Genomic DNA, 57,671 nt, shown 5'->3' with positions numbered 1-57,671 from the left:
AATGGTGTTCGACCACAGTTAAATTGCAACATTTGCAATACTGGCGACATACACATCAACGGATTAGAAGGCCCATATACCATGGTAACGATTGACGGAATGCCCATTGTTAGTTCACTTTCAACTGTATATGGACTTTCAGGAATTCCGAATTCATTAATTGACAGAATTGAAGTGGTAAAAGGTCCGGCTTCTTCTTTATACGGAAGTGAAGCCGTTGGTGGTTTGATCAACATCATCACTAAAAATGCCAACATGGCTCCGGTTTTTTCTGCTGATTTTTTCTCAACATCTTGGCTTGAAAATAATTTAGATTTAGGATTTAAGAGCACTATCAAAAACAAAGCAAATTCATTAGTTGGCTTGAATTATTATAATTACAATTCACCAATGGACAATAACCATGATAATTTTACAGATGTTACTTTACAAGAGAGAATCTCGATCTTTAACAAATGGAATTTCATCAGAAAAGACAATAAAGTATTCACATTAGCGGGTCGTTTCTTTTATGAAGATCGTTGGGGTGGTGAAATGAATTGGAATAAATCGTATCGTGGAGGCAATGAAGTTTATGGTGAAAGCATTTATACTTCTCGACAAGAATTAATTGGAAAATACCAATTACCGGTTTCTGAAAAAATTTATTTTTCGTTTTCAGCAACCAATCATGATCAAGATTCTTTTTACGGGACAACTAAATATGCTGCGCAACAACGAATTGGATTCGGTCAATTAACTTGGGACAAAACCATAAACAACCACGATTTACTTTTAGGAAGTGCCTATCGTTATCAATTTTACAACGACAATACAACAGCTACTGTAATTCCAGAGAAAACGAATATCTATAGTTTTTTTGCACAAGACGAAATTAAATTCGCAAAAATGCATAGTGTATTATTGGGCAGCAGATTGGATTATAACAACAATCATGGTTACATATTTACCCCTCGAATGGCATATAAATGGAAATTTACCGATACCGATATTTTTAGAATTAATGCAGGAACAGGCTTTAGAGTGGTGAATTTATTTACGGAAGAACATGCCGCATTAACAGGTTCTAGAGACGTTATTGTAACAGAAAATTTAAAGGCAGAAAAATCATATAATGTGAACGTAAACTATTTAAAAAAGTTGCGTTTTGACAATGCTTCCTTTTTAGGTTTTGATGTTTCAGCTTGGTATACGCATTTTTCTAATCAAATTATTCCTGATTACGACACCAATCCGAATCAAATAATTTACAAAAACTTAAATGGATTTTCGGAAACTAAAGGAGTGAGTTTAAATATTGATTACCTGTCGAATTTCGGATTAAAAGCCATTTTAGGCGCAACGGTTTTAGACAGTAAAAAAACGAGAGACGGCATTACTTCCACTCCCATTTTAACCGAGAAATACAGCGCCAATTGGGCCATTACCTATGAATTATTAGATTGGAATTTATCTTTTGATTATACTGGAAATGTATACGGCCCAATGCGTTTGCCTATACTTGGCGAATTAGACCCAAGAAAACCAACATCCCCAATTTGGAGCATACAAAACATTCAAGCAACATTCAAATGGAATAATAAATACGAATTATATGGTGGTGTTAAAAATTTATTGAATTGGACTCCGAATCGAAAAAATCCATTTTTAATTGCAAGAGCTAATGATCCGTTTGATGAAAATGTACAATTTGATGGAAATGGAAACGTGGTTCCCACACCAGAAAACCCGTATGCTTTAACATTCGACCCTGCTTATGTTTATGCTCCTAATCAAGGAATAAGAGGATTTATTGGAATACGATATAGAATATAAAAAAAGAGCTTCAAATGAAGCTCTTTTAATTATTCCTCTTTATTTTTCAATACCATTAATAAGGTATATGCATTTTTTGTCACCACTTTTCTATTTTGTAATACTTCGTAATTTCTTATTTCTGTATAATCTTTTGAAATAATTCCGGTTTGTACTTTTACCATTTGAAAAGCAGTATTAGATTCTTGAATAAAAACATAATTTTCACCTTCAAATGTTACAACAGCATCATGATTAACAGCAAATGCATTTTCATTTGTTAATTCAATTATAGCATTTACATAATTTCCAGGTATTAATTTTCGAGTATAATTATCAATTTTAGCATAAACTTCCACTGTATTTTCTCTTTCGTCAAAACTCTTATTCACATATTGAATAGAAGTTGAATACATAACATCAGGTTGAGCATTAGTATAAACTTTTAATTTCTGACCTATTGATAAACTCCCTGCATCTTTATCAAAAACTTGTAATTGAGCAAACATATTTTTAGAATCCATAATTTGAAACAATACATCTGTAGCATTTACATATTTACCTAAATTGACATTAACTTTTGTAAGCATCCCTGAAATTGGGGCAATTATTCGAACCGATTTTGAAATGGTATTTTCAGTTAAACTTAGTGGATTGATATTAATTAAACGCAATTTTTCATCTAAAGCTTTTAAAGTAATTTTATTTTTAGAAAATTCACTTTCTGCTAATTGATAGGTTTTATCACTACTTGCTTGGGATGCATTTAATTCCTTCTGACGTTGGTAATCTTTAGCAGTAAAGTTTAATTGTTGTTTTGTGTTTAAATAATCTTGTTGCAGTTGCACATACGATTGATCTTCAATTATTGCCAAAACCTGTCCTTTACTAACTTGCATACCTGGCATCACTTTAATTGATTTAATATAACCACCCAAAGGCATGCTTATACTAGCAACCGCATCGGGAGATAGCGTAATTTTACCATTTACTTTAATTACACTATTCATGGCTTGTTGCTGAATAGTTCCAAAATTTAAATCAGCATTTTTTAATTGAGTTTTGGTTAACTCTACATGATTTTCATCAGTATTCTTTCCAAATGGAGTGGTTTCGGTTTTAGAATTACATCCTAAAACAAAAAATAAAATCAGTATTCTATATATAAATTTCATGGTAATTAATTTGTAGTTTGATATAACATTTGAATAATAGCATCATTATAAGACTTCACTTTTTCAAGATAATCTAATCTTGACTCTAAAGCTTGGTTCATAATCCATGACCATTCCATATAATTAATTTCGCCTTTATAAATTTGATTATTGGCTGTTGTAATCATTAACTTAGCTCCAGGTAATACGCTTTCTTCATAATTTTTTAAAACAATTAAATCGTTTTGTCTCTTATTTTCAAAAGATTGCCATATGTTTTCTAATTGTTTTTTCTGTAAATCCGATTGATTATTCAATATAGAACTATTTATTTTGAAGGCTTCTCTTCTCGCTTTATTAGCACCATTAAAAATTGGTATGCCTAAATTCATTTGAAAAGATTGAAATCGTGTTCCACTATTATATAATACATCATTCGCACCCATGCCTTGCATAGTCATACTAAAATATCCTAAGGAAATTTCTGGAATTAAAGCTGCTTTTTCAATTTTTATTGCTGCTTCATTTGCCATTTTTTCTTTTTCTATAACTTGTAATTGTACATTATTAGACACAAAATCGGAACTAGTTAGATATTCTATTTTCACATCCTTATAACTTGGAAAAACAACTTCATCTGATTGAATTAAATACTGCATTTGTAATTGCAACTGATAAATTAATTCTTGATTCTTTTTTAAATCAGCTGAAATCTTTGCAACTGCTAATTGCGCTCCTTCTTTTTCCAAATGATTGGTTTCCCCTAATTTCAATCGCATTTTTGCTTTATTTAAAAACTGGTTATAAATAGAATCCGATTGTTTTAGTACTTTTTCACGTTCCAAAGCATATATTAAGTCATAAAAATTTTGTGTTATAGCACGTTTCACTTCATTTTCAGAAGTTTTATAATTCAATTGAGCAATTTCGGTTTGAATTTGATACCAATTTTTCTTTTTTGCATTTAGAAATGGAAAACTAATGTTTTGAGTAATTCCAATTCGATTATCATTAAAAGCACTATTCAATTGACCATATTCGCCAACTAAATTCAAAGATGGAATTTCATTAGCTGATTTAACCAAAACTTGTGCAGCTATAACACGCTGTTTTTCGTTTTTAACAACTAAATTATTTGCTAAACCTTTTTCAAATACTTGATTTAAAGTTGATTTGTTTTGTGCTATTCCAGAAATACTCATAAACAAAAACAATACTGCAATTCCATTTTTAGGAATCGATAATGAAGATTTTTTTTCAAATAACATATACAATATAGGTAAAATGAATAACGTTAAAAATGTTGCAATTAATAAGCCTCCAATTACAACAGTGGCTAAAGGACGTTGTACTTCAGCACCAGAACCATTACTAATAGCCATAGGTAAAAACCCTAAAGATGCTACAAATGCAGTCATTAAAATTGGTCGTAAACGTTTTTTTGTTCCAATTAAAATGATTTCAGTAATATCTGTTTTTCCAAGTTTTTTTTGGGCGTTAAATTCGGCAATTAAAACAATTCCATTCAAAACAGCTACACCAAATAATGCAATAAAACCCACTCCGGCACTAATACTGAATGGCATTCCGCGAAAGGCTAAAAACAAAATTCCTCCAATTGTAGATAATGGAATTGCAGTGTAAATTAACAAAGCATGTTTAACAGACTTAAATGCAAAATATAGCAACAAAAAGATTAAAAGTAACGAAATAGGCACTGCAATCATCAAACGATCTTTTGCGGCATTTAAATTCTCAAAACTTCCTCCATAAGTTATATAATAACCTGTTGGAAATTTAATTTTGGCTTCCACTTTTTGCTTCATTTCTTCCACTAAAGACTGTACATCTGATTCGTGTACATTGAAACCAACTACAATTCTTCGTTTGGTATCTTCTCGTTGAATTTGATTTGGCCCATTAATTATTTTCACATCGGCAATTACTTGTAATGGTACTTGAGATCCTGAAGGAGTAGGAATTAATAAATTCTGAATATCTTGAAGATTTTGTTTCTCATTAGAATTAACTCGCACCACTACATCGAACCTACGCTCTCCTTCAAATAACAAACCAGCACTCTGACCAGCAAATGAAGCATTAACTACTCTATTTACATCTGTAACATTCAATTGATATTGTGCTAATACATTTCTTTTATATTCAATTACTACTTGAGGCATTCCGCCTATTGGTTCTACATATAAATCTTTAGCACCTTTAATTGAATTGACAATTTTACCTACTTTATTAGCATATTTAGATAATGTATCCAGATCTTCACCATAAATTTTACAAACTACATCTTGTCGAGCACCTGTCATTAATTCATTAAAACGCATTTGAACAGGGTATTGAAATCCGACTGTTATTCCTGGTACTTCTTGTAAAGCTGCACTCATTTTGTCTGAAAGTTCATTAAATGTTTCAGCTGAAGTCCATTCTTTTTTATCTTTTAAAATTACCATCATATCAGCAGCTTCCATTGGCATTGGATCTGTAGGAACTTCACCACTACCAATTTTAGTCACTACTTTTTCAACTTCCGGAAATCTACTCTTTAATATTCCTGCAGCCTTTTGTGTTGATGCGATAGATGTGTTTAAATTACTTCCCGTTAACACTCGTGTTTCAACCGCGAAATCTCCTTCTTCTAAAGAGGGTATAAATTCCCCTCCTAATTGAGACATAACAACTAATGAAATTACAAAAGCAATGATGGTTCCAATGATAATTTTCTTTTTGTTATGCAACGCTTGAATTAAACGCATTAAATAAATACGCTCTAAAAAAGCCATCATTCTTTCAGAAAAACTTTGCGGATTATGCTTAATATTTTTCAATACTACAGCACTCATCATTGGTATATAAGTTAGCGATAAAATAAATGCGCCGATTAATGCAAATGCAACGGTTTGGGCCATTGGCTTAAACATTTTTCCTTCAATACCTTGCAAAGTAAAAATTGGTAAATAAACAATTAAAATAATGATTTGTCCAAACACGGCGCTATTCATCATTTTCTTGGCAGAACTATTAACTTCTTTATTCACTTCTTCTTGACTTAATGAAATTGTTTCTTCATTCTGATGACGATGAAAAATTTGATGAATTACAGCTTCAACAATAATTACCGCACCATCTACAATTAATCCGAAATCTAATGCCCCTAAACTCATTAAATTGCCACTCACACCAAAAAGATTCATCATAATGATTGCAAACAACATAGAAAGTGGAATTACAGAAGCAACTAACAATCCTGCTCTTAAATTTCCCAAGAAAATTACCAATACAAAAATGACAATTAAAGCTCCTTCTATTAAGTTTTTTTCAACTGTTCCAATTGCATTATTTACCATTTTTGTTCGATCTAAAAAAGGTTCAATAACAACACCTTCTGGCAGTGTTTTTTGAATTTGAGCAATTCTTTCCTTAACATTTTCTATAACTTCACTACTATTAGCACCTTTGAGCATCATTACAATTGCTCCAGAAACTTCACCTTCATTATTATAACACATGGCTCCATAACGAGTTGCAAAACCATTTTTAACTTCTGCTACATCTTTAATAAATAAAGGAACACCAGACTTTGTTGTAATTGGAGTATTTTCAATTGCTTCCAAATTTTGAATCAATCCTTCACTTCGAATGAATAAAACTGATGCTTCTTTTTCAATATATGCTCCTCCTGTATTTTGATTATTTTTTTCAAGAGCATCAAATACATCCGTAATGGTTATTCCATTAGCATTTAATTTATTTGGTTGAATGCTTATTTCTACTTGGCGTAATTTCCCACCAAAACTACTCACTTCTGCCACTCCTTTAACTCCGGCTAGCTGGCGTTTTACAATCCAATCCTGAATAGTACGTAATTCCGATACATCATATTTTTGCTCATATCCTTTCTTTGCCCGAACTACATATTGGTAAATTTCACCCAATCCAGTTGAAATAGGCCCTAATTCTGGTATCCCCATTCCTTGCGGTAATTGAGATTGCACTTGTTGTAATCTTTCGGCAACTTGTTGTCTTGCCCAATAAACATCTACATCATCTTCAAAAACAATTGTTACTAAAGACAATCCAAATCGAGAAAAACTTCTTATTTCTTTTAATCCAGAAATATTTGCATTTACTTGTTCTATAGGAAAAGTAACTAAACGTTCAATATCTGTTGCACCAAATGATGGAGCTACAGTTATTACTTGTACTTGATTATTTGTGATATCAGGTACAGCATCTATAGGTAATTTTTGCACATTATATATACCAAATCCAATAAGAATTAAGGTAAATAATGCAATGATGAGTTTATTCTTTACAGAATACTCAATAATATTATTTAACATTGAATTTTACTTTAAATGAATACTAAACTGCTGTTTCAGTACTTTTGAAACAGATTTACACAATCATTTAAGCAATTTTAGGAGGTTGCCAAATATTAGTTAAAAAACTAGAAATAAAAATTTGGCTTTTATTAAAATTTGGCACTAATTCATCATCAAGTGTAATCTGAGGCTGAAAAAAAACAATTTGCTCAGGTAATGCCAATACTACATTTGGATGATTATCTTGGAAATTTTTAAAAGGTAATTGAATGTCTTTATCATGATCTGCATCAATATGGTTTCCATTTAGGTAATGCATCTCTAGGAAACTTAATAGTGAAAGTTCTTTATTTTCATTTTTATGTTCTAAATAATGATCCACAAGTAATGGTGTCTTCAACAACTGATGTACTTCTGTCATTGAAAACAAATAAAACACTAAAAATAATATTGATAAATATTTTTTCACTTAACAAATGTATTAATAATATATTTTGATTGTTTAAATTTTATTATAATTAAAATAAATTTAACTTTACTTTTTTTAAAAATCAAATGAACCACTATCACTACATATTTACTGGTGGAGGATTATCGGCTTTGTTAACCCTTTTTGAAATGATTCAATCGGGCCGATTTTCCGATAAAAAAATATTGCTGATAGATTCTAGTTCCAAAGACAAAAACGATAGAACTTGGTGTTTTTGGGATACTGAAAATTTATTTGATGAAATAATTTCTAAAAAATGGAACATTGCTTGGTTTAAAAACGAAAGTTTTACGAATCAATTAAATTTAAGCCCGTACGAATATAAAATGATTCGTAGTTTAGATTTTTACAAATTAATTTTTGAAGCAATTAATAAACATCCAAATATTGAAATTTTTCATGATGATGTAATTGATTATTCCGAATTAGGGAATCATTGTATTGTTAAAACTAAAACCAAATCGTTTACATGTAATCAAATTTTTAATAGCATTTATAACCCAGAAGTCGTAACGTCACAAACTAAATTTCCATTAGTTCAACAACATTTTATTGGTTGGTTTATTAAAAGTAAAGAAGCTGTTTTTACAGAAGACTGTCCAACTTTTATGGATTTTTCTGTAGAACAAAAAGGCAATACTCGGTTTATGTATGTGTTACCAACTTCATCAAATGAAGCGCTACTTGAATACACATTATTTTCAAAAGATTTACTTTCAACTTCAGAATACGAATCTGAAATAGAAAAATACATTCAACAATTAGGCATTACGGAATATGAAATTGTAGAAAAAGAACAAGGTACTATTCCCATGACGTGTTTTCCTTTTTGGAAAAACAACACAAAAAATATCATCAATATTGGTTCAGCTGGCGGATGGAGCAAAGCGAGCACAGGTTATACATTTAAAAATTCTGTTAAGAAATCGAAAGAATTAGTACAGTTTTTAAAAACCAATTCCGATTTTACAAAATTTTACAAGAGCAATAAATTTAGGTTTTACGATTTATTATTGATTGACATTTTATACCAAACCAATCAGTATGGAAGTGCTATTTTCTCCAGCATGTTTAAAACGGGAAAAGCAGCTTTAATTTTCAAATTCTTAGACGAAGAAACTTCTTTTTGGGAAGACTTAAAAGTCATTTGGATGTGTCCGAAAGGTTTGTTTATAAAAGCGTTGTTGCGAAGAATTTTTTAATGATTTTTCGTCAATTCGAGTATTCCATTGAAGCATGAATCGGAATGTATCGAGAATAAGAAAACATCATTAAAACTATTCTCGATACATTTTTTGTTTCATTCCATTTCACAAAAAACACTCGAATTGACGTTTTATTCTTCTATTGGATACGATTTATTTTGCAACTTGATATTCGTATAAAAATGATTTTTATCCATAAATGTTACACCATCCTTATCGAAACGATTAAAAACAAAATCGCGTAATTTCTCTTCAATTTGCAACTGTTTTAAAACCATTTTTTTGTTTACAATTTCTAAACTCATGAATACTTTTTCCTTTTGATATATCCAATTACAAGTGAATTTATGATTTTTTCCTATACTTTCTGGAGACGTATAAAAAAACGGATACGGTTCAATTGTTTCATAACTTAATTGCAACAAATTGAAATTTTTATCAATAATAAAACTGCCTTTGTAAAAATTTTTCGATTCAAATGTTACCAACAATTCATTATTATCTAACCATTCTCTTGTATACACATAACCATTAGGATGTGTAAAAAAATCTAATTCTGCAGTTGTTAAATTTTTTCGAATGGGATAACCGGAAAGCCAACCAATTGGAGATTCTTCAGAAGAATAATTTTTAAAAATTTCTTTAAAATTTGTAAACCAATTGTCTTTATTTTCAATAACATTCTTCTTTGAAAAATTATTATTAAAATTAGTAATCTTAATAATCTGCTCTTCTTGACGATTAATAATGGTATCGTTATTTTTAAAATTGACTTGATTCAATTCAAATACAAAACTTGTAGTATCGGTTTGTTTTAGTAGTTGTTTATTAAGTTTTTTAAGAATCGTTGCTAATTTAGGTTTGCTTCTAATAATGACTTCATCAATATTCTTTTCTTTCTCCGTTTGAGCAAAACTAAAGGTTGAAATAAATAATAAAAGGATAATTTGAACTCTCATAACTTAAAAATATCCACAAATATAAATAGTATTTTAAGGATTTTGTGAAATTTATGGAACGATAACAAATCTTTATGATAAGTTTATATGTGCAAAGCTAAAAACTTTGTAAATTTGTCCATTATAAACGATATTTTAAAAACAAAAATATGTATCCAGAAGAAATGGTAAGACCAATGCGTGCAGAATTATCTGAAGCAGGTTTTCAAGATTTATATTCAGCGGAAGAAGTAAAAAACGCATTAAGTAAAGAAGGAACAACATTAGTAGTTGTAAATTCAGTTTGTGGTTGTGCAGCAAGAAATGCTCGTCCAGGTGCAAAAATGAGTTTAGACAACGCAAAAAAACCAAGCAATTTAATTACGGTTTTTGCAGGTGTTGATAAAGAAGCTGTAACAGAAGCAAGAGAACATATGTTTCCTTTTCCTCCATCTTCGCCTTGTATGGCATTATTTAAAGATGGTGAGTTAGTACACATGTTAGAACGTCATCATATTGAAGGACGTCCAGCGGAACTTATTGCAGAAAATTTAAAAGACGCTTACAACGAATTTTGCTAACATACTATGCTAGCATACTATAAAAACCGCCAGTTTGGTGGTTTTTTTTATTATTAACTAGTATCTTTGACGGCATTAAAATGATGAGAATTGTTATGCAAAAAATTATTTCGTATCCTTTATCTATAATTTTTTATTTCTTTTTTCTGTTTTGGTTAATAGTATTTCATCCGATACAATGGATATGTTACAACGTATTCGGATATAATGCTCATAGAATAAGCGTTGCTATTTTAAACGGATTTTTAGTAAGAAACACACACATATTAGGAACAACCTATCAAATTAGAGGTGTTGAAAATTTACCCGAAAACAAACCATTAATATTAGTTTGTAATCATCAAAGTTTATACGACATACCGCCAATTATTTGGTTTTTACGAAAAGTGCATCCGAAATTCATTAGCAAAAAAGAATTAGGAAAAGGAATACCTAGTGTATCCTATAATTTAAGAGTTGGAGGTTCGGCTTTGATTGATCGAAAAGATGGAAAACAAGCCCTGCCAGAAATTAAAAAAGTTGCAGAATATGTTAATAAAAACAATTATTCAGTAGTCATTTTTCCAGAAGGAACCAGAAGTAAAACAGGAGTTCCGAAGGAATTTGCAGCAAACGGATTAAAAATGTTATACAAATTTGCACCTGACTCATATTTTGTACCGATTACAATTAATAATTCTTGGAAAATGACTCGTTTCGGGCAATTTCCGTTAGGATTAGGAAACAAAATTACATTTGATGTTCATGAACCTTTAAAAGTTTCTGATTATTCTTTTGATGAAATTTTTGAAAAAACAGAACAAACAATTAAAAAACACATAAACTAACAACCCATGTCGTTACACAACATAAGACTTGAAGTCATGCAACTATTGGAAAGAAAAATTGATTCTTTTATGGAAGAATTTTTAATTCCAGTTGAAAAAATTTGGCAACCAACTGATTTGTTACCAGATTCAAACAATGAAAACTTTTTAGAAGAAGTTAAAGAATTAAGAGAAATCTCTAAAGACTTACCATATGATTTTTGGGTAACTTTAGTTGGAGATACCATTACTGAAGAAGCCTTACCAACTTACGAATCTTGGTTAATGGATGTTGAAGGAGTTGATAATGTAGAGCGAAATGGCTGGAGCAAATGGGTACGCCATTGGACGGGTGAAGAAAACCGTCATGGTGATGTACTTAACAAATATTTATATCTTTCTGGAAGAGTAAATATGAAAGAAATTGAACAAACTACTCAGCATTTAATTAATGATGGTTTTGATATTGGAACTGGAAGAGATCCTTATAAAAATTTCGTTTATACTAGCTTTCAAGAATTAGCAACTTTCGTTTCACATAACAGAGTAGCTTTAATCGCTAAAAAATATGGTGAGAAAAAGTTATTCAAAATGTGTAACCTTATTGCTGGAGACGAAATGCGTCATCACTTAGCATATAGCGAATTTGTAAATCAAATTTTCAAAGTTGATCCAAGTGAAATGATGTTAGCATTCCAATACATGATGAAACAAAAAATTACGATGCCTGCTGTATTCTTAAGAGAATCTGGTGAGAAAATCGGAACTGCTTTTGAACAATTTTCAGATTCAGCACAAAGAATTGGTGTGTATACAGCTTCAGATTACGTTGATATTTTAGAAAAATTAAATGTAAAATGGGACATTGGAAACATCAATGGTTTAACAGCTGAAGCTGAGAAAGCAAGAGATTATTTAATGAAATTACCAGATAGAATGAGAAAAATTTCGGAAAGATTAGTTATTCCAGAAGAAGGTCATATTTTTAAATGGGTTGAACCTGCACTAATTAAATAAATTTTCAATAACCTAAATTCCAAATTCCTAATCACTTTAAGAATTTGGAATTTTTATTTTACTTAAAATGTCTATCATACAAAACACTATTAACTTTGTAAAAAATCAATTAGCACATGCTGAAAGCGGACACAATTGGTTTCATATGGAACGTGTTTACAACAATTCTTTATTAATTGCTAAAGAAGAAACTTGTAATATTGAAGTTGTTCAATTGGCAGCTTTACTTCATGATATTGCGGATAGTAAATTTCATAATGGAGATGAAACAGTTGGACCAAAAGTAGCGAGAACGTTTTTAGAATCGGAGAATGTTTCAGAAGAAACTATTAATCATGTTGTATTAATTATTGAAAACATTTCCTTTAAAGGCGGAAATTTCGAAAAGAAATTCACTTCTAAAGAATTAGAAATTGTACAAGATGCCGATCGATTAGATGCTATTGGTGCTATTGGCATAGCTCGTACCTTTAATTATGGAGGATTTAAAAATAGAGAAATTTATGATCCTGAAATTGCTCCTAATTTAAATATGAGTAAAGAAGAATATAAAAATTCAACTGCTCCAACTATCAATCATTTTTACGAAAAACTTTTACTTCTAAAAGATAAAATGAATACGGAAACTGGTAAAAAAATTGCACAACAACGCCATGATTTTATGGAATCGTTCTTAGAGCAGTTTTATAAGGAATGGAACGGAACTAATTAGTCACAGTTTTCAGTAACAGTTAAAAGATTTCAACTCCGCTCAATCTGTTGACAAAAAAACAAAAAAGCGGTTTTCTCCCGAAGTTTCGGGACTGAAAACCGCTTTTATATTTAAAACAATCTGTTTACAAGTTATTATAAACTGAGACTGTGACTGTATACTTTATTATACTACACCTTGACCTAACATCGCTTCAGCAACTTTTACGAAACCAGCAATGTTTGCTCCTTTAACATAGTCAACAAATCCGTCAGCTTGAGTACCATATTTTACACAAGATTCGTGGATGTCATACATAATTCTTTTTAATCTATCATCAACTTCTTCAGAAGTCCAGCTTAAACGTAAAGAGTTTTGAGACATTTCTAAACCTGAAGTCGCAACCCCACCAGCATTAGATGCTTTTCCAGGAGCGAATAAGATTTTAGCAGCGATAAATGCTTCAACAGCTTCTGGAGTTGAAGGCATATTTGCTCCTTCAGCCACACAGATACATCCGTTAGCAATTAACATTTTAGCTTCATCTCCATTTAATTCATTTTGAGTAGCACATGGTAATGCGATATCACATTTTACTTCCCATGGACGTTTACCTTCAACAAATTTAGCATTTGGATATTTAGCCACATATTCAGAAATTCTTCCGTATTTTACGTTTTTCAAATCCATGATGAAAGCTAATTTATCAGCATCAATACCGTCAGCATCATAAATATAACCAGATGAATCAGAAGCAGTAACAACTTTACCACCTAATTGAGTAGCTTTTTCAATTGCATATTGAGCAACGTTTCCAGAACCAGAAACAACAACAGTTTTTCCATCGAAGCTTTCACCTCTAGTTTTTAACATGTTGTAAGCGAAATAAACATCTCCATATCCAGTAGCTTCAGGACGGATTAAAGAACCACCAAAAGTAATTCCTTTTCCAGTTAATACTCCTGTAAACTCGTTTCTTAATTTTTTGTATTGACCAAACATGTAACCAACTTCACGTCCTCCAACACCGATATCTCCAGCAGGAACGTCAGTATCAGCACCAATATGTTTCGATAATTCAGTCATGAATGCTTGACAGAATCTCATGATTTCAACATCAGATTTACCTTTTGGATCAAAATCAGATCCTCCTTTACCACCACCCATTGGTAATGTAGTTAAAGAGTTTTTGAAAACTTGTTCAAAAGCTAAGAATTTTAAGATACTTAAGTTAACCGAAGGATGGAAACGAATACCTCCTTTATATGGTCCGATTGCAGAGTTCATTTGAATTCTGAAACCTCTATTTACTTGAGTAGCACCTTTATCGTCAATCCAAGCAACTCTAAACATCACAACTCTTTCCGGCTCTACCATTCTTTCCAATAACATTTTGCCTTGGTATCTTGGGTTTTGCTCTATAAATGGGATAACTGTTTCGGCCACTTCTCTTACGGCTTGCATAAATTCTGGCTCGTTTGCATTTCTTTTAGCAACTTCTTCTAAAAATGCTGTAACACTTTGACTCATAATTATGTTTTTAAAAAAATTTTTCTGAACGCAAATATACATTTAATAAAAAAAACAGAGAAGAATATCTTAAAAAATAATGCTAAAATTTAACAAATATTAATATATACCATAATTTAATTCTTACAGGTAGTAATTTCACAAAAAAAACAATAAAACAAAAAAAAAGATTTTAATATGAAAATTGTTTTTTTATATTTGTCGCTTAAACGTTTTTAAAATGCGCAATAAAATATTTTATTCACTATTATTAACACTAGGTGTTACTTACTTTTCTAATGCTCAGTTTGGGTTTTCTCATGAAGTGGGTGCCTTTGTTGGTCCTGTCAATTTTAGATCAGATTTCGGAGAAAGCGAAAACACAAGAAATAACCTTGGAAACACAGGTTTTGGTGTTGGATTAGTACACTACATGAACTTTTCATACAGAGCTGAGTGTAACTGTTATACTCCAGAAACTTATTTCAATGATCATTTCAAATTACGTTCAGAATTATCATACACCAAAACAAAATTAGATCATTTTGGTAAATGGGCTGACAAACAATCTCCTGGAGGCGCTCAGTTAAGATCTATGCACGGTGAAGCTAATGTTACTGATATCGGTATGCAATTAGAATATTTCCCTTGGAGTATTAGACAATTTACCGCTACAGATGGTGCATGGGGACCGTTTGTTGCATTAGGAGCTCATTACTCATTTTACAAACCACACACTTATACAGATTATGGTAATGGCGAAGTTTCAGCATTATCAATGCCTCTTTGGCCTAAATATTATGACGGAGGTGTTAACAATGATGGCGGAAGTACATGGAGTGTTGTTTCAAGTTTAGGTACAAGATATAAACTAACAGAATTATCAGATTTATTTGTTGAATTAAGATGGCAATACTATTTCTCAAACTGGGTAGAAGGAGTAAGTCCAGATCCAAATATTTATACTGAAAACAAAGCAAACGATTGGAATTTATGGTTAAACTTTGGTTATATTTATTACTTAGATTAATCAATATCCTTTAAAATATTTAAAAATCTCGTTAAGTTACTACTTAGCGAGATTTTTTTTTAATTATGGCACATTTTTTGATTTTTATTTTATAAATTTACACCATAACTTTTTCCTATGAATAAAAACTACATTTTTAGCGTATTGTTATTCTTAACTTTTAGTTTAACTGCTTTTGCCCAAGAGGGTAAGTCAGGTGGCGCGACTAAATCACAAGAACAAACGATTGAAGGTTTAAGTTTGTATCCTAATCCTAACAACATTGGTAAGGTATTTATTACTTCAAAGTTAAACCTTGACAAGAAAGTAGAAATTTTTGATGTTTTAGGTAAAAAAGTAATTGACGTTACTTTATACACTAAAGAATTAAACATTTCAAACTTAAACCCTGGCGTTTACATCATTAAAATTAAAGAAGGAGACGCTTCTGCAACTAGAAAACTAATAATTAATTAATTAGAATTAAATATATTCTTGGGTTTATAACGAAGAATGTTATAAACCTGAGAATACGCATGTCAATAACCCAAATATTTAAAAAAATGAAAAAAATTTACTCTTTACTTATTGCATTACTTCCTTTTTTAGGAATTGCACAAGGATCAATAAACTTTGACGACCCTGCAAAATGGACACAAGGTGCATTAGCCTTTACATCTTATTCAAACCACAGTTATGTTGATGGTACTTTTAGTTTAGCTTGTACAGATGTTATCAGAAATGGTATAGCTGCTCAAGATGGTTTCGCAGGTGGATTTGGTACTTATTCATTAAGATTACAAAATGATGCTACAACGGATGTAACCATGACAATTTCTAGTGGCGGTATTGGTAACTTTAGCTTTAAAACCAGAAGATGGGATGGTTCACCTGCTGTTGATTTTGCAGTAGAATATTCAATTGACGGTGGAACTATATGGATTCCATCATCTACAATTAATGCAGCCGTTACTCCTGATTCTGATTGGAAAACAATAAATGGCGTCGTTAATAGTTCAAACGCAAATGTTAAAGTTCGTGTAAAATCAAACAGTGCAACTAATGAAAGATTAATGATTGATGATTTTACTTGGACAGCGGCAAGTTTAAGTCCATCAATCACGATCAATAGCCCATCAAACGGAACTATTTATTCACCATTAACAACCTCTGCAAATATCGGTTTAACGGTTAGTAATTTTAACGTAGCTAACGGAACTGGTGACGGACATATCCACTACACAATAAATAGCGGATCTGTTGTTATGAAATATGACACTGCTCCAATTGCATTAACAAGTTTAACTCCTGGAAATTACACAGTATATGTTGAATTAGTAGACAATTCTCATGTTGCAATTGTACCAGCTGTTAACGCAACCGTTACATTTACCATTGCAGCATATACAGTTGTTCCAAATTTAGCTGCTTTAAGAGCAGATGTAATTGCTAATGGTGCTGGAAAGTACTATCAAGTTTCAAGCAATCCAGTTATTACTTACGCAAGAACAACTAGAAATCAAAAATACATTCAAGATACTTCAGCTGGTATTTTAATTGATGATTTACCTGGAACTATTTCAACAGCTATGGTTGCAGGTGATGCTATTTCTGGATTAAAAGGACAAACAGGTTTATTTAGTGGTGTTTTACAGTTTTTACCATTAGAAAACGCTACGGTTGCTTCTTCTGGAAACATAGTAACTCCACAAGTTGTTACAGCGTTAGAAATTACAAATAATGTTGAGAATTACGAAAGTGAATTAGTGCAAATAAACAATGCAACTTTTACTACGGCAGATGGCGTTATTACTTTTGCAGCAACTACAAATTATAATTTAAACGATGGCACTGACATTATTTTTAGAACAATGTTTGCAGAATCAAATTATATCGGACAAGTTGTTCCAACTGGAGCTGGTAACAGAGCTGTTTTAGTTGCTGAATTTAACGGTGTACCGCAAGTTGTTTCAAGAAACAATGCTGAAGTTACTTTATCAACTACTTCTTTTTCTCAAATTGAAGGTTTAAAATTATATCCAAATCCAACAAAAAATAATTTATATATTGAAACTACTTTAAATGGAGATATCAATGTGTCGATTATTAACATGTTAGGAAAAGAAGTGTTAAACTCAAAAGTAACAAACAACACAGTAAACGTTGCAAATTTAGCTAACGGCATCTATATTGTTAAGGTAACAGAAGACGGCAAAACTTCAACTAAAAAATTGATAATTAACTAGTTGTTTAAAAATAAATATTAAAAAATCATTAAATTCCTAACTATTTTTAGTTAGGAATTTATTTTTGTTCCTATCTTTGTATTCAATTTAACTTTTATAAATATGAAAAAAATTTACTCTTTATTATTGATTGCTTTAAGCAGTGTATCATTTGGACAAGTAACATTACCATTTTCAGATTCATTTAATTATCCAGCAGGAAACTTACACGAGACATCTCCTTGGAGCCTACTTGGAACAGCATCTGCATCAGATCACATCTTGTTAGACGGATCTAAAGCAACTTTTGCTGGTGGAGGAACTGACGCCCAACTATTATTTACATCTCAAACTACAGGGACAGTATTTTACAAACTTAATTTAAACATTTTATCAATGGCTGGCGTAACTGACGCTAACGGTGGGTACATTGCAGGATTTGCACAAAACTCAACTACCTTTGGTGGAACTTTATGGGCTAAACGTGTGGATGACACTACTTATAATTTAGGTATTGAAGTAAGAACTGGTACTACTACTAACACTACATGGACTCCAGCTACATATACTACAGGAGTATCTAACACTATTGTTGTTGCTTATACATTTAATACCGTTTCAACAAGTGATGACGTTGTAAGATTATGGATAAACCCTGCTCCAACAGATGAAGCAACTCCATTATTAACTGACACACATACAGGTACAGATTTAACTTCAGCTCCAAGTTTCTTCCTAAGACAAGATAGCGCTACAGAAACAGGTTCTGTTGAAGTAGACAATGTAAAAGTTTCATTAACTTTTGCTGAAATCTTATCTTCATCATCATTCTCTCAAATTGATAGTTTAAAAATGTATCCAAACCCAACTAAAAACAACTTATATATTGAAACTGCTTTAAACGGAGCTATCAATGTATCAATTGTAAATATGTTAGGTAAAGAAGTAGTTAACACGAATGTAGTTAACAATACTGTAAATGTTTCTAACTTAACTTCTGGAATTTACATTGTAAAAATTACGGAAGAAGGTAAAACTTCAACTAAGAAATTAATTATCGAGTAATTAGTTTTCAAAATAAAAGAAAGCACCACTAGTTGGTGCTTTTTTTATGCTCAAAAAACAGAAAAGCAACCCCAAACTAAATATCTTTTTCTACTTTTGCAGAATGATTTCTCAAGAAGACATATTTTCTATTTCATCCAAAAAAGAATTTGAAAAAATTACTTTAAAAGTTTTTCGTTACCAATACGAAAACAATAAAGTATATCAGTCTTTTTGTAACTTTTTGAAAAAAAACCCAATTAACGTAAAACAAATTTCGAGTATTCCTTTTTTGCCAATTCAATTCTTTAAATCGGAAAAGATTGTTAGTAATGAAGATGAAGTAGAAACCATTTTTACAAGCAGCGGAACAACTGGAATGATAACGAGTAAACACTATATTACTGATGTTTCTTTTTATGAAAATAGTTATCGAAAAGCATTTTCTCAATTCTACGGAAACATTGAAGATTACTGTGTTCTAGCTTTACTCCCTTCTTATTTAGAACGCGAAGGTTCAAGCTTAATTCATATGGTTGATGACTTAATTCAAAGTAGTAATCATCCTGATAGTGGTTTTTATTTGAATAATTTAGAAGAACTTTCCAATAAAATTATTGAATTAGAAAACGAAGGTCAGAATATCATTTTAATTGGCGTTACTTATGCCTTACTCGATTTAATTGAATTCAAAAAATTTCAATTGAAAAACACCATCATTATGGAAACAGGTGGTATGAAAGGCAAACGAAAAGAAATAGTTCGAGAAGAATTACATCAAATTCTTTGTGACGGTTTCGGTGTTAAAGCTATACATTCGGAATACGGTATGACCGAATTATTATCGCAAGCTTATTCTTTAGGAAACGGAATTTTCGAATGTCCGCTTTGGATGGATGTTTTGATACGCGATACCGAAGATGCTTTAAATTATGTTGATTCAGGAAAAACAGGTGGCATCAATGTAATTGATTTAGCCAACATCAATTCTTGTTCCTTTATTGCCACACAAGATTTAGGCAAAAAATATCCAAACATGACTTTTGAAGTCTTAGGAAGATTTGACAACTCAGATATTAGAGGTTGTAATTTGATGGTTTATTAATCTATCTTTTTCAACTTGAACAATTTAAAACTTATGATTTTTACAGATACTCACACTCATTTATATTCAGAAGAATTCTCAGAAGATAGAGATTTAATGATGCAACGTGCTTTCGATAACGGTATAACCCGACTTTTTGTTCCTTCTATTGACAGTAGTTATACTCAAAAAATGTACGATTTAGAATCTCAATATCCTGAAAACGTATTTTTAATGATGGGTTTACATCCGTGTTACGTAAAGGAAAATTATCTAGAAGAATTAGCACATGTTGAAGCTGAATTAACCAAAAGAAAATTTGCTGCTATTGGTGAGATTGGTATCGATTTATTTTGGGACAAAACGTTTTTAAAACAACAACAAGAAGTATTTGTAAAACAAATTCAACTAGCTAAACACTATAAATTACCTATCAATATTCATTGCAGGGATGCTTTTAATGAAGTTTTAGAAATACTAGAACAAGAAAAATCACCTGAATTATGGGGAATTTTTCATTGTTTTACGGGCGATTTCAACCAAGCCAATCAAGCAATCGATTGCGGAATGAAATTAGGAATAGGCGGAGTAACTACTTTTAAAAACGGAAAAATCGACCAATTTTTAAAAGAAATTGATCTTAAAAATATTGTTTTAGAAACAGATGCACCTTACCTTGCTCCTGTGCCTTATAGAGGAAAAAGAAACGAAAGCAGTTATATTAAAATTATTGGACAAAAATTATCTGAAATTTATAGCCTAAGTTTGGAAGAAATTGCTGAAATTACAACAAAAAATAGTAAAGAAGTTTTTGGATTTTAAGGTTTATTAACGAATAATAATTATTTTTTTTGTTTTTTTGTATATTAAAAATTGAACATGTCGAAATTTGATAAAATACGTCCTTATTATGATGCCGAAGTAAACGAAGCTCTTCGATCTTCAATAAATCATCCTATGATGAAAGCATTAATGGATTTTGCTTATCCTAATGTTGATGAAAGCATATGGAAAGAGCAATTACTTCGCACACATTCAATAAGAGATTTTCAAATAAATTTTGCTTACGAAGCGGTTAAAAAAGTTCTAGAAAAAACTTCAGATGGATTAACTACATCTGGTTTTGAAAAATTAGAACCTAATACTGCATATTTTTTTATTTCAAATCACAGAGATATTATTTTAGATACTTCATTACTTAATGTTTCTTTACACGAACATGGTTTAGTAATGACGGCATCTGCAATTGGCGATAATCTGGTTAAAAAAGATTTCATTTTAAAATTATCGAAATTAAATAGAAACTTTTTAGTTCAAAGAAATTTACAACCAAGAGAATTGTTAGAAAGTTCGAAATTACTTTCTGAATACATGTATCGATTGGTTTCTAAAGAAAATAGATCGGTTTGGATTGCTCAACGTGAAGGAAGAACCAAAGATGGAAATGATGCCACACATACCGGAGTTTTGAAAATGATGGCAATGGCTTCAGACGAAAAAAACAACATGGATTTCTTTAAAAAAATTAAATTAGTTCCTGTTTCTATTTCCTACGAATACGATCCGACTGACGCTTTAAAAATGCCACAATTAATGGCTGAAGCGAATGATGAAATTTACACAAAAGAAAAAAATGAAGATTTCATCACGTTGTTAAGTGGTATTATCGGACAGAAAAAACGCATACACATTCATATTGGTGAAGTTTTAGATTCTGAATTAACTCAAATTGCTGAAGAAACGAACAACACCAACAAACAAATACAAGCTTTAGCCCAAGTAATAGACGATTCTATTTTACAATCGTATAAACTTTGGCCAACAAATTATATCGCATACGATTTATTACATAATTCCAATAATTATGCTGATAAGTACACTGAAAAAGAAAAACAACTTTTTGAACGCAGACTGGAATTAAGAATTAAAACAGACGATGTAAAAATGAAAGAAAGTTTCTTAGCAATGTATGCAAATCCTGTAATCAATAAATTAAAATACGAAAAAATTGAAAGTGTTTAATAAACCCAAAATCTTATTGATTTATACTGGTGGTACCATTGGTATGATTAAAGACGCAGATACTGGAGCATTAAAAGCGTTCAATTTTAAAAAGATAATCAAAGGCATACCAGAATTAAAATTATTAGAATGTGACATTGAAACGGTTTCATTTGAAAACCCAATTGATTCCTCTAATATGAAAATTTCGGATTGGCAAATGATGGCAAATATCATTGAAGAACACTATAATAATTTTGATGGTTTTGTAGTACTTCATGGATCGGATACAATGTCGTATAGTGCCTCTGCTTTAAGTTTTATGTTTGAAAACTTAAGCAAACCAATTGTTTTTACAGGTTCTCAATTACCTATTGGAGATATTCGTACCGATGCCAAAGAAAATTTAATTACTGCGATTCAAATTGCTTCATTACAAGAAAAAGGCAAACCAATTATACAAGAAGTTTCCTTATATTTTGAATACAAATTATATCGAGGAAATAGAACAACCAAAATAAGTGCGGAACATTTTAACGCCTTTACTTCTCCTAATTTTCCAGAATTAGCGGAATCTGGTGTGCATTTAAAAATTAACAACGATGTTTTATTTAAATCGAAAGCTGGAAAAAAATTAAAAGTTAACTCGAATTTTAACAACGACGTGTTAATTTTAAAATTATTCCCAGGAATTAGTAAAAACATTCTACAATTATTACTAAACACTCCAAATTTAAAAGGTGTAGTTTTAGAAACTTATGGCGCAGGAAATGCTCCAATGGAAAATTGGTTTATTGAAGAAATTGAACAAGCTATTCAACGTGGATTACATATTGTAAACGTAACACAATGTAGTGGCGGTAGTGTTATTATGGGAACGTATGAAACCAGTACACGTTTAAAGGAAATCGGTTTAATTTCTGGAAAAGACATTACAACAGAAGCTGCAATAGCGAAATTGATGTATTTATTAGGTCAAAATGTAGCACCAAACGTTTTCAAAACAATTTTTGAAACTTCTCTTAGAGGTGAAATGAACGATTAATTTAGCGTTACTATGAAATATTTATTGCTTCTTTTTCCATTTTTACTTTTTTCTCAAAATGAAATTATTGAGAAAGTTGAAGCGGATTCATTATATCGTGAAGATCAATTTTATTTCGGACTTACCTATAATTTGATGCAAGATAAACCACAAAGTTTTGCTCAAAATGGATTGTCATCTGGAGTAACAATCGGATTCATGCGCGACATGCCTATCAACAAAGAAAGAACTTGGGCTATTGCTACTGGATTAGGTTATTCTTACAATAATATAAAGCATAATATTCGTGTTGATGCGATTAATAATGAATATTTTTACAGTATTGATAACGGCTTTCAAAAAAACAATTTGGTTTTGCATTATGTAGAACTTCCAATTGAATTACGCTGGAGAAATTCAACACCAATTTCACATAAATTTTGGCGCGTGTATACAGGTTTTAAATTCAATTATTTATTTGCAAGCCAGTCGAAATTCATTTCTGATACGGAAAATATCAAAATCAAAAACAATTCAAGTTTAAATAAATTAGTATTCGGACCGTACTTAGCTATTGGGTACAATTCAATTAATTTATATACGTATTATGGATTAGTTCCTGTTTTTAAAGAACAAAAAATTGGAAATAATGATTTAAATCTGAGAAGTTTTAATATCGGATTTCAGTTTTACATACTATAAAACCAAACAAAAACTTGAGGTAAAGCACCAATTAAAACGCCAACTACTAATTCTCTCGGCGTATGCGCTTTCATGTACAAGCGTGAAGAAGCTACAAAACCCATACACATAATTAAATAGGCTAAAGTATTTATTGCTTCAATTTCAAAATACTTGGTAAAAAAAACGGTAAACACAAATAAAGATGTAATTCCTATCATGTGTAAACTCGCTTTAAATCTTAATATTACGGAAACAAACACTAAAAAAGCACTGATAAATCCACCCAAATAAAATTTATACAATTCTGGAAAATGAACGTCTAAAACTGTAAATTTTAGCAAACAATACATTAAAATTAATTGTATAAAAATGGGAACTCTTCGTTCTTCAATGGTTGCTTCTGTAAATGATTTTACTTTCTTTAATGTTCTAAGCAACATATAAAAAGACAACGGCAATAATATCGTTAGAATAAAAATTTGCAACAAAGTCAAATAAACCTCAGCTAATTTATTTTTAAAAACTTCTGTAAAAATAAAATATAGTGAAGCGCCATAAATAGAAATAAAAATGGGATGAAATATAAATGAAAACGGTACTAAAAGGTATTTTGTCTTCACAATTACAATTTATATTTTTTTTCTCAAACGGGCTACAGGAATGTCTAATTGTTCTCTATATTTCGCAATAGTTCTACGAGCAATTGGATATCCTTTTTCTTTTAAAATAAGCGCTAAATCTTCATCTGGTAAAGGTTTGCTTTTATCTTCTTCTGCGATTACACGTTCTAAAATATTTTTAATTTCAATAGTAGAAACATCTTCACCTTGATCATTCTTCATCGCTTCAGAGAAAAACTCTTTCACTAATTTAGTGCCATAAGGCGTATCAACATATTTACTATTGGCTACTCGAGAAACGGTAGAAATATCTAAACCAACCATATCAGCAATATCTTTCAATATCATTGGTTTTAATTTTGATTCTTCACCTTCTAAAAAGTATTCTTGCTGAAAAATCATAATGGCATTCATCGTTACAAATAACGTTTCTTGACGCTGTTTTATCGCATCAATAAACCATTTTGCAGAATCTAACTTTTGTTTGATAAACTGAACCGCATCTTTTTGCGCGCTCGATTTATCGTTAGAATCTTTATAGGTTTGCCACATTTCTTGATAATCTTTAGAAACATGCAATTCTGGAGCATTTCTGCCGTTTAATAACAATTCTAATTCGCCATCTACAATACGAATTGTAAAATCTGGCACAACATGTTCAACCGTTCTGTTACTGCTATCATAACTTCCTCCAGGTTTCGGATTCAGTTTTTCAATTTCATCAATTGCCTTTTTCAATTGGTCTTTCGTACAATCAAATTTTTGCAATAATTTATCGTAGTGTTTTTTGGTAAAAGCATCGAATTGTTTTTCAATAATATCGATGGCTAAATTTACAGAATCAGTTGGTGTTTTATGTTTCAATTGAATCAACAAACATTCTTGCAAATCTCTTGCACCTACTCCTGAAGGTTCTAATTGCTGAACAATATTTAAAATTCTTTCTACGGTTTTTTCATCGGTATAAATACCTTGTGTAAAAGCCATATCGTCAACCATGTCCTGAATTGTTCTTCTGATATATCCAGAATCTTCGATACTTCCCACTAAAAACTCAGCAATTTCTCTGTCGCTTTCAGTTAGGATGAAGGTATTCAATTGATTTATCAAATCTTGATGAAAACTTAATTGTGCAGCAATTGGTAACGATTTATCTTCATCATCATCGCTGTAATTATTACTCTGATATTTATAATCAGGCGTTTCATCATTACTTAAATATTCATCTATATTGATATCGCCAGTGTCAATTTGTTCATTATCATAATCATCATATTCCTCGTTAGTTGATGTATCATTATAATCGTCTAACGAATCATTTTTATCTTCCATTCCGCCTTCTAAAGCTGGATTTTCAACCATTTCTTCTTGAAGACGTTGTTCAAAAGCTTGCGTAGGCAATTGAATTAACTTCATCAACTGAATTTGTTGAGGAGATAATTTCTGAGATAATTTTAAATTTAGACTGTGTTTAAGCATATTTTAATTGTTATTGGTTTATTGTTTATAGTTACAATTTTGAACTACAAACAATAAACAATACACTTTTTAGAATTCAGCATTTTGAGGTGTTCTTGGGAAAGGAATTACGTCGCGAATATTTGTCATACCCGTTACGAACAATACCAATCTTTCAAATCCTAATCCGAAACCAGAGTGAACAGCAGTTCCGAATCTACGCGTATCTAAATACCACCATAATTCTTCTTCTTCAATTCCTAGAGCGTGCATTTTTTCAATTAAAACATCTAAACGCTCTTCTCTTTGAGAACCTCCAACAATTTCTCCAATTCCTGGGAATAAGATATCCATTGCTCTTACTGTTTCTCTTCCAGGTTCCGTACCATCATTTAAACGCATGTAAAACGCTTTAATTTTTGCTGGATAATCGAATAAAATTACTGGGCATTTAAAGTGTTTTTCAACTAAGAAACGTTCGTGCTCTGATTGTAAGTCGGCACCCCATTCTTCAATTAAGTATTGGAATTTTTTATTTTTATTTGGTTTCGAATTCTTTAAAATATCGATAGCTTCTGTATAAGAAACACGTTTGAAATTATTTTCTAAAACGAAGTTTAATTTTTCTAACAACGCCATTTCACTACGTTCTGCTTGAGGTTTTTGTTTTTCTTCTTCTAACAAACGACCTTCTAAGAATTTTAAATCATCGGCACAATTTTCAACTGCATAACGAATTACATACTGAATAAAATCTTCAGCTAAATCCATATTTGCTGCTAAATCATTGAAAGCTACTTCTGGTTCAATCATCCAGAATTCGGCTAAGTGACGAGAAGTGTTTGAATTTTCAGCACGGAAAGTTGGTCCGAATGTATACACTTGACCTAAAGCCATGGCATACGTTTCCGCTTCTAACTGTCCAGAAACCGTTAAGTTCGTTTGCTTTCCAAAAAAGTCTTCTTTATAATCAACTTTTCCATCTTCTGTTCTTGGTGTATTATCAAATGGTAATGCCGAAACTTGGAACATTTCTCCAGCACCTTCTGCATCAGAACCTGTAATAATTGGTGTATTTACATAGTAAAATCCTTTTTCTTGGAAATATTTATGAACCGCAAATGACAATACAGAACGTACTCTCATAACCGCTCCGAAAACATTTGTTCTTACACGTAAATGTGCTTGTTCTCTTAAAAATTCTAAACTAGGACGATTTCTTAATTGGATTGGATATTTTTCTGCATCAGAATCACCTAAGATTTCAATTTTTGAAACTTGTACTTCAACTTTCTGACCAGCACCTTGACTTTCAACCAAAGTACCTTTTACGCAAATTGCAGCACTAGTTGTAATTCTTTTTAATGTTTCTTCAGGTGTATTTTCAAAATCAACAACACATTGAATATTATGTATAGTTGAACCATCATTTAAAGCAATAAATTGATTGTTTCTAAATGTTCTAACCCAACCTTTTACGGTTACTTCTTGTAAAGTTTTAGTGTTGTTTAATAAATCTATAATTCTTGTATGCTTCATCTTTTCCTAATATTCATTAATACTGCAAATATAGTGCAAAAAAATGGAGTTTAAAATTCAACTTTGTTAACAATAGCTCATATTTACATTTTACAGATTAAAACTATTCAATTAACTGATTTTCATTTAATTACAAATATTAATAAGTAAATTTGCAATAAAAATCATGAAAACTTTTATAAAAACTACAGTTGTTTATGTATCACTTTTTATTCTTTTGAATAGTTGCAGTGTGTATTATAAAAAAGAAGCCACGTTTAATGAAGCATATTTATCTAAAAAACCAGTAAAATTAATGACGACGGAAGACAGAAAAGTAAAACTAAGAAAAATTACATATAAAGATTCGTCTTACTATGGTGTGTATTACGACAATGGTAATAAAATAGAATTTCCAATGTCTCCAGAAAAATATAAATCGTTACGCATAAAAGATCGAACAACTTCAACCGTTTTGAATGTAGTTGGCATCACTTTATCAGTTGGAATCGTTGCAATAGTATTAATTACTGCTACTTATGATTGGGGTGATTTTAATTTTGGTAATTCTAGCACTCAATTTAAAAACTAATTATTCAGTAATTACTCTTTTAGATAATTCTAATTTAGAATGAATTGTTCTTTCTATTACGATACTTTTTGCGTTTAAAAATTCGGGGTCTATTTGTGAATTAAAATAGTATTCTTTCATTTTAAATTTATTGTTTTCCAACCACAAATAATAATCAACATTTAAATTTGTTGGCACATTCATGCGCATTCTTCCGGTAATTTCACTTACTCGCAAAACAGCAATTGAAATAATTTCTTTTTGCTGTTCTTTCCTATCTTTTGCAATAGGTAATTTGGCATATAAAAAGTAAAAGTAGAAAAGAAATAAGAAGCAAATTACTATTGGAATTACAACAAATAAAGTTAGTTCTAAAGCATTAAAATTACTTAATAACGAACCTGTAATTTCATTATTGATAGTTTTAACACTTTTCCTTTTAAACACTTTTAACAACTTTAAATATTCCATTGGAATAATTAAAATTAAAAACAATAAGGGCAAAATATATTTTAAACTTGTAATAAAAAGTTTGAAGAATCTTTGTTTGCTTTTATTACTTTCAGATTTGAGAAATTCTAAATCTGAGGCCGACATTTTTTCAATTTGCATCTTACGTTTACAGTTAATTTTGTTTCAGAATTAACAAATATAGATTAGTAATTAATTTTTCTCGCTCAAAATCAAAACAAATTTCATTATTTTTACTCCATGATATTAGTCACAGGCGCAACGGGTTTAGTTGGATTTCATTTAGTACTACAACTTACTTCAGAACATGAAGCCATTCGAGCTATTTATAGAAGTGAGAAGAAACTCAATTATATTAAAAATCTCTTCGAAAAAGAAAACCGACTTTCTGATTATGAAAAAATTGATTGGGTAAAAGCCGATGTTTTAGATGTTCCTGCTCTTGAAAATGCTTTTACAAACGTTTCTTACATGTATCATTGTGCCGCTTATGTATCTTTTGATCCAAATGACGAAGAAAAACTATATCAAAACAATATTATAGGCACAGCAAATGTGGTTAATATTTGCTTGGCATATAAGGTAAAAAAATTATGTTATGTAAGTTCAATTGCTGCTTTAGGAAATGGAACAGAACACAATAAAATAATTACTGAAGAAACCGATAGAAATCCAGAAGCCATTCGAAGTGATTATGCGATTTCTAAATTTGGAGCCGAAATGGAAGTTTGGCGTGGCTTTCAAGAAGGATTAGATGTGGTAATGGTAAATCCAGCTGTTATTTTCGGATACGGTTTCCCGAAAGATGGCAGCAGTTTGTTCATTCAAAACATAAAAGAAGGACAATCTTTTTATACGTTAGGAAAGATTGGAATTGTTGCCGTTGAAGATGTCGTGAAAGCGATGATTACTTTAATGAAAAGTAACATTTCTGGCGAACGATTTTCATTAGTTGCTGAAGACATTACTTATAAAGAATTATTTGACAGAATTGCGGAAGCACTTCGACAAGCTCAGTGTGACAAAAATGTAAAAAAGCCAAAATATTTGGTAAAGAAATGGCAAACTCAAGTGGTGAGTATTATTGAATTAATTTTTGCGAAGCTGTTTTTCAGAAAAAGAATGCTCACAAAATCGACTATCAAATCGTTATATAATGAAGAAATTCACGATTGTAGTAAAATCAAAAATACAATTGATTTTGAATTCCGAGATATGAAAGAATATTTTTTAGAATTGATAAATAAAAAAAGAGATTGGTAACCAATCTCTTTTTTATTATTTAAATTATAAAGTAACCTTTAAAATTTGTTTTTTCTTTCCTTTACGTCCAATGAAATAAACAGAATTACTAGCAATTGCCCCACTTGAAACCATAAATGGTACTTCATTAGCTTTATCATCTAAAATTTCTTGGAAATCAAAATTACCCTCTGGGTTAATTCTAATAATGTTTAAGTTTGATTTTTTCGTACTTGTTTGTCCGAATTGGATTCTATCGTTACTTAATTTTTTTACTTTTTCACCTGTATTAATAAAGAAGTAAGTATCATTTCCTTTTATAGTTGATGTATAAGAAATATAAGATTCGTCGCCACTAGTAGCTTGACGCTTGTTGATATTTCTTGCCCAAATAATGTTTCCATCATTTCCAATTTTAGCACTTACGATATCATCATAATGATAAACATATGTAGTAGTACCACCACCGTTTGGAGAACTATGATAATGAGTTGTTATATAAAATTCTTCAGCGTTGAATACAATTTCGTTTTGTGCAGTAATCATTATACCTCTGAAAGATAAGTTTTTCAATTCTTTATCTTTACTTTTTCCGTATTTATCAACAATAAATTGTTCTGTAAATGGATTGTATTTTGATTTACGGATTGCTAATGAAATTGGATCTAATTCGAAATAACTAATCCCTTTGTAACGGTAATCTTTTCTATCTGAATAAAATCCAATACATGTTAATTTATCTTGGAAAACAACAGTTTTTAATGAACCAGAAAAATGTTCATCTGTATCGAAAACTTGAGAAACCTGACCATCTTTATTTATTCTTGTTAATTCATATTGGTATTTTCCACCTTCTTTTTTCTTCTTTTTCTCATCTGTATAAACTTTTCCTAAAAGGTAAAGGTTATTTCCATCTTTAGATACATCAATATTCTCATATTTGAATTTTTTGTCTTTAATTTCTCTTTTGAAATTATGGTCAATTTTTTTATTTAACTTGTTGTCAAACAAATATACTTTATGTGTTTCTGTATTTTTATCTTTAATGTCAATTGTAATGGCAAACGCAGTTTTATCTTCATTTAAAATGAAATTAGTTCCTGAATCTCCATCAAATTGATTACCACCAAACCACTGAGATTTCATTACATCTTCACTCGCAAGTCTAAAAAGTTCTTTTTTATCAAATTTAAAATCACTGATTTTAGAAGTTAATGCAGAACAAACAAATGCTTTGTCTTTAGTATTATAAACAAAATCAATTAAGTTAACTTGATCACCATTCATGATTACTCCTAAAATTGATCCGTATTTTTCAAATTCAGAACGTTTCATTTCATATTCGAATTCTTTGATCAATTTTAAATTTGCGTCATAGTGTTCGAAATAATATCCTGCTCCAGGTGAAAAAATACCCCCAAAATAACTTCTAACAATAAATACACCACCATTTCCGTCGTCTTCAACTAAAGCAATAGTTGAATGCTTATATTCGTCTTTGAAAACTTCACTTTTAATAGTTTTATTCGGAATGTCCTGTGCATAAAAAACATTAATTGCTAAAACGCAAAATAACGTTGAGAGAATTTTTTTCATTTGTTTTTGTCTGTTTTTAATGGTTAAAAAATATAAATACACGCTTGAAATTATGTCACTTCAAGCATAAAGTAATTAAAAATTAATAATAAAATTTGGTATGATTTTAAATAAAGAAATAAACTTAAACTTTCATGATTTCAGCTTCTTTAACCACTAAATGATCATCAATTTTTTTGATGAAACTATCTGTTAATTTCTGAACATCTTCTTCAGCTTTTTTACAAATATCTTCAGAAGTTCCATTTTTCTCTTCTTTTTTAATGTCGTTGTTTGCATCTTTACGAGCGTTACGCACACTAATTTTTGCATCTTCAGCTTCTGCTTTCGCTTGCTTAACTAATTCGCGTCTTCTTTCTTCCGTTAATGCAGGAATATTAATAATGATGTTTTCACCATTATTCATCGGGTTCAACCCTAAATTAGCAATCATAATTGCTTTTTCAATTGGTTGTAACATCGATTTTTCCCAAGGCGTAACTGTTAACGTTCTAGCATCTGCTGCATTTACATTGGCAACTTGAGATAAAGCTGTTTGAGATCCATAATAATCTACAAAAACACCACCTAACATTTGAGGAGACGCTTTACCCGCTCTAATATTTAAAAATTCTTTTTCTAAATGCGCTACTGCACCATCCATTGATTCTTTAGCGCTGTCGATAATAAAATTAATTTCTTCTGTCATTAGTTTGATTTTTTAGATTGTTAGATTAAAGATTATTAGACTAATAATTTTCTAAAAAAGTCTAAAATTCTAATAATCTAATTATATAGTTACAGTAGTTCCTACAGTTTCTCCATTACAAATTTTTAGTAAGTTACCTTTTTTGTTCATATCAAAAACAATAATTGGTAATTTGTTTTCTTGACTCAATGTAAACGCAGTCGTATCCATAACGTTTAATCCTTTTGCCAATACATCGTCAAACGAAATTTTATCAAATTTTATTGCATTCGGATCTTTTTCAGGATCGGCAGTGTACACACCATCAACACGAGTTCCTTTTAAAATTACATCACAATCAACTTCAATTCCTCTTAAAACGGCAGCAGTATCTGTTGTGAAATATGGATTTCCAGTTCCTGCACCAAAAATTACAATTCTACCTTTTTCTAAGTGACGTGTAGCTCTTCTTTTGATATAAGGTTCAGCAATTGCTTCAATTTTTAAAGCTGTTTGTAAACGAGTTGGCATTCCAGCATCTTCTAAAGCACCTTGTAAAGCCATTCCATTAATTACAGTAGCTAACATACCCATGTAATCCCCTTGCACTCTATCCATTCCATTACTTGCACCTGCTACACCTCTAAAAATATTTCCACCACCAATTACTATGGCAATTTCAATTCCTTTATCGTGAATTTGTTTAATTTCAGCTGCATATTCGGCTAAAGTTTTAGGATCAATTCCGTATTGTCTTTCACCCATTAAAGCTTCTCCGCTTAATTTTAGAAGTATTCTTTTGTAACTCATTGTGTTGAATTGTTTGATTTTTTTCAGAATATATTAATGATTAACTCTGAAATTTTGATGCAAATATAGGTAAATCGCTCTTTTTTAAAAAATATGTTTTTAAGAATTATGACTCTATTTTTTCAAAACACTTTTTGGCTTCTTCATAACCAATTTTATAGATCATTTCCATCTTAGTTTTATTGGTTTCAAAAGTACTAAAATAGGCCAATTCTTTAGGTTCAATCATAAAATCACAATAATTAAATTTTTGATAACTCGAATTGGCTGTTAATAATTCTAAAGCTCTATAAGTTACCGATTTAATAGAATTCAGGTTTTTGGCTTCCATATTTTGTAACGGACTCACATAAACACCAATTATAGATTCGCATTTTCCCAATAATAAATCGGCTGGAAAATGATTTAAAATTCCGCCGTCACTATATAAATCACCATTTAATTCATAAGGCGAAATCATTCCAGGAACTGCTGTTGAAGCCAAAATCGCATCCACAACTTTCGTTTCAGGATTAAATATTTTTAATTTTCCTTTCACCATATCCGTAGCGGTGATATGAATTGGAATTTCTAATTCACCCAATGTAACTTCGCCAAATATTTCTTGAAAATATCGTTTAAACGATTCAGAATCTACAATTCCGGCTTTTTTAAAAGTAAAATGTTTCCAATGAAAAAAATAAATCGATTTAAAAAACTCTAAAATTTCTTCCGGTTTTTTACCGAATGAATACATCGCACCTACAATGGCACCAGCACTTGAACCAGCAATACAAGTTGGTTTTATATTTTTTTCTTGCAAGTATTGAAGTACACCTGCATGGGCAATTCCTTTTGAACCTCCACCAGAAAAAACCAAACCATAATTTTTTATATTACTTTCCATTATTATAAGATTATAAGTACAAAAGTAACGAATAAAGTCACAGTATTATTATGTGCAACTTAAATTACATAAAAGCAATTTATTATTTTTAATTTTGCAGAATCAAATCCCATGTTATGTTAACGATCATCAAATCAGCATTAGAAAAAAGTTTTACGTATTCTGAATACAGAGCATTTGTAAGTCAATTAATTAAAGAAGGAAAATCGACTGGTAATGACCAAAGTGCCGATTTATTACACTATTCTGAATTGAATGAAGTACGCATGAATCGTTTGGAAAAAACCCTGAAAATGGATGCTGAAATTTTAGCTGCGCTTCAAAAAATAAATACCAAACAAACTTGGTTAGTTATTGCTGAAGGTTGGTGTGGCGATGTGGCTCAGATTTTACCGATTCTCAAATTAATGACTGATTCGGTAGACAACATTGAATTAAAAGTAGTTTTTAGAGATGAAAACGATACGTTGATGTCGGAATTTTTAACAAATGGTGCAAGATCGATTCCGAAATTAATTATTTTAGATGAAAACTTAGAAGTAATTAATCATTGGGGACCACGACCAGAAGCTGCAAAAAATTTAATACTTGATTATAAAGCAAAACACGGAATCGTTGATGAACCAGCTAAAATTGCTTTACAAAAATGGTATTTAGATGATAAAGGTATGACTACGATGAAAGAGATTGTTGCAATGCTTCAATAAAAGCTTCCGGAGTAACTCCATTTTCTACCGAATAATTTCCGATTTTCGTTCTACGAAGCGCTGTTAAATGTCCGCCCGATTGTAAAGCTTGTCCGAAATCGTATGCAATTGAACGAATATAAGTTCCTTTACTACAAACAATTCTGAAATCAATTTCAGGTAAAGCGATACGCGTAATTTCAAATTCGGTTACAGTAACTTTTCTCGATTTTATTTCAACCTCTTCTCCTGCTCTTGCGTGTTCGTATAAACGTTTACCTTCTTTTTTAATAGCAGAAAAAACAGGTGGTTTCTGATCAATTTCTCCAATAAATTGTTTTACTGTTTCATGAATCAATTCATCTGTAATATGTTCTGTTGGAAATGTTTCGTTGATTTCAGTTTCTAAATCGTAAGATGGAGTTGTAGCGCCAACCGTAATTGTTCCAGTATATTCTTTAGCTTGACCTTGAATTTCTTCAATTCTTTTGGTGAATTTACCCGTACAAATTATCAATAAACCAGAAGCTAATGGATCTAACGTTCCGGCATGACCAATTTTAAATTTTTTCGGTAAGTGCAATCCTTTAATTAAACCGTACTTTAATTTATTAACCGCTTGAAAAGACGTCCAAGTAAGCGGTTTGTCAATTAATAAAACTTGACCTTCTAAATAATCTTGTGAAGTCATTATTTGATAAAATTAAAGTAAGCTAATAATAAGATTCCCGCAATAATTCGGTACCAACCCCAAGGTTTAAATCCGTATTTTTTGATGATTTCAATAAAAAATTTAATAGCTAAAACCGCGACAACAAATGCTACTATATTTCCAACAACAAACATTTTAGTGTTTTCTGGAGATTGTAAAATTAATTCGAAACCTTTTAAACCGCTTTTGTCATAGGTTTTCAAAAACACTGAATAACACGTTACGGCTAACATGGTTGGAACCGCTAAAAAGAAAGAAAACTCAGCTGCTGCCTGACGCGTTAAGCCTTGTTGCATTCCACCTATTATACTGGCAGCACTTCTACTCGTTCCAGGCATCATGGCTAAACATTGCCAAAAACCAATGGTTACTGCTTTTTTTATGGTAATATCTTCTTCAGTATGAACAGTTGGGTTTTTGAAAAAATTATCAATGAATAATAAAATGATTCCACCAACAATTAATACGATTGCAATTGGAGTAGGATGTTCTAAAACCGCTTCAATTTTATCATCGAACAATTTTCCTAAAATCAAAGCAGGAATAACCGCACAAGCTAATTTGATGAAGAATTGCCATTTTGAAAAATCGAAAAACTTTTTCCAATACAAAACCACAACGGCTAAAATGGCTCCAAATTGTATAGAAACTTGAAATAACTTAACGAATTCTTCTTTTTCAATTCCGAAATAAGAACTGGTAAATATCATATGTCCCGTTGAAGAAACAGGTAAATACTCTGTTAAACCTTCAATAATGGCAATAATTATTGCTTGTAGTAAATCCATGAGACAAAAATAATATTTATTTTAATAATTAGTAATAATTTAAATTTTATATTTTAGCTAAAGAACCCCAATCGAAAATGAAAAAAATTAGAATCATAATCTTCATTTTTATTTTAACACAAATAACTTATGCTCAACAAAATAAGGAATTTGAAAAAATAAAAATGCAAGTTTCCAAAACATTCTTTGTTGCTCCTGAAAAAGCAAAAAAAGATGCCTATTTATTGAAAAAAATTGCTCGCACCAACGAACAAATAAACATGTCTTATCAATATTTAGGATACATTTATGATTTAACGGGAAAGGCAGATTCTGCTAGATATTACTTCATTAAAAGGCTAAATTTCACAAAAAAACATTTTTACAAAACAAGTAATTATTATCAATCGGTAATTGATTTTACAAACTGGGGTTTAAATTATATTGATCGAACCATACTTGTAGAAGAATTAACGCTTGCCTTATCCAATATTGACAAAGTAAAGTTCCAACAAGAAATGGGCTTAATGTATCTTTTATTAGGTGATGTTCTTTTAAAAGATGGCGAATTAGACAAAGCCAACAAATATTTTGACAAATCATTTAAACTTATAAAAGGTAAATATACTGCAACGGATTATTACATCAGAAAAAGCAATATTGATGTGTTGAAACAAGATTATAAGTCTTCAAAAATTAATTTATTAAAAGGAATAAATTCATTTAGTGAACGAAACATTTACACGTATCCACAATATTTAAACGAACTTGGGTATACCTCAATTATGTTGAAAGAATATAAAAACGCCAAAGATTATTTAATCAAATCATTATACTTTCAAGATAAAAACGGATTTAAAGGATTAACTTCAGAAACGTATTTAAATCTGTATTATTTAGCAAAAGCTGAAAATAACATCACCAATCAAAAATATAATTTAGACAAAGCACTTTCATTTAATGAAGGAGATATTTTCATTTTAAAAGATATCTATTTAGGATTTAAAGATTACTATTCTAAAATTGGCGAAACCGAAAAAGAAAAAGAAAGTTTAAAAAAATTTAATCATTTAAATGACAGTATTTTAAATTTAGAAAAAGCCAAATTAAGAACCGATTTAGAGTACAAACTTCAAGATAAAGAGAGCAAAAAAGAAATTGCACTTAAGGAAAACATTATACAAAAAGAGAAAAAAATAAAATCGCTTTTTATAATTGGTCTTGGATTACTTTTACTTTTAATTGTCATTTTATTAGTTCTATATTTTTATAAAAATAAGGTTCAGAAAAAATTAAGAAGTAGTCAAAAAAAACTACATGAAGAACAACTGAAATTAATGCAAGAAAACCAACGAAAAGAAATCATTAAAGAAAAATTTGATGAAAGAAAAAAACTTTCTATGGAATTGCATGATGGAATTGCCAATGAAATTAGTTCTTTAAAATTAAGTTTAACGAAAGAGTCAAATTTAGCTAACAATGAAATCAATTCTATTATTTCTAAAATTGACAATCTTTATAATGAAGTTCGAAATTTTTCACATGAATTAGATCCTGAAAACATTACTGATGTAGAATTTTCGCAGTTAGTAAACAACTTATGTTTAATAATAGAAAACCAAGGCATTAAAACAAACAAAAACTTATTAATCACAAAAAACATTGATAATTTAGATGAATCCATTTTAATTAATTTGTACCGAATTTTACAGGAAATAATAAACAACATCTTAAAACATGCTCAAGCAACTGAAGTTCAAATAGACATTTATGAAGACGATTCTGAAATAATAATGTATATAAAAGATAACGGTATTGGAATTTCGAATCAACTAAATCATAAACCCGGAATAGGTTTAAAAAACATTAAAAAAAGAGTTGAAATTTTACAGGGAACGTATGAACTTTCAAATTTGGATAAAGGAACATCTATGAAAATTAAAATACCTAAATCCATTAATTAACTTTACCCCTGAAAACCATTAATTACGAATTGAATTTTTAATTGAATTTTGCCTTAAACAACTCAAAATTTAGTTAATCATGAATCTAACTCTATCCAAATTTTTTAATTTTTTTCTAATCTTCGGATTAGCATTTACTATTAAAGCGCAACCTGCACCGCCTTCAATTACCAATTCAAATTTTCCCTTAACCGCTTCACAATGGGATGTGCTTTTTCCCAAAAGAGCTGGTACAGCAAGTGGTCATCCACAAGGATATACATCAGACTTTTATTCATATACTAATTTTACTCAAGCCGTAACCGAAATGAGTGATTATTTGGTTCAAATAAGAAAAAAACCTGGAGTTTGGGGCGAATTAACTACTGTCACAAAAAAATCAACCAATCAAACCTACAACTATTCTGATGTTGAAAGTTGGTGGTATTCAAATCCAACTCCGGAAGTAGTCATAAATGTTGATTTTGCCGACTTTTTAAATACCACTTCTACTACAAACAACAAACGTGAATTAGCCGCTTTTCTTGCAAATATTTCTAAAGAAACTACAGGTGGTTGGCAATTACCTGTTGGTGGAAATTCTGATGGAGATTATGCAAAATGGGGTTTGTATTTTGTTCACGAAGTTGGCTACACGAGTTCAAATTCTGCTGGAACGTATTCTCAAGCAAGTACAGAATATCCACCAAATCCAAATAAAGGGTATTACGGTAGAGGGCCAATACAATTATCATGGAATTATAATTACGGACAATTTAGTAAGTTTTTATACAACAATACTTCCATTTTACTAAACAATCCTGACTTAGTACAACAAGATGGAATTTTAGCTTTTAAATCGGCGATTTGGTTCTGGATGATGCCTCAATGTCCGAAACCTTCTTGTCATCAAGCCATGCACGAATTATGGCAACCACAAACTGGAGAATATTCTGCAACAAAAATGTACAAAAAAGGATTTGCACATACCAATAACATTATTAATGGTGGATTAGAATGTAGAAATACCTCATCTGCAGCTTTTACCCAAAAAGTAGTTTTACGATCTGAATTATATAAATATTATTTATCTGTTTTAGGTTTTTCAAACACAGAAATTGCCCAAGAAGACTCGGGAAATTACTCTACTTTATGTTATGAAAGTAGTTCGAATGCCATGCAAGATTATGTAAATTGTGCACAAGCCGTTTTGAATAGTCAAAATTTTGATATAAATTTATTAGAAATATATCCAAATCCAGGTACAGATGAAGTTATTATTAATTACAATCAATTAATTGATACCGTTGAAATTTACAATACGTTAGGGCAAATAATTCAAACCGCTCAACCAAATAAATTAACTGTAATTGTAAACACAACCAACTTGCCAACCGGAATGTATATATTTAAAATAAAAAGTAATTCGAGTAGCGCCTCAGTTCATTGGATAAAAAAATAAAATTGCATAATTAATCGGTAAAAATGAATCAAAAAATATTAATAGTTGACGACCATAAAGTTTTTTGTGAGAGTTTGAAAATGGTATTGGAAGCGCATAAATTTTATGTCGTTAATGTGATTGATGGTGAATTAGCTTTAAAACATTTAAAGTCGGGTGATTTTGATATCGTAATTACTGATGTAGAAATGCCAAAAATGAATGGCTTTGATTTTATTAAAGAAATTAAAGCCATTGAAAATGAATTACCTAAAATCCCAAAGTATATTATTTTAACGAGTTATTCTAAAATTAAAGTTTTTAAGCAATTTTACAATTTAGGCATTCATGCTTATTTAAGTAAAAATGTATCGCAATTGGAATTGATTAATGTGATTAAAAAAGTATTAAAAAATGAAAAGTATTTTGAAAAATCCATTTATGATGAATATATAAGTTCGGATACTAATTCGAATCAAGTAGAATTTACAAAAAGAGAATTAGATGTTTTACATTTAATATTGGATGAAAAAACTACAAATGAAATTGCAGAAAAACTACAAATTTCTCCTTTTACAGTTGAAGGACATAGAAAAAACTTGATGCAAAAAACAAATTCCAAAAATGTGGTAGGACTAATAAAATATGCCATGTTGAACAATAAATAACTAATAATTAAAGAGACATTTGTCTCTTTTTTTATGTCTACCCCTGAAAACCGTTATTTAATTAAAATGGGAAATTTTCAACTTTGTTTTGGTAAACAACATAAACTCAAATCAAATGAAAAAATTAATTATCACATCGTTATTGATAACAAATTCCCTTTTTGCCCAAGTAGGAATTGGAACCGTAACTCCTGACCCAAGTTCTATTTTACATTTAAACAGCACAAATGCTGGATTTTTAGCTCCAAGATTAACAAATGCTCAAAAAAATGCAATTTTAAGTCCAGCTACTGGATTATTAATTTATCAAACCGATGGTGCTTTTGGTTTTTGGTATTATAATGGAACGGCTTGGGTTCCATTTGGAGGAGCAAACACGTATACTTTTAATAACGGATTAACATTAACTGGAAGTAATGCGCAATTGGGTGGCGATTTAATAAAAAGCACAACAATTGACTTAAAAGATTACGATTTAACCTTTAAAACTACCTCTACTTCTACCTATCCAGGAGATTTAGTAGTTGAAGGTAAAAACAGAAAAATCATGGAAACCAGTATCTATGATAATTTTGTTCATTTTGGTGGTGGATATCCCTACATTGGTACTTCAGTGGATGGAACAACTTTAACTGATTATAGTGGTTCAAACTATACCATTGATGTAGTGGCGAGTTTTCAAACCGATGGAGCCATTGCGGGAAGTGCAATCAAAACCGGATCTGTTGAATATTTAATGGACGGAATTAGTGAATTGTATTTAGAAGGATCTGCCGGATTTCACCCAAGAAACGACAATACCAGTTCATTTGGCGCTTCATTAGGAAGTACCACAAAAAGATGGGCTAGTGTTTATGCTAATAACGGTGTCATTCAAACTTCAGATGTGCGTTTCAAAAAGAATATAAAACCTTTAGAATATGGTTTAAATGAAGTATTACAATTGAACACTATTACTTATAATTGGAAGAATAACAAGATTGGGAATACCATAATTCCTGACGAATTTCAAGAAACTAAAATCGGATTTTCCGCTCAAAATTTATTAGAAGTTATCCCTGAAGTTGTAGAAACACATACTTGGCAACCCGTAGATGAAAATGGTAATTACACTAGATTAGAAAGCAATAAATTGGGCGTTAATTATTCAGAATTGATTCCAGTTTTAGTGAATGCCATAAAAGACTTAAAAGCAGAAATCGATTCCCTAAAAAAGGAATTAAACAATAAATAATTTTTTTAGTTTAGTTTTTACTTTAATTCAAAAAGGTCGCCTTATGGCGACCTAATTTTAATTTCTTATGGATAATAGTACTATTAACAGATTCGTGTTTTTCATTCTTTCATCCCTGCTTTTTTCAATACTATTTTATTTTACTGATGCTAATTTTTATGCTATAGTAAAATCTATTGTTTTATCTTTTATTATAGTATATATATTACCGGTAATTTTTAAAATACTAAAATTTTAAATTACTTATTCTTCTTTAAAACTGAATAAATCGTAATTCCGAATCCGATTAAAACTACAGTTGGCGCTAATCTAATTCTTCTAAAACTATAAACCTCTTCATTAAATACATTCGGATTTTCATTAGCTCCACCACTCATTAAAATGAACCCTAAAGCAATAACTACTAATCCGATAATTAAGATTTTATAATTCGTTTTCCCGAATAAAAATTCAGTATTGTTTGTATCTTCTTTCATATCTATTTTGACTTGAATCTTTTTACTTTTTACTTATCTCTTAATATAAATCGTCTGTTCTTAAATTTAAGAAACGTGTTGTTGCAAAATAGGTGCTCAACCAAGTGATAATTATTCCAACTAACAATACACCTGCTGCTACAATTCCTAATGAAACATAATCGGAAGCAATTCCTAATGTTGGGAATAATCCATCAATATAAAAAGCTAAAACAACTAAACCAATAATTGCTAAAACCGCTCCAATTATACCTAATAATATACTTGTTTTAATAAATGGTTTTCTAATGAACGATTTTGTCGCCCCTACCATTTGCATGGTTTTTATAGTAAATCGGTGAGAATAAATAGACAAACGAATAGAACCGTTTATTAATAACATCGCTACAAATGTTAAAACCGCACTAATAACTAAAATCCACATACTGATTTTCGTTACATTTTCATTTACTAACTCAACTAATTCTTTATCGTAAATAACATCCGAAATATTTGGGTTACGTTTAAAATCGTTTTCAATTTTTTTGATTTCCGCTTTGTTTACATAATCACTTTTCAAATGAATATCAAATGAGTTCAATAACGGATTAAATCCTAAAAATTCCATAAAGTCTTTTCCAACAATATCTGGATTGTTTTTAGCTGCTTCGTCTTTAGTAACAAAATCGTATGATTTGATATACTTCGCATTTTTCAATTCAGTATCAAAAGCATTTAAAATAGAATCATTCGCTTCATCTTTAAAATAAACCGACATAGGAATATTCTCTTTAAAATCATTTGAAATTTTTTCAGAATTAATGACAAATAACCCTAAAGCTCCCAATAAAAACAGAACTAAGAAAATACTAAAAACTACCGAAAAATAAGAAGAAATTAATCTTCTGCGTTGATATTGCTCAAACGATTGTGCCATAAATTTTTTAATTATGCTGTAAAAATAGTAAAGAAATTTTGTTTACACAGAATATAACTACAAAGTTTTAACTTTAGTATACAAAAACAGTACTTTTGTGTTTTAAAATTTACTCCTATGGTATTCAAAGTAAAATTATTACCCTTATTTTTATTGTTCAATTTATTGGTTATGTATTCTCAAGAAATTGCAATTCCTTATCGTGATGGCAATAAATGGGGAATGTGTAATCCGGAAGGAAAAATAATTATTGAACCAAAATATGATAAATTAGAATTTAAGGAATATTACGATTCTGATTTTCAAACGGTTTTTCCAAAATTAAAAAACAAAACCGGTTTAATATTAAATGGTAAAATTATTTTTGAAGCCAACTATTCTCAAATTTATTTTGATGATGAAAATTTTGTTTTAATTTCAGATGAAAACAACAATAAAACTACTGAAATTATCAGTAAAGAAGGTAATGCACTTCTTAAAAAACCAATTATAGAAATTATTTCTTCCGAACACATTACAGAAAAATTAAAACTCTATCACGTATTAAATAAAGATTTTACAGAAAGTGTTTTTCTACTTGATAAAAAAACAAAAGTGATTGAACAATGGCTATACGAAGATTATTATTCACTTTACATCTTAAAAAAAGTTGGAGGCAGATTTGATTTAGTTTTCAATACGAAAAAATCTCAAAATGATCCTTTACAAACTGATGTATGGAATGTTGAAAAAGCTCCTTTTGTAAAAACTAAAAAATTAATGTATGAATCGGAAGATAAATATCTAGAACAATTTTATCAAAAAGCGAAAAATAAAACAAATAGTAATAATTCTGGATACGGTTCTGGAACTGGAAATGGAGAACTTGTTACTGATTCTGGTTATGAAGAAGCCATTTATTCTTCTGTTGAACGTGGCGATAGTGATGTGGTTGTAGATATGGGCGAGCCAGAAGTTAATAAAAAACCACAACTTTATTTCACTTATATCCTTAAAAAAGAAAATGAAAAATTGGTATTAGAAACCAAACAAGAAAATCTAAAAGAGGCAAAAAAAACCATAACTCCTTTAAATTTAAAAGAACCTGTAAAAAATGTAGAAGTACTAAATTATTACTTCTATAAAAACACGAAAGATTCTATACTGAATTATAGAAATATAGCATATTTCAAAACGAAAAATAAAACGGGTGTAATTTTACCAACTAACATTTCAAAAGTAATTGAATTTGATACTATTGTAAAAGTCTTTAATCAAGTAAAAATGAAAGATTCTTTTGAAGAAATTACTTTTGTCGCTGGAAATAAAAACAACAAAACCAACCAATTCAAATACAGCTTAATTTCTAATAAAAAAGGCTTAATTTTCCCTTTACAATTTGATGAAATTTCCAATTTTAAATTGCAAATTAACAATGGAAATGTAGTTTATAAAACTAGAATGGGCGACAAGTTTGGGTTAATAGAATCTAACGGAAATGTTTTACTAAAAACAGAATACGAAGATTTTAAACATCCAGGTTATAATCATCATACCAATTTTGTGACTAAAAACTATTTACTTTTAAAGAATAATAAATTCGGATTAATTTATCATAACGACACTACGTATAAAGATGAAATTATTGAAGCTATTTTCGATTACCAAATTGATGACGTTTTGGTTAATTTCCCATATAAAGGAAGGTATTCAACCAACCATTCTAAATTAACTTTGGTAACCTTAAAAAATTCCGATAATGAAATTATTGGTTATGCGAATGTTAATGGAACTTTATACTTTAAAAACTAATCTTATGAGAAAATATATCTTCATTCAACTGTTTTTTATTTCGCTGTTTTCTCATTCTCAAAATTGGGAAAGTAATGGTTATGTCAATTCAGATGTTTCTATCCCTAGAATCAGGCAAGCCGAAACGTTTTTTTATACCGAATACGAGTTTCTTTTAAATGTAAATCATAAAACTTTAACGGAAATTGAAGCCGAAATTAAATCGAATACATTCGAACAAATAAAATATATCACTACTAAAACGAATCAGAATAGTATTAAAGTCGAAAAATATATAAAAGGCAATATTTTTAGTGAAAAAACATATAAAAACAATGTTTTAAACGGAGTAACGAAAATATTTTATCCTGATGGAACCATTTTTCAAGAAGTAGATTTTGTAAATGGTAAAGTAAATGGTTTGTATAAAATTTACAGCAATGACAGAGATCATAAAGTGATTTTAGAAACCAATTATAAAAACGGAATTCGAAACGGAATTCGAAAATATTTTATTCCTAGAGAAGACGAAGTTTTAGAAGGTAATTATGTTGATGGTAATTTGGTTGGCGATTTAAAATTTTCTACAGAATATGGCTATTATTTATTGCCTAACGATTTGAAAAAAGGAAAAGTACAAGGATTTTCAAATAATAAATTAATCAGTGAATTTTATATCATTAATGAAAAAGACATTCATGGAGAAGCTACCATTTATTTTTATGATGTAAATAAAGTTGCGATGAAAATCCCCTATTATTTAGGCGAAAAAAATGGAACCGCTAGAATGTATGATCGCGATGGAAAAGAAATAAATAAAATCGAATATAAACACGATAAAAAAGTTGGCGATTATATTAATTATACCAAAGACAAACAAGTAAGTAGCGAAGAACATTACGACGATGAAGGAAACAGAACCGGAACTTGGAAAGAGTATAAAAACGGATTAATTTATAGTGAACAAAGTTATAAAAACAACAAATTAGATGGCGCTTACAAACTTTATAAGAATGGTGTGTTACAAAATGTTGAAGAATATAAAAACGGTATTCGTAATGGAAAATCTGAAAATTTTAATGTTGAAAACGGACAATTAATTAGTGAATCGGTTTATAAAAATGATGTGTCTATAAAAGCTATTCAATACTACAATAATCAAGCAAAGTTTAGTGTATTTGAAAAAGATGAGAAGACGAATTTATTTTGTACAAGATATTACGACAAAACCGGGAAATTATTGCATCAGAATAATTACAATGAAACCCGTCAACCCATCGGAATTCAAAAGAATTTTTTACTAAGAAATGATGAAGCTTATTCAAATAGTGAAACTCATTACGATTCTAAAGGAAAACAAACTAAACATATTTATATTTTTGGTGGTAATTCTTCTACAGAAACCAATTATAGAAATGGCGTTCCTCATGGTGAAAAAATCATGACAAACAAAGACAATGTTAAAACCATCGAATACTATTACGAATCTAAAGGCAACTCGAAAAAAGTAACCAAAGAAGAATTTGAAAGTCTTGTAAAAGCAGAAAAAAAATAGCTTTTTATTCACGCTTTCAATTTCAACATTTTAAATGTAAATTTGCAACCTAAATTTAGCAGACAGTCACAGTCGCAGTATTCAGTTTTTTACTTCTGTTCAAAACTGAGACTGAAAATGAAAACTGAGACTGAAAATGAAAACTGAGACTGAAAATGAAATACCATCACGAAAAAATCGAAGCCAAATGGCAACAATATTGGGCAGAAAATCAAACTTTTGCTGCAAGTAACAATTCAGATAAGCCAAAATATTTTGTATTAGACATGTTCCCTTATCCTTCTGGAGCGGGTTTGCATGTTGGGCATCCTCTGGGTTACATTGCTTCAGATATTGTAGCGAGATACAAAAGACATCAAGGTTTTAATGTGTTGCACCCACAAGGTTACGATTCATTCGGATTACCAGCAGAGCAATATGCGATTCAAACTGGGCAACATCCAGAAAAAACAACTCGTGAAAATATTACTCGTTACCGTGAACAATTAGATAAAATCGGTTTTTCTTTTGATTGGAGTCGAGAAGTACGTACTTCTAACCCTGATTATTACAAACATACACAATGGATTTTCATTCAATTGTTCGAATCTTGGTACAATAAAAACACGGATAAAGCTGAAAATATTTCAACTTTAATTGAACTTTTCTCATCAGAAGGAAATGCTAAGGTAAATGCCGTTTGTGATGAAAACATCGCATCTTTTACTGCTACAGAATGGAATGCCTTTTCATCAGAACAACAACAACAAATTTTATTACAATATAGATTAACGTATTTAGCAGAAACAGAAGTAAACTGGTGTCCGGCATTAGGAACTGTTTTAGCGAATGACGAAATCGTAAATGGTGTTTCAGAACGTGGAGGTCATCCTGTAATTCGTAAAAAAATGACACAATGGTCGATGCGAATTTCAGCGTATGCAGAACGTTTATTACAAGGTTTAGAAACGATAGATTGGAGTGAATCGATTAAAGAATCGCAACGTAATTGGATTGGAAAATCGGTTGGTGCAGCCGTAACATTTAAAGTGAAAAATCACGATGAAGTTATTGATGTATTTACAACTCGACCTGATACTATTTTCGGAGTAACATTTATGACTTTAGCTCCGGAACACGAATTAGTAGCTAAAATTACTACTCTAGAACAAAAAGCTGCGGTTGATGCTTATATTGAAGCCACTGCAAAACGTTCGGAAAGAGAGCGTATGGCGGATGTAAAAACTATTTCTGGTGTGTTTACAGGTGCTTATGCTGAACATCCATTTACAAAAGAAGCTATTCCGGTTTGGATTGGCGATTATGTATTAGCTGGTTACGGAACAGGTGCCGTTATGGCCGTTCCTTGTGGTGATGAGCGTGATTATGCTTTCGCGAATTTCTTTAAAGGAACTAACGGAATGCCAACCATTAAAAATATTTTCAACCAAGATATTTCTGAAGCAGCCTTTAATGAAAAAAGCGGTTTCGAATTTGTAGATTCTGATTTCTTAAACGGATTAGATTACAAATCGGGAACGAAAAAAATCATTGAGGAGTTAGAAAAAATCGGAGCTGGAAATGCTAAAGTAAATTACCGTTTACGTGATGCCGTTTTCTCTCGCCAAAGATATTGGGGCGAACCGTTCCCAGTGTATTATGTGAATGGTTTACCACAAATGATTGACAAAAAACACTTGCCAATTGTGTTACCAGAAGTGGAAAAATATTTACCAACAGAAGATGGTCAACCGCCTTTAGGTAACGCCACAACTTGGGCGTGGGATAGTGTTCAGTGTTCAGTGGTTAGTAATCAGTTGATTGACGATGTAACTATTTTCCCTCTGGAATTAAATACGATGCCAGGTTGGGCAGGAAGTTCTTGGTATTGGATGCGTTATATGGATGCACACAACGAGAACGAATTTGCTAGTGCTGATGCATTGAAATATTGGGAAAATGTAGATTTATACATTGGTGGAAGCGAGCACGCAACGGGTCACTTATTATATTCTCGTTTTTGGAATAAATTCTTAAAAGATAGAGGTTATGCTCCAACTGAAGAACCATTCAAAAAACTGATTAATCAAGGAATGATTTTAGGAATGAGTGCTTTTGTATACAGAAGTGAAGATTCTAAAATTTTATATTCAAAAGGATTAATTAAAGATAAAAATGTACATCCTATTCACGTTGATTTATCATGTATCAATGACATCACCAACGAATTAGACATAGAAAAATTCAAAGCACATCCTTTATATACAGATTATGCCAATGCTGAATTTGTATTGGAAGATGGAAAATATATTGTAGGTCGTGAAGTAGAAAAAATGTCGAAATCGAAATACAATGTAGTAAATCCTGATGATATTTGTGAAGAATATGGTGCCGATACGTTACGTTTATACGAAATGTTTTTAGGTCCGTTAGAACAAGCGAAACCTTGGAATACTGCTGGAATTACCGGAGTTTCTGGTTTCTTGAAAAAATTATGGAGATTATATTTTGACGATAATGGATCTGTAATTAAAGACGAAGAACCAACTGCTGAAATGTACAAATCGTTACATAAAACGATTAAGAAAGTAACGGAAGATATTGAGAATTTCTCTTTCAACACGTCGGTTTCTCAATTTATGATATGCGTAAACGAATTACAACAATTAAAATGTAATCACCGTGCCATTTTAGAACCATTAGCTATTATTGTTTCGCCTTATGCGCCACATATTGCGGAAGAATTGTGGAGTGGTTTAGGTCATGAAGGTTCTATTTCAACGGTGGCTTTCCCTAAATTCGAAGAAAAGTATTTAGTAGAATCAGAGAAAGAATATCCAGTTTCGTTTAACGGAAAAATGCGTTTCACGATTAAATTACCGTTAGATTTAACTGCAGCTCAAATTGAAGAAATTGTAATGGCAGATGAAAGAACTCAAAATCAATTACAAGGTAGAACACCAAATAAAGTGATTATCGTTCCTGGTAAAATTATTAATTTGGTAGGATAACATCAAAAAAACTTGTCATACTGAACTTGTTCAGCATCTTTTAAATTTAACCGCAGATTTTCAGAATAGTTGCTGAAGTCTGCGGTTTTTTCTTGTAACAATTTTTCATCATTTTCTACTAATAAATTAAAAAACCATGAAAAAGCACGAAGTACATGTATTAAAAAAAGCATCAAGTTTTAAAGGCAGCATGAAAGATGATTTAGCCAAAGAAGTAACTGAATTTTTAAACAAAAAAGCAAGTGAAGGTTATGAAATAATAAGTACATCTTTTACTTATTATGAAAACACAGAATTAATTGCATTTGTAACTATATGCAAATAAGAAAATGTCAACTTGTCATTTGTAATTTTTGGCTTGTAATTTGATGCTAATTTTGTAACTTTAAATTTTTAAAATTAAAAACTATGTTTGATTTACCTTATATGTTAATAATTGGAGCAATTGCTCTATTTAGTTGGATGGTTAGTGCGAGATTAAAAAGTAAGTTTGAGCATTATTCAAAATTATCTTTAAGAAACGGCATGTCGGGTGCTGAGATTGCCGAGAAAATGCTAGCCGATCATGGTATTCGTGATGTAAAAGTAATTTCTACACCAGGAAGATTAACAGACCACTATAATCCAGCTGATAAAACCGTTAACTTATCGGAAGCAGTATACAACCAACGCAACGCAGCAGCAGCGGCAGTAGCGGCTCACGAATGCGGACATGCCGTACAACATGCGCAAGCGTATGAATGGTTAACGATGCGTTCTAAAATGGTACCAATGGTAAATGTTTCTTCGAGTTTATCGCAATGGTTAATTATGGGTGGAATTATTTTAGGATTTGCATCAAAATCGGGTATTGGATTTTATATTGCTTTTACAGGTTTGGCTTTAATGGCAGTTGCAACAGCTTTCAGTTTCATTACTTTACCTGTAGAATACGATGCCAGTAACAGAGCTTTAGCATGGTTAAAAAACAAAAACATGTTAAGTCAGGAAGAATATGCTGGTGCCGAAGACTCATTAAAATGGGCTGCAAGAACCTATTTAGTAGCCGCTTTAGGAGCTTTAGCTTCGTTATTATATTGGGCATATCGAATTTTAGGATCGAGAGATTAAGACTAAATATATCAATTTAAAACCCCAAATCTTTTAAAAGGTTTGGGGTTTTTTATTTTTCGTGTCTTCACAACTATTCGTTTTCATGTAAATTCTATTTCATTACAAACAATTTTTTAAATAATTGATAAACAATTACATATAATTATTAATTTCAAAATTGGCCTAAACTCCAATAAAACATGATGTTTTTGTGATTATTTTTCTATATAACATTGTTTTTGTTAAAAATATTATTAAAATTATGTTAATATGTTAAAATATTTTTTATATTGCGATGCCCAAATGAAAAAATCTACATAATAAACTTCAGTAAATAGGCATATTTCTATTTGCTCCTACCTGCTATTTTCAAGTAACTAAAATAATTTTAATATTAACTTTTACATTACTTAAACCCACCCCAAAAATGAAAAATTTTTTATTAACTTTTTTTATACTTTTTTGTATAAATACCTTTTCACAAACAAAATCTTCTACTCCTGTAGAAATAAATGAAACTCAAAAAAAATTACCCGCAAAAGGCACGTATCAATTCATAATTAATGATACTAAAAATCAATATGCTTTTAGTGAAGAAACACTTCTTTTAATTGAATCTCAAAGAAAAGAAAATGAAAATGTAAAACTTGAATTGGGAAAAAATGTTCAAGTCATAATTCTTTCTAGAAAATACATTTCTTCTAAAGAATTTAAACCAGTCGATGAGTTTAATTATAATTTATAGGCAACAATCATCATTTCTTTACTTTAAAAAAACTATTATGAAGAATAACTTACTTCTAGTATTTACCTTTTTTTCATTTTTATTAGGATATGCGCAACCTGCAAATAATACTTGTACTAACGCTCAATCAATAACTCCAAATGGAACTTGTGTATCAGGAACAACCGTAGCAGCAACAGACACTTGGAACAATGTTGTTGGTTGTCAAAATGGAAATAACGCTTCAAACCATCCAGATGTTTGGTATACTTTTGTGTCAACAGGAACTCAGGCAACTTTTACAAATACAGCAGGAACATTTGTTGGAACAATGGAGTTAATCTTAGTTGAAGGAACATGTGCAAGTACTTTTACTTTAGTAGGAAGTAACTGCTCTGCTTCTCCTCAAAACGTTACTTTTACTGGTTTAACCATTGGTACAACATATTATTATACAATTTCAAATGCATCTGGAGCAGGTCAAACTCCAGGAACATTTACAACTTGTGTTACCACATCTTCTCCACCTCCAATTTCTGGCCAAGATTGTGGAACTGCCGCAATTTTATGTGACAATTCTACTTTCGGACAAGGAAGTTCAACTGCTGGAAGTGGAGCCGTTTTTGGAAATACTTCTAATGAAAATTTATCTGCTTTTGGATGTTTAATGACCGATGAAAGACAATCAAAATGGTATAAATTTACCGTTGGTTGTGGCGGAACTATTGAATTTATTATTGATCCTGTTGTAAATACTGATGATTATGATTTTGCAGTATATGACATTACCACTTCAGGATGTGCAATTACTCCTGGTGGTGGAACTGTAGGTGGTGCTACTCAAGTAGTTTGTAATTATAGTGGATGTGCAGGTTCAACAGGTGTAACAAGTGTTGCCAATCCTTGTACAACTTATGGCGCTAATGATTGTGGTGGACCTCCAGGATGTCAAGCTGGTGGAATTGCAGCACCTCCAACATTAATTGCAGGGCATACGTATGCATTAATTATTGATAACTTTTCATTAACCAATTCTGGTTTTAATTTTACTTGGACAGGCGGAACAGCAACTATAGGTCCAGATGCAATGTATACTTTTACGAACCCTTCATGTGGTGTTTATAATTTTACAAAGACTTGTAATACTGGAGCATTTTCAACTTACTTATGGACTTTTGGAGATGGAACAACATCTACGCTACAAAATCCTTCTCATACTTATACAACAGGTGGAAACTATACTATTTCATTAGAAGTAACAGATGCTTTAGGATGTAAAAAAACTGAAAGCCAAACAGTTACTGTAGCTATGCCATTAATTGCAGATACTACTGCTAATATATGCTCAGGAAATGCATTTACTGTTACTCCTGTAAATACTTTACCAGATATTGTTCCTCCTGGAACTACATATACTTGGGGAGCGCCTGTAATTAGTCCTGGTGGTGCAATTACTGGAGGAAGTGCTCAAGCAGTACCTCAAACTTCAATCAGTCAAACCTTAACAAATATTACAGGATCATCTGCAACAGCAACTTATACAGTTACTGCTTCTTCAGGAACGGCTCCTGCTGTTTGTACAGATACTTTTACTATTGTTGTAACGGTAAATAGCCCTTTAACAACTCCAACAGTAACTACAACTGCAGCAACTTGTTTTGCTAATGGAACGGCAACAGTTTCTAATTATAATGCTACATTAACCTATACTTCTACTCCAGCAGGATTAACAGTTGGTGCAGGTGGTGCGATTTCAGGCTTTACATGTGGAACTTCTTATACTATTACAGCGACTAATGCGGCATTGTGTTCTACAACTTCTGCAAGTTTTACCGTACAATGTCAGTTAGCAGCACCAGCTGTTCCTACAGTATCTACTACTGCAGCGACATGTTTTGCTAATGGAACGGCAACAGTTTCTAATTATAATGCTACCTTAACTTATACTTCTACTCCAGCAGGATTAACAGTTGGTGCAGGTGGTGTAGTTTCAGGATTTACATGTGGAACATCATATACAATTACGGCGACTAATGCAGCAACATGTTCGGCAACTTCTGCAAGTTTTACCGTTCAATGTCAATTGGTAGCTCCAGCAGTTCCAACAGTATCAACTACTGCAGCGACTTGTTTTGCTAATGGAACGGCAACAGTTTCAAATTATAATGCAGCCTTAACCTATACTTCAACTCCAGCTGGTATATCTGTGGGTGCAGGTGGTTTAGTTTCAGGATTTACATGTGGAACGTCTTATACAATTACGGCGACTAATGCAGCAACATGTTCGGCAACTTCTGCTAGTTTTACGGTTCAATGTCAATTAGCAGCCCCAGCTGTTCCTACAGTTTCAACAACTGCAGCAACATGTTTTGCAAATGGAACGGCTACTGTTTCAAATTATTCTGCAACTATAACCTATACTTCTACTCCAGCAGGATTAACTGTGGGTGCAGGTGGTGTGGTTACAGGATTTACTTGTGGAACTTCATATACAATTACAGCTACAAATGCAGCAACATGTTCAGCAACTTCTGCTAGTTTTACGGTTCAATGTCAGTTAATAACGCCAGCTGTTCCAACAGTTTCAACAACTGCAGCGACTTGTTTTGCTAATGGAACGGCAACAGTTTCTAATTATTCTGCAGCCTTAACGTATACTTCTACTCCAGCAGGTTTATCTGTTGGTGCAGGTGGTACGGTTACTGGATTTACGTGTGGAACTTCTTATACAATTACGGCGACTAACGCAGCAACATGTTCAGCAACTTCTGCAAGTTTTACGGTTCAATGTCAGTTAGCTGCGCCAGCTGTTCCTACAGTTTCGACTACTGCAGCAACTTGTTTTGCTAATGGAACAGCAACAGTTTCTAATTATAATGCAGCTTTAACGTATACTTCTACTCCAGTAGGTTTATCTGTAGGTGCAGGCGGTGTAGTTACAGGATTTACTTGTGGAACATCATATACCATTACTGCAACTAATGCAGCAACGTGTTCGGCTACTTCTGGAAGTTTTACGGTTCAATGTCAGTTAATATCGCCAGCTGTTCCAACAGTTTCGACTACTGCAGCAACTTGTTTTGCAAATGGAACGGCTACTGTTTCAAATTATTCTGCAACTTTAACCTATACTTCTACTCCAGCAGGTTTATCTGTTGGTGCAGGTGGTACGGTTTCTGGATTCATTTGTGGAACTTCTTATACTATTACAGCTACAAATGCAGCAACATGTTCGGCTACTTCTGCAAGTTTTACGGTTCAATGTCAATTAGCAGCCCCAGCTGTTCCAGCTGTATCTACTACAACTGCTACTTGTTTAGCTAATGGAACGGCAACAGTTTCTAATTATTCTCCAACTTTAACCTATACTTCAACTCCAGCAGGCTTAACAATTGGTGCAGGTGGTGTGGTTTCAGGATTTACATGTGGAACATCATATACTATTACAGCTACTAATGCAGCAACGTGTTCAGCAACTTCGTCAAGTTTTACAATTGAATGTCAGCTAGCAGCTCAACCTACTCCTGTAGTTTCTACAGCTGCACCTACTTGTTTTGCAGACGGAAATTCTACAATAACAAATTATAACGCTTCAAACACTTATACTTTCACACCTACTGGCCCAACAGTTGGAGCAGGTGGTTTAATTTCTGGAATGATCATTGGTACAAGTTATACAGCTACATCTACTAATGCTGGCTGTACTTCATCATCATCCTCATCATTTAGTAATGCAGCTCAATTATCAGGACCAGCAGTTCCAACAATATCTACTACTGCTGCAACATGTATTGCAGACGGAACGGCAACAGTTTCTAATTATTCGGCAACTTTAACTTATACTTCTACTCCAGCAGGATTATCTGTGGGTGCAGGTGGGGTAGTTTCAGGATTTACATGTGGAACGTCTTATACAATTACAGCGACTAATGCAGCAACATGCTCAGCTACTTCTGCTAGTTTTACCGTTCAATGTCAGCTAGCAGCACCTTCTGTTCCAACTGTTTCAACAACTGCGGCAACTTGTTTTGCTAATGGAACGGCAACAGTTTCTAATTATTCTGCAACTTTAACCTATACTTCTACTCCAGCAGGATTATCTGTGGGTGCAGGCGGTACGGTTTCAGGATTTACATGTGGAACGTCTTTTACAATTACGGCAACTAATGCAGCAACATGCTCAGCTACTTCTGTAAGTTTTACTGTTCAATGTCAGTTAGCAGCGCCAGCTGTTCCAACAGTTTCAACAACTGCAGCAACATGTTTTGCAGATGGAACGGCAACGGTTACTAATTATTCGGCTGCCTTAACTTATACTTCTAATCCAGCAGGATTATCTGTGAGTGCAGGTGGTGTAGTTTCAGGATTTACTTGTGGAACTTCTTATACTATTACTGCAACTAATGCAGCAACATGTTCGGCAACTTCTTCAAGTTTTACGGTTCAATGTCAGTTAGTAGCACCAGCTATTCCAACAGTTTCAACAACTGCAGCAACTTGTTTTGCAGACGGAACGGCTACGGTATCAAATTATTCAGCTGCTTTAACCTATACTTCTACTCCAGCAGGATTATCTGTGGGTACAGGTGGTGTAGTTTCAGGATTTACATGTGGAACTTCTTATACAATTACAGCTACAAATGCAGCAACTTGTTCGGCAACTTCTGCTAGTTTTACCGTTCAATGTCAGTTAGTAGCGCCAGCTGTTCCAACAGTTTCGACTACTGCAGCGACTTGTTTTGCAGATGGAACGGCAACGGTTTCAAATTATTCAGCAACTTTAACGTATACTTCTACACCAGCTGGATTATCTGTAGGTGCAGGTGGTGTGGTTACAGGATTTACATGTGGAAATTCTTATACTATAACAGCGACTAATGCAGCAACTTGTTCGGCAACTTCTGCTAGTTTTACCGTTCAATGTCAGTTAGTAGCGCCAGCTGTTCCTACAGTTTCAACTACTCCAGCAACATGTTTTGCAGATGGAACGGCAACGGTTACTAATTATTCGGCTGCCTTAACCTATACTTCTACTCCAGCAGGATTATCTGTAGGTGCAGGTGGTGTAGTTTCAGGATTTACCTGTGGAACTTCTTATACTATTACAGCTACAAATGCAACAACATGTTCGGCAACTTCAGTTAGTTTTACGGTTCAATGTCAGTTAACTGCTCCAGCTGCTCCAACAGTTTCAACTACTCCAGCAACATGTTTTGCAGATGGAACGGCAACGGTTTCAAATTATTCAGCAACTTTAACGTATACTTCTACTCCAGCAGGTTTATCTGTGGGTACAGGTGGTGTAGTTTCAGGATTTACATGTGGTACTTCTTATACTATAACTGCAACAAATGCGGCTACATGTTCAGCAACTTCTGCAAGTTTTACCGTTCAATGTCAATTGGTAGCTCCAGCTGTTCCAACAGTTTCAACTGCTGCAGCGACATGTTTTGCAGATGGAACGGCTTCGGTTTCTAATTATAATGGTGCCTTAACCTATACTTCTACTCCAGCAGGATTATCTGTAGGTGCAGGTGGTGTAGTTTCAGGATTTACCTGTGGAACTTCTTATACTATTACAGCTACAAATGCAACAACATGTTCGGCAACTTCGGCTAGTTTTACAGTTCAATGTCAGTTAGCAGCGCCAGCTGTTCCATCAGTATCTACTACTGCTGCAACTTGTTTCGCTAATGGAAGTTCAACAATTACTAATTATAGTTCATCTAACACATATAATTTTACTCCATCTGGACCTACAGTTGGTGCAGGAGGTTTAATTTCTGGAATGATATTAGGAAATAGTTATACTGTAATTTCTAATAACGGAAGTTGTACATCTAATGCTTCAGTATCATTTAGCAATGCAACAATGTTATCAACACCTACAATACCTACTATTTCAACAACTGCTCCAACTTGTACTGCAGATGGAAGTAGTATTATTACAAACTATGATAATTTGTTAACTTATTTATTTACACCTTCTGGACCTACAATTGGTGCTGGTGGAATTATTTCTGGAATGACTATAGGAACAAGTTATATAGTGGTATCAAATAATGGAAGTTGTACTTCTAATGCATCAACATCTTTTAGTAATGCGTCAATGTTACCATCTCCAATAATTTCGTTTAATTCTGGTTGTAATGGAACAAATTATGAAATTACAGCTTCTGTTGATAATGGTACTGCAACATTTGAATGGTATAATTCTGCAGGTGACATGATTGGAAATCAAGCTACAATTGTGATCACAAGTATGGATACTTATGAAGTAAGAGCCACTGTAAATTCATGTACAACTATAGATTATATTAGTACTACTGGTGATTTATGTGAAATTCCAAAAGGACTTTCTCCAAACAATGATGGATTGAATGATTCTTGGAATTTGACTGGACTAAATGTTGAAAGAGCAGAAATTTTCAATCGTTATGGACTAGAAGTATATAGTAAAGATAAATATGTTAATGAGTGGAAAGGTTTTACAAATAATGGAAAAGAATTACCTTCTGGAACTTATTATTATGTTTTAACATTTTCAAATGGTCAAGTTAAAACAGGTTGGGTTTATTTAAATAGAGAAAATTAAAAGCAATAAATATGAAAAATAGAATTGTTCAAATAGTTATTTTGTTTTTAGGTGTTTTTGGTTTTGCTCAGCAAGATCCGCACTACACTCAATACATGTACAACATGAGTGTAATGAACCCAGCCTATGCGGGAAGCAAAGAGAATTTGTCTATGGGATTATTGTACAGAAAGCAATGGGTCGAGATAGAGGATGCACCAACCACAGCTACTTTTTTTGGTCATAGTCCAGTGGGAAAGAATGTTGGATTAGGTTTATCTGTAGTCTCTGATAAAATAGGTCCTGTTGAGGAGAATAATGTGTATGCAGATTTCTCTTATACTTTAAAATTAGGAGGAGAACACAAATTAGCGTTAGGTATCAAATCGGGATTAACCTTACATAATGTAGATTTACTTTCAGAAGTTTATAATACGTTACCCGATCCACAAGATGGGGTTTTCGGACAAGATGTAAGTAACAGTTACTTTAACTTTGGTACAGGAGCTTTTTACTATACGGATAAGTATTATTTAGGAGTTTCGGTTCCAAATATGTTAAAGGCAAAACACTTAGATTTTGATGGAAGAAGCTACGGAAACGAATCGAGCCATTATTTCTTTACCGGAGGTTATGTATTTGATATCAACCAAAGTGTAAAATTCAAACCATTTTTCATGGTTAAGTC

General features: G+C 31.4%; 47 protein-coding genes (1 of these 47 running past the window's edge). 30 read left to right on the top strand and 17 right to left on the bottom strand.

Annotation, left to right across the window (positions count from 1 at the left end; all coding sequences use genetic code 11):
• Window positions 1–1,815 carry the 3' portion of a TonB-dependent receptor gene (locus BMY86_RS12340; protein ID WP_245745669.1) on the top strand. 423 nt of this gene lie to the left of the window's left edge, so only the last 1,815 of its 2,238 coding nucleotides appear in the window; its start codon lies beyond the left edge, outside the window; the stop codon is at window positions 1,813–1,815.
• Window positions 1,816–1,844: 29 nt separating this feature from the next.
• Here BMY86_RS12340 and BMY86_RS12335 read toward each other — a convergent pair whose 3' ends face one another.
• From BMY86_RS12335 to BMY86_RS12325, 3 genes are all read right to left on the bottom strand, one after another.
• Window positions 1,845–2,969 carry an efflux RND transporter periplasmic adaptor subunit gene (locus BMY86_RS12335; protein ID WP_091470004.1) on the bottom strand — a complete coding sequence of 375 codons (1,125 nt, stop codon included), beginning with the start codon at window positions 2,967–2,969 and terminating at the stop codon, window positions 1,845–1,847.
• A gap of 5 nt (window positions 2,970–2,974) precedes the next feature.
• Window positions 2,975–7,306, bottom strand: a complete 4,332-nt coding sequence (locus BMY86_RS12330) for a CusA/CzcA family heavy metal efflux RND transporter (RefSeq protein WP_091470001.1) — start codon at window positions 7,304–7,306, stop codon at window positions 2,975–2,977.
• A 67-nt stretch (window positions 7,307–7,373) separates the two neighbouring features.
• A complete protein-coding gene (locus tag BMY86_RS12325) occupies window positions 7,374–7,757 on the bottom strand; it encodes a hypothetical protein (protein ID WP_143065670.1) in 384 nt (127 codons plus the stop codon).
• A gap of 86 nt (window positions 7,758–7,843) precedes the next feature.
• Here BMY86_RS12325 and BMY86_RS12320 point away from each other — a divergent pair, with 86 nt between their 5' ends.
• Entirely contained in the window at window positions 7,844–8,980 is a 1,137-nt protein-coding gene (locus tag BMY86_RS12320; protein ID WP_091469993.1) for a lycopene cyclase family protein, read from the top strand.
• A gap of 134 nt (window positions 8,981–9,114) precedes the next feature.
• Here BMY86_RS12320 and BMY86_RS12315 read toward each other — a convergent pair whose 3' ends face one another.
• Window positions 9,115–9,942 carry a hypothetical protein gene (locus tag BMY86_RS12315; RefSeq protein WP_091469989.1) on the bottom strand — a complete coding sequence of 276 codons (828 nt, stop codon included), beginning with the start codon at window positions 9,940–9,942 and terminating at the stop codon, window positions 9,115–9,117.
• 149 nt (window positions 9,943–10,091) lie between these two features.
• On the opposite strand from BMY86_RS12315, the gene BMY86_RS12310 reads away from it, so the two are divergent.
• The 4 genes from BMY86_RS12310 to BMY86_RS12295 all read left to right on the top strand — a co-directional run bounded on the left by BMY86_RS12310 (window position 10,092) and on the right by BMY86_RS12295 (window position 13,037).
• A complete protein-coding gene (locus BMY86_RS12310) occupies window positions 10,092–10,502 on the top strand; it encodes a BrxA/BrxB family bacilliredoxin (protein ID WP_091469986.1) in 411 nt (136 codons plus the stop codon).
• A 95-nt stretch (window positions 10,503–10,597) separates the two neighbouring features.
• Complete coding sequence (locus BMY86_RS12305) at window positions 10,598–11,329, top strand: lysophospholipid acyltransferase family protein (protein ID WP_091470097.1); 732 nt, start codon at window positions 10,598–10,600, stop codon at window positions 11,327–11,329.
• Between the two features lie 6 nt (window positions 11,330–11,335).
• Window positions 11,336–12,325 (top strand): acyl-ACP desaturase, encoded by a 990-nt coding sequence (locus BMY86_RS12300; protein WP_091469984.1) that lies wholly within the window; start codon window positions 11,336–11,338, stop codon window positions 12,323–12,325.
• Between the two features lie 67 nt (window positions 12,326–12,392).
• Window positions 12,393–13,037, top strand: a complete 645-nt coding sequence (locus tag BMY86_RS12295) for an HD domain-containing protein (RefSeq protein WP_091469981.1) — start codon at window positions 12,393–12,395, stop codon at window positions 13,035–13,037.
• Between the two features lie 165 nt (window positions 13,038–13,202).
• Here BMY86_RS12295 and gdhA read toward each other — a convergent pair whose 3' ends face one another.
• On the bottom strand, window positions 13,203–14,546 hold the full coding sequence (gene gdhA / locus BMY86_RS12290) for an NADP-specific glutamate dehydrogenase (protein ID WP_091469979.1): 1,344 nt from the start codon (window positions 14,544–14,546) through the stop codon (window positions 13,203–13,205).
• Window positions 14,547–14,766: 220 nt separating this feature from the next.
• On the opposite strand from gdhA, the gene BMY86_RS12285 reads away from it, so the two are divergent.
• The 9 genes from BMY86_RS12285 (at window position 14,767) to BMY86_RS12245 (ending at window position 23,614) form a co-directional block, all read left to right on the top strand.
• A complete protein-coding gene (locus tag BMY86_RS12285) occupies window positions 14,767–15,555 on the top strand; it encodes a THC0290_0291 family protein (protein WP_091469975.1) in 789 nt (262 codons plus the stop codon).
• A gap of 117 nt (window positions 15,556–15,672) precedes the next feature.
• Window positions 15,673–16,011 (top strand): T9SS type A sorting domain-containing protein, encoded by a 339-nt coding sequence (locus BMY86_RS12280; protein ID WP_091469972.1) that lies wholly within the window; start codon window positions 15,673–15,675, stop codon window positions 16,009–16,011.
• Between the two features lie 86 nt (window positions 16,012–16,097).
• Entirely contained in the window at window positions 16,098–17,780 is a 1,683-nt protein-coding gene (locus tag BMY86_RS12275) for a T9SS type A sorting domain-containing protein (RefSeq protein WP_177177179.1), read from the top strand.
• Window positions 17,781–17,882: 102 nt separating this feature from the next.
• Window positions 17,883–18,824, top strand: coding sequence for a T9SS type A sorting domain-containing protein (locus BMY86_RS12270; RefSeq protein ID WP_091469966.1), 942 nt, complete (start codon window positions 17,883–17,885; stop codon window positions 18,822–18,824).
• A 103-nt stretch (window positions 18,825–18,927) separates the two neighbouring features.
• Entirely contained in the window at window positions 18,928–19,908 is a 981-nt protein-coding gene (locus tag BMY86_RS12265) for a LuxE/PaaK family acyltransferase (protein WP_091469964.1), read from the top strand.
• A 33-nt stretch (window positions 19,909–19,941) separates the two neighbouring features.
• On the top strand, window positions 19,942–20,709 hold the full coding sequence (locus BMY86_RS12260; RefSeq protein ID WP_091469961.1) for a TatD family hydrolase: 768 nt from the start codon (window positions 19,942–19,944) through the stop codon (window positions 20,707–20,709).
• Between the two features lie 57 nt (window positions 20,710–20,766).
• A complete protein-coding gene (locus BMY86_RS12255) occupies window positions 20,767–21,909 on the top strand; it encodes a 1-acyl-sn-glycerol-3-phosphate acyltransferase (protein ID WP_091469958.1) in 1,143 nt (380 codons plus the stop codon).
• A complete protein-coding gene (locus BMY86_RS12250; RefSeq protein ID WP_091469954.1) occupies window positions 21,902–22,933 on the top strand; it encodes an asparaginase in 1,032 nt (343 codons plus the stop codon). The genes BMY86_RS12255 and BMY86_RS12250 overlap by 8 nt, the downstream gene beginning before the upstream one ends.
• 12 nt (window positions 22,934–22,945) lie before the next feature.
• The gene (locus BMY86_RS12245) at window positions 22,946–23,614 is read left to right on the top strand and encodes a porin family protein (protein WP_091469951.1); all 669 of its coding nucleotides are present in this window, start codon (window positions 22,946–22,948) and stop codon (window positions 23,612–23,614) included.
• On the opposite strand, the gene BMY86_RS12240 is transcribed toward BMY86_RS12245, so the two are convergent.
• The 3 genes from BMY86_RS12240 to asnS form a co-directional block, all read right to left on the bottom strand.
• The gene (locus BMY86_RS12240) at window positions 23,602–24,216 is read right to left on the bottom strand and encodes a hypothetical protein (RefSeq protein WP_143065669.1); all 615 of its coding nucleotides are present in this window, start codon (window positions 24,214–24,216) and stop codon (window positions 23,602–23,604) included. The genes BMY86_RS12245 and BMY86_RS12240 overlap by 13 nt on opposite strands.
• A 9-nt stretch (window positions 24,217–24,225) precedes the next feature.
• Window positions 24,226–25,695: an RNA polymerase factor sigma-54 gene (gene rpoN, locus BMY86_RS12235; protein ID WP_091469943.1), complete on the bottom strand. Its 1,470-nt coding sequence runs from the start codon at window positions 25,693–25,695 to the stop codon at window positions 24,226–24,228.
• Window positions 25,696–25,764: 69 nt separating this feature from the next.
• On the bottom strand, window positions 25,765–27,213 hold the full coding sequence (gene asnS, locus BMY86_RS12230; protein WP_091469940.1) for an asparagine--tRNA ligase: 1,449 nt from the start codon (window positions 27,211–27,213) through the stop codon (window positions 25,765–25,767).
• A gap of 166 nt (window positions 27,214–27,379) precedes the next feature.
• On the opposite strand from asnS, the gene BMY86_RS12225 reads away from it, so the two are divergent.
• Entirely contained in the window at window positions 27,380–27,784 is a 405-nt protein-coding gene (locus BMY86_RS12225; RefSeq protein ID WP_091469934.1) for a hypothetical protein, read from the top strand.
• On the opposite strand, the gene BMY86_RS12220 is transcribed toward BMY86_RS12225, so the two are convergent.
• A complete protein-coding gene (locus BMY86_RS12220; protein ID WP_218141974.1) occupies window positions 27,785–28,360 on the bottom strand; it encodes a hypothetical protein in 576 nt (191 codons plus the stop codon).
• 114 nt (window positions 28,361–28,474) lie between these two features.
• On the opposite strand from BMY86_RS12220, the gene BMY86_RS12215 reads away from it, so the two are divergent.
• A complete protein-coding gene (locus BMY86_RS12215) occupies window positions 28,475–29,497 on the top strand; it encodes an NAD-dependent epimerase/dehydratase family protein (protein WP_091469928.1) in 1,023 nt (340 codons plus the stop codon).
• A 24-nt stretch (window positions 29,498–29,521) separates the two neighbouring features.
• Here the strand turns inward: BMY86_RS12215 and BMY86_RS12210 are convergent, their stop codons facing one another.
• The 4 genes from BMY86_RS12210 to BMY86_RS12195 form a co-directional block, all read right to left on the bottom strand.
• Window positions 29,522–31,072: a hypothetical protein gene (locus BMY86_RS12210; protein WP_143065667.1), complete on the bottom strand. Its 1,551-nt coding sequence runs from the start codon at window positions 31,070–31,072 to the stop codon at window positions 29,522–29,524.
• A gap of 124 nt (window positions 31,073–31,196) precedes the next feature.
• On the bottom strand, window positions 31,197–31,760 hold the full coding sequence (frr, locus tag BMY86_RS12205; protein WP_091469921.1) for a ribosome recycling factor: 564 nt from the start codon (window positions 31,758–31,760) through the stop codon (window positions 31,197–31,199).
• Between the two features lie 81 nt (window positions 31,761–31,841).
• On the bottom strand, window positions 31,842–32,549 hold the full coding sequence (pyrH, locus tag BMY86_RS12200) for a UMP kinase (protein ID WP_091469917.1): 708 nt from the start codon (window positions 32,547–32,549) through the stop codon (window positions 31,842–31,844).
• A gap of 106 nt (window positions 32,550–32,655) precedes the next feature.
• Window positions 32,656–33,435 carry a patatin-like phospholipase family protein gene (locus tag BMY86_RS12195; protein ID WP_177177178.1) on the bottom strand — a complete coding sequence of 260 codons (780 nt, stop codon included), beginning with the start codon at window positions 33,433–33,435 and terminating at the stop codon, window positions 32,656–32,658.
• A gap of 116 nt (window positions 33,436–33,551) precedes the next feature.
• Here BMY86_RS12195 and BMY86_RS12190 point away from each other — a divergent pair, with 116 nt between their 5' ends.
• Window positions 33,552–34,142, top strand: a complete 591-nt coding sequence (locus tag BMY86_RS12190; protein WP_091469910.1) for a thioredoxin family protein — start codon at window positions 33,552–33,554, stop codon at window positions 34,140–34,142.
• On the opposite strand, the gene truB is transcribed toward BMY86_RS12190, so the two are convergent.
• A complete protein-coding gene (truB, locus tag BMY86_RS12185; RefSeq protein WP_091469906.1) occupies window positions 34,108–34,812 on the bottom strand; it encodes a tRNA pseudouridine(55) synthase TruB in 705 nt (234 codons plus the stop codon). The two genes, BMY86_RS12190 and truB, sit on opposite strands and share 35 nt — an antisense overlap.
• Window positions 34,812–35,621 carry an undecaprenyl-diphosphate phosphatase gene (locus tag BMY86_RS12180; protein ID WP_091469902.1) on the bottom strand — a complete coding sequence of 270 codons (810 nt, stop codon included), beginning with the start codon at window positions 35,619–35,621 and terminating at the stop codon, window positions 34,812–34,814. Before BMY86_RS12180 ends, truB begins: the two co-directional genes overlap by 1 nt.
• Before the next feature lie 77 nt (window positions 35,622–35,698).
• Between BMY86_RS12180 and BMY86_RS12175 the strand changes: the two genes are divergently transcribed.
• The 4 genes from BMY86_RS12175 (at window position 35,699) to BMY86_RS12160 (ending at window position 40,886) form a co-directional block, all read left to right on the top strand.
• Window positions 35,699–37,564 carry an ATP-binding protein gene (locus tag BMY86_RS12175; protein WP_091469899.1) on the top strand — a complete coding sequence of 622 codons (1,866 nt, stop codon included), beginning with the start codon at window positions 35,699–35,701 and terminating at the stop codon, window positions 37,562–37,564.
• 79 nt (window positions 37,565–37,643) lie between these two features.
• Window positions 37,644–39,005 (top strand): glycoside hydrolase family 19 protein, encoded by a 1,362-nt coding sequence (locus BMY86_RS12170; RefSeq protein WP_091469896.1) that lies wholly within the window; start codon window positions 37,644–37,646, stop codon window positions 39,003–39,005.
• Between the two features lie 23 nt (window positions 39,006–39,028).
• Window positions 39,029–39,652 carry a response regulator transcription factor gene (locus BMY86_RS12165; protein ID WP_091469893.1) on the top strand — a complete coding sequence of 208 codons (624 nt, stop codon included), beginning with the start codon at window positions 39,029–39,031 and terminating at the stop codon, window positions 39,650–39,652.
• A gap of 115 nt (window positions 39,653–39,767) precedes the next feature.
• Complete coding sequence (locus tag BMY86_RS12160) at window positions 39,768–40,886, top strand: tail fiber domain-containing protein (RefSeq protein WP_091469890.1); 1,119 nt, start codon at window positions 39,768–39,770, stop codon at window positions 40,884–40,886.
• A 239-nt stretch (window positions 40,887–41,125) separates the two neighbouring features.
• On the opposite strand, the gene BMY86_RS12155 is transcribed toward BMY86_RS12160, so the two are convergent.
• Together BMY86_RS12155 and BMY86_RS12150 are read right to left on the bottom strand one after the other, a co-directional pair.
• The gene (locus BMY86_RS12155) at window positions 41,126–41,362 is read right to left on the bottom strand and encodes a DUF3098 domain-containing protein (protein WP_091469887.1); all 237 of its coding nucleotides are present in this window, start codon (window positions 41,360–41,362) and stop codon (window positions 41,126–41,128) included.
• 40 nt (window positions 41,363–41,402) lie between these two features.
• Window positions 41,403–42,278 (bottom strand): cell division protein FtsX, encoded by an 876-nt coding sequence (locus BMY86_RS12150; protein WP_091469884.1) that lies wholly within the window; start codon window positions 42,276–42,278, stop codon window positions 41,403–41,405.
• Window positions 42,279–42,395: 117 nt separating this feature from the next.
• On the opposite strand from BMY86_RS12150, the gene BMY86_RS12145 reads away from it, so the two are divergent.
• The 8 genes from BMY86_RS12145 to BMY86_RS12110 form a co-directional block, all read left to right on the top strand.
• Window positions 42,396–44,069, top strand: a complete 1,674-nt coding sequence (locus tag BMY86_RS12145) for a WG repeat-containing protein (protein ID WP_091469880.1) — start codon at window positions 42,396–42,398, stop codon at window positions 44,067–44,069.
• Between the two features lie 4 nt (window positions 44,070–44,073).
• Complete coding sequence (locus BMY86_RS12140; RefSeq protein ID WP_143065666.1) at window positions 44,074–45,603, top strand: toxin-antitoxin system YwqK family antitoxin; 1,530 nt, start codon at window positions 44,074–44,076, stop codon at window positions 45,601–45,603.
• A 155-nt stretch (window positions 45,604–45,758) separates the two neighbouring features.
• Window positions 45,759–48,593 carry a leucine--tRNA ligase gene (leuS, locus tag BMY86_RS12135; RefSeq protein WP_091469874.1) on the top strand — a complete coding sequence of 945 codons (2,835 nt, stop codon included), beginning with the start codon at window positions 45,759–45,761 and terminating at the stop codon, window positions 48,591–48,593.
• A 136-nt stretch (window positions 48,594–48,729) separates the two neighbouring features.
• On the top strand, window positions 48,730–48,918 hold the full coding sequence (locus tag BMY86_RS12130) for a hypothetical protein (protein ID WP_091469871.1): 189 nt from the start codon (window positions 48,730–48,732) through the stop codon (window positions 48,916–48,918).
• 83 nt (window positions 48,919–49,001) lie between these two features.
• A complete protein-coding gene (locus tag BMY86_RS12125; protein WP_091469868.1) occupies window positions 49,002–49,703 on the top strand; it encodes a zinc metallopeptidase in 702 nt (233 codons plus the stop codon).
• A gap of 409 nt (window positions 49,704–50,112) precedes the next feature.
• On the top strand, window positions 50,113–50,430 hold the full coding sequence (locus tag BMY86_RS12120) for a hypothetical protein (protein WP_091469864.1): 318 nt from the start codon (window positions 50,113–50,115) through the stop codon (window positions 50,428–50,430).
• A gap of 37 nt (window positions 50,431–50,467) precedes the next feature.
• A complete protein-coding gene (locus BMY86_RS12115) occupies window positions 50,468–57,004 on the top strand; it encodes a T9SS type B sorting domain-containing protein (protein WP_177177177.1) in 6,537 nt (2,178 codons plus the stop codon).
• Window positions 57,005–57,015: 11 nt separating this feature from the next.
• Window positions 57,016–57,671: PorP/SprF family type IX secretion system membrane protein (locus BMY86_RS12110; protein ID WP_091469858.1), on the top strand; the 656-nt coding region annotated here is incomplete at its 3' end.

It is taken from the genome of Flavobacterium urocaniciphilum (genome assembly GCF_900110615.1).
Taxonomy (GTDB): domain Bacteria; phylum Bacteroidota; class Bacteroidia; order Flavobacteriales; family Flavobacteriaceae; genus Flavobacterium; species Flavobacterium urocaniciphilum.
Note: the sequence above shows the minus strand (reverse complement) of the source record. Positions and strands in the feature narration are given on the sequence as shown.

Bases quoted from the DNA above. Each gene is read 5' to 3' on its own strand.
- BMY86_RS12115 (WP_177177177.1), top strand. From the start codon at position 50,468: ATGAAGAATAACTTACTTCTAGTATTTACCTTTTTTTCATTTTTATTA.
- BMY86_RS12160 (WP_091469890.1), top strand. From the start codon at position 39,768: ATGAAAAAATTAATTATCACATCGTTATTGATAACAAATTCCCTTTTT.
- leuS (WP_091469874.1), top strand. From the start codon at position 45,759: ATGAAATACCATCACGAAAAAATCGAAGCCAAATGGCAACAATATTGG.
- gdhA (WP_091469979.1), bottom strand. From the start codon at position 14,546: ATGAGTCAAAGTGTTACAGCATTTTTAGAAGAAGTTGCTAAAAGAAAT.
- BMY86_RS12280 (WP_091469972.1), top strand. From the start codon at position 15,673: ATGAATAAAAACTACATTTTTAGCGTATTGTTATTCTTAACTTTTAGT.
- rpoN (WP_091469943.1), bottom strand. From the start codon at position 25,695: ATGCTTAAACACAGTCTAAATTTAAAATTATCTCAGAAATTATCTCCT.
- BMY86_RS12180 (WP_091469902.1), bottom strand. From the start codon at position 35,621: ATGGATTTACTACAAGCAATAATTATTGCCATTATTGAAGGTTTAACA.
- BMY86_RS12155 (WP_091469887.1), bottom strand. From the start codon at position 41,362: ATGAAAGAAGATACAAACAATACTGAATTTTTATTCGGGAAAACGAAT.
- pyrH (WP_091469917.1), bottom strand. From the start codon at position 32,549: ATGAGTTACAAAAGAATACTTCTAAAATTAAGCGGAGAAGCTTTAATG.
- BMY86_RS12165 (WP_091469893.1), top strand. From the start codon at position 39,029: ATGAATCAAAAAATATTAATAGTTGACGACCATAAAGTTTTTTGTGAG.
- BMY86_RS12300 (WP_091469984.1), top strand. From the start codon at position 11,336: ATGTCGTTACACAACATAAGACTTGAAGTCATGCAACTATTGGAAAGA.
- BMY86_RS12335 (WP_091470004.1), bottom strand. From the start codon at position 2,969: ATGAAATTTATATATAGAATACTGATTTTATTTTTTGTTTTAGGATGT.
- BMY86_RS12260 (WP_091469961.1), top strand. From the start codon at position 19,942: ATGATTTTTACAGATACTCACACTCATTTATATTCAGAAGAATTCTCA.
- BMY86_RS12320 (WP_091469993.1), top strand. From the start codon at position 7,844: ATGAACCACTATCACTACATATTTACTGGTGGAGGATTATCGGCTTTG.
- BMY86_RS12125 (WP_091469868.1), top strand. From the start codon at position 49,002: ATGTTTGATTTACCTTATATGTTAATAATTGGAGCAATTGCTCTATTT.
- BMY86_RS12140 (WP_143065666.1), top strand. From the start codon at position 44,074: ATGAGAAAATATATCTTCATTCAACTGTTTTTTATTTCGCTGTTTTCT.
- BMY86_RS12310 (WP_091469986.1), top strand. From the start codon at position 10,092: ATGTATCCAGAAGAAATGGTAAGACCAATGCGTGCAGAATTATCTGAA.
- BMY86_RS12295 (WP_091469981.1), top strand. From the start codon at position 12,393: ATGTCTATCATACAAAACACTATTAACTTTGTAAAAAATCAATTAGCA.
- BMY86_RS12220 (WP_218141974.1), bottom strand. From the start codon at position 28,360: ATGTCGGCCTCAGATTTAGAATTTCTCAAATCTGAAAGTAATAAAAGC.
- truB (WP_091469906.1), bottom strand. From the start codon at position 34,812: ATGACTTCACAAGATTATTTAGAAGGTCAAGTTTTATTAATTGACAAA.
- BMY86_RS12145 (WP_091469880.1), top strand. From the start codon at position 42,396: ATGGTATTCAAAGTAAAATTATTACCCTTATTTTTATTGTTCAATTTA.
- BMY86_RS12315 (WP_091469989.1), bottom strand. From the start codon at position 9,942: ATGAGAGTTCAAATTATCCTTTTATTATTTATTTCAACCTTTAGTTTT.
- asnS (WP_091469940.1), bottom strand. From the start codon at position 27,213: ATGAAGCATACAAGAATTATAGATTTATTAAACAACACTAAAACTTTA.
- BMY86_RS12190 (WP_091469910.1), top strand. From the start codon at position 33,552: ATGTTAACGATCATCAAATCAGCATTAGAAAAAAGTTTTACGTATTCT.
- BMY86_RS12275 (WP_177177179.1), top strand. From the start codon at position 16,098: ATGAAAAAAATTTACTCTTTACTTATTGCATTACTTCCTTTTTTAGGA.
- BMY86_RS12245 (WP_091469951.1), top strand. From the start codon at position 22,946: ATGAAATATTTATTGCTTCTTTTTCCATTTTTACTTTTTTCTCAAAAT.
- BMY86_RS12215 (WP_091469928.1), top strand. From the start codon at position 28,475: ATGATATTAGTCACAGGCGCAACGGGTTTAGTTGGATTTCATTTAGTA.
- BMY86_RS12270 (WP_091469966.1), top strand. From the start codon at position 17,883: ATGAAAAAAATTTACTCTTTATTATTGATTGCTTTAAGCAGTGTATCA.
- BMY86_RS12330 (WP_091470001.1), bottom strand. From the start codon at position 7,306: ATGTTAAATAATATTATTGAGTATTCTGTAAAGAATAAACTCATCATT.
- frr (WP_091469921.1), bottom strand. From the start codon at position 31,760: ATGACAGAAGAAATTAATTTTATTATCGACAGCGCTAAAGAATCAATG.
- BMY86_RS12150 (WP_091469884.1), bottom strand. From the start codon at position 42,278: ATGGCACAATCGTTTGAGCAATATCAACGCAGAAGATTAATTTCTTCT.
- BMY86_RS12130 (WP_091469871.1), top strand. From the start codon at position 48,730: ATGAAAAAGCACGAAGTACATGTATTAAAAAAAGCATCAAGTTTTAAA.
- BMY86_RS12285 (WP_091469975.1), top strand. From the start codon at position 14,767: ATGCGCAATAAAATATTTTATTCACTATTATTAACACTAGGTGTTACT.
- BMY86_RS12265 (WP_091469964.1), top strand. From the start codon at position 18,928: ATGATTTCTCAAGAAGACATATTTTCTATTTCATCCAAAAAAGAATTT.
- BMY86_RS12195 (WP_177177178.1), bottom strand. From the start codon at position 33,435: ATGGAAAGTAATATAAAAAATTATGGTTTGGTTTTTTCTGGTGGAGGT.
- BMY86_RS12120 (WP_091469864.1), top strand. From the start codon at position 50,113: ATGAAAAATTTTTTATTAACTTTTTTTATACTTTTTTGTATAAATACC.
- BMY86_RS12255 (WP_091469958.1), top strand. From the start codon at position 20,767: ATGTCGAAATTTGATAAAATACGTCCTTATTATGATGCCGAAGTAAAC.
- BMY86_RS12225 (WP_091469934.1), top strand. From the start codon at position 27,380: ATGAAAACTTTTATAAAAACTACAGTTGTTTATGTATCACTTTTTATT.
- BMY86_RS12175 (WP_091469899.1), top strand. From the start codon at position 35,699: ATGAAAAAAATTAGAATCATAATCTTCATTTTTATTTTAACACAAATA.
- BMY86_RS12170 (WP_091469896.1), top strand. From the start codon at position 37,644: ATGAATCTAACTCTATCCAAATTTTTTAATTTTTTTCTAATCTTCGGA.
- BMY86_RS12305 (WP_091470097.1), top strand. From the start codon at position 10,598: ATGCAAAAAATTATTTCGTATCCTTTATCTATAATTTTTTATTTCTTT.
- BMY86_RS12210 (WP_143065667.1), bottom strand. From the start codon at position 31,072: ATGAAAAAAATTCTCTCAACGTTATTTTGCGTTTTAGCAATTAATGTT.